Here is a 42,469-nt window from a genome sequence, read left to right on the forward strand (position 1 = left end):
GCTGTGGCGATGGCGATGGCGATGGTGATGGTACTACAGGCGATCGCTGGGGTGATGGCGAAGGAGAAGGCGATGGTACTACAGGCGATCGCTGGGGTGATGGCGATGGCGATGGAGAAGGAGAAGAAGATCGCTGGGGTGATGGCGATGGTGATGGCGAAGGCGAGGGAGATGCCCCTGGTCTAGGTGCAGGTGCTGCTGGTTGTTTGCCCAGTATTTCCCTAGCTTGTCGGTCAAGAAGCTGACGTTGTCGTAGGGTGATAATACCCGTTACTGGCAAGTTGTTTTGTCTCTGGAACTCCCTGATAACCGCTTCTGTTCGTTCGTCATAAAACTGAGTACGTTCCAAAGGTGGATTTGGCTTAACCACAAGATTCAAGTTGCCTTTGAGAATTCTTACCAAATCGGCAGCGAAATCTTGAGTGTTTGGGCCAGCGATGCCATCAACTTGCAACCTGTAGCCCCGCTGAAATTCCTGCACGGCGGCTCGCGTTGGCTGATCCCTCAGGCTGTCTCCTGGAGTGATGTTATAGCCAAAACCGCGCAAAAGGGTGCGAAATTCTCTGGGGCTATAATCTTGACTGCGAGCGGCTTGGACAGTTTCGTAACTTACTAAACTCGCAGTCAAACCAAAGCTGACTATAGCCAGTGCTGCTCCATAGCGATTCCACATATTATTACTAAGCTCCTCACATTGATCACTAGAGTTAAATAGCAAGTAATTGAAATAAATACAATATAGGCATAATCGGAGAGATAGGAAATTTAATTTTCCAATCCTTTGTTTATTTCTGATGTTTTTTTCCGATTAATGATCATAATCCCCTAAAAAATAAACGTTCTCCTACCCTTGACTTGTTTTATGATTCATTGCATCGGTCAAGGGTGTATTAATTGCTACTATACTTGCGCTATTTTCCGATCTCGCTTGGGCAATAGTTTCTGATTGTTCGTTACTGACAATTAACCATTGACAAGTAAATAATGACGGAATAATTATTAATTATTGATTTATGTCATCCCTCCGAAGACTGAGTTCAAAAACCTCCCATCGCCGTCGCAATCTCTGGTTTGAACGAGTGGTGGCAATTTTAGCCCTCACTAACTATGGAATTGTGTTATTTGACTTAAGTTACATTCCGTGGCGAGATTTTTATCTGCGAGCCTTTCCGGCATTTAGAGCAGACATCGGTGGATTAGATGTGCGGGTTCCTTCTTTAACAGACATTTATGATCCCATCAAGGGAATTGAACCAAATCGAGATACCCAGCGTTATATCGATGCTGTCAATGCGCTGAAAGCCCAAGTCGCACAAACAGGGTTGCAGTCACCAGAAGTTGAACCCTTGCTGGCGAGGTTACGCAATCTCAGCGCAGAAATGATTGACACCAATCCCTTTGAGGTAGCAAATAAGACAGGGGCATTGGAGAAAATTAAAAATAGAATGCGATCGCACGTTCCTAATCAAGGCGATTCTTCCAAGCAAGCATTTCGGGAGTTTTGGAGTCAGGAGTACCTGTCTGGGCAAGGGTTTGCCCAAGCGATCGCCTTTTACAACCAAGAAATTCAGCCCCCCATTGAAACCAACTACTTCCGCCCCTTTGGGGAAACAGGCGACCTTGTTGATTACTTCTGGAAAATCGACATCTGGTTTGCCAGCCTGTTCTTCATCGAATTTCTTCTCCGCACCTACTACATCCATCGGCGTCACGCAGGTTTGCGCTGGCTCGATGCTATGCTCTGGCGTTGGTACGACATCTTCTTGTTTTTACCCCTGTGGCGCTGGCTGCGGATTATCCCCATTGTCATTCGCCTCAACCAAGCCGACTTACTCGATCTCCTTCCTATCCAAAAGCAAATTAACCAGGGATTTGTTGCCAACTTCGCCGAAGACCTTACAGAAGTGATTGTTGTTCGCATCATCAGCCAAATTCAATACTCAATTCGTCAGGAAGATTTCAGCCGCTGGCTAGCGGGAGCCGAAGCCCAAACCTACATCGATCTCAACGACACCAATGAGGTGGAAGCCTTAGTTAAACTGGGGATGGAGATGGCAGTTTATCAGGTTTTCCCTAAAATTCGCCCGGACATTGAAGCTTTATTGCAACACAACATAGACAAAGTACTGAATCAAACGCCAGCGGTTCAGGGACTCCAGAAAGTCCCTGGCATGGAACAATGGCAACACCAGCTTACGGAAAAACTTGTTAAAGAAATCTGCCAAGCCGTATATGACACTGTTAACGGGGCTTTACAACCTGACCCCGTTGGAGGGCAACTCCTTGAGAGATTGATTCAAAATGCCAGCGTCGCCTTTGGTGCAGAACTGCAAGCCAAACACACCCTAGAGCGAGTCAAGTACCTACTGATCGCCTTTTTAGAAGAGGTGAAGATCAACTACGTCGAACGCTTGTCTGAAGAAGACTTAGAGGCTGTATTAGAGCAAACTAGGGCCATCCATCGAATTGCACAACGGTAGTCAAGAGTAGTCAAGAGTAAAGTCTACTTCTCTCCCCAGAGCATTCCGTTGTGCGCTACACTCGGAAATAGAGACGGCAGCTAGTTTGTTTGTCTCTAGGCTTCTTGGAAAAGTTTTGCCTTGAAGTGGGTTAGCCCCACTTTTTTTGTTGGAGTTTTTCAATGACTCATCCTGTAATCCCTCAATTGATTGATTTGGCAACACCAGTGGCAGAACAACTGGGATTGGAGATCGTTGGGGCAGTTTTTCACACCAATCAACGCCCTCCAGTGCTGCGTGTAGATATCCGTAACCGCACTGCAGATACAGGGCTAGAAGACTGCGAACGGATGAGTCGTGCTTTGGAAGAGGAATTGGACGCCAGTGACTTACTTCCAGACGCTTATGTTTTGGAAGTTTCCAGCCCTGGGACTTCACGCCAGCTAATGACTGACCGAGAGTTTATTGCCTTTAAAGGATTTCCTGTCCTGGTCAAGACTTTTGCGCCATTTGAAGGACACAAAGAATGGCAAGGTCAGTTGATTAGCCGGGATGAAACAAATATTTACCTGAACCGCAAGGGGCGATCGTTTGCCATTCCCCGCGAATTGGTTGCTCGGGTACAGCTAGACGAGCAACGGTAAATCACCAAACCGTCAGAGCGATTCGCTTTGCCGCTTTCCGTGTCGTAGTTTTGAATGTGTTGCCTCCGGTTGTTTTCCAGAGGCTAACTGCTAACTACTGCCCACTGAGTACATTACTGGAGTTTTGCTTATGTCAATTGTTAGTCTGCCTGGACTCAAAAAGATGATTGATGAGATCTCTCAAAGCCATAACCTGCCGAGGTCGGCTGTCCAGCAAGCGCTCCGAGAAGCGCTGATCAAAGGATACGAGCGCTACCGCCGTGCTCAACGCTTGGATCGCTTCCATTTTGATGAAGATTACTTTGATAACTTTGAAGTCGATCTCGACGTGGATGAAGAAGGCTTTCGCATCCTCGCCACAAAAACTATTGTTGAAGAAGTTAGCAGCAACGATCACCAAATCGATCTAACAGAAGTTCGGGAAGTCGCCCCTGAAGCCCAACCGGGAGCGGAAGTGGTGCTGGACGTCACTCCAGATCAACGGGAATTTGGTCGGATGGCAGCGATCCAAACCAAGCAAGTGCTGTCACAAAAACTCCGCGACCAGCAACGGAAATTAATTCAAGAAGAATTTGAAGAATTAGAAGGCACCGTTTTGCAAGCCAGAGCGCTACGCTTTGAGCGACAATCAGTGATTATGGCACTGAGCAGCGGCTTTGGTCGCCCCGAAGTTGAAGCCGAACTGCCAAAGCGCGAGCAACTGCCTAATGATAATTACCGCATCAATGCCACCTTTAAAGTCTTTCTGAAGAAAGTGCGCGAAGGCCCACACCGGGGGCCTCAACTGGTTGTTTCCCGTGCTGCTGCTGGCTTGGTAGTGTATCTATTTGCCAATGAAGTGCCAGAAATTGAAGACGAAGTGGTGCGGATTGTTGCCGTTGCCAGGGAAGCCAATCCCCCATCACGTCATGTGGGCCCAAGAACCAAGATTGCTGTAGATACCTTGGAGCGAGATGTTGACCCGGTGGGGGCTTGTATTGGTGCTCGGGGTTCCCGCATTCAGGTGGTCGTCAATGAATTGCGCGGGGAGAAAATTGATGTTATTCGCTGGTCTCCTGACCCTTCAACTTATATTGCCAATGCTCTGAGTCCCGCACGAGTAGAGCAAGTGCTGCTTGTGAATCCCGAAGGACGGCAAGCTCATGTACTGGTGGCAGAAGACCAATTGAGTTTGGCAATCGGAAAAGAAGGACAAAATGTCCGTCTAGCCGCACGCCTGACGGGTTGGAAAATTGATATCAAAGACGTGGCTAAGTACGATTACGAAGCAGAAGGCCGCAAGATGGAGGCGCTGCAAGCCGCTGCCTTAGAAGCCGCAGCTGATGCGGAAGATGAGCAGGAATTTGACGAAGAGTATGAAGATGACGTGATGGAATCTCCTATCATCACCAAGTCTAACGATTGGGATCAGGAGAATATAGACCCGGAAGCACAGCTTGATGAGGAAGAGGAAGAGGAAGAAGCCGTCGATTCTCCGACTTGAGTTACGCTGAGGTTGGCAAAGGAGCAGAAGTGTGAAGGGTGTATATGCGGGATGGGGGTGCGCTAATCAACGTAGACTCTCGTAGCCCCGGATAAATTCATCAAGGGGGCTGGCGCTATTCGCCACTAGCTAATCACAACTGAGGGCCTAATTACTCAGAACGTCAAAGTAACGGTTGCCCATCACTCCTTGAAGTACACTCATGATTTGGGATGCTCGCATCAACGCCTATGGAACCTAACAACCGACGTTGTGTAAGCTGTCGTCAAGTGGCACCTAAGGCAGCCTTTTGGCGTATTGTTAGAGTCTACCCCTCAGGTTTAGTACAATTAGATGAGGGCATGGGACGTTCTGCTTACTTATGCCAAAACTCTAGCTGTCTGGCAGCGGCTCAAAAGAAGAACCGATTAGGGCGATCGCTACGAGCATCAGTGCCTGAAGAGATATACAAAACCCTATGGCAGCGTTTAGCCGCCATGCCAGTAGCAGAAAATGCCCAAGTGGCAACTCACTCTCCCAAAAAATAATCCGTTTGCTGAATGAGTAGCAATCGTTAAAATAGATTAAGGAGAGACAAGTTGATCAAGAATGTTTGGAGGAAAAGGCGTTTTAGGCAAATTTATTAGCACATTGACCAAGCCAGCCGCCTAAGGTTGGAAAGCCAATCTGCTTTTGGAAAGATATTTGCCCGTTAAAAGAAAGAAAATTAGTCTACTCTTTAAGAAGTCGCTCGCTGGCTTCCTGTTAAGCGGGTTTGTTTAAGTGTCAGCGACAATGCAAAGCGTTAAATAGCAATTCTTTGTTCCACACACTCGGTATCAAGAAAATGAACAATTGGTTGTGCGAGCGGTGGTTTATGGTTTAACAACCCAATAGGTAGTAGGGGGGATAGTGGATGAACAACGGCAAAGTAAGAATTTACGAGTTATCACGGGAATTAAATTTGGATAATAAGGACATTTTGGGTATCTGCGACCAGCTCAACATCTCCGTCAAAAGTCACAGTAGCACGATTACAGAATCGGAAGCTGAACGCATACGCTCGGCGGCAGAAAAGTATTCTGACCGTCAAACAGCGGTAGCCAGCCGTGATTCTGCCTCCGCTGAAGGACCATCTTCTGCTAAGTCACTCAATCGTCCTGATGGTCAGCGGAAACAACAAATTTTGGAGATTCGGAAGCCAAAGGCTCGTCCTGTTGCAAATACCCAATCAGGTACTAATGTAGCTACGCCTCCCCAGTCCCCTCAACCACCTAGCCGAGTGGTTGCTGCGTCTCCTAGCAAGCCCACGATCAGCCGACCGATGCCGATTGCCAGCAAGCCGGAAGCGAAACTGGACAAAGAGCAAGAGCCGGAGCTGGAACCGCAGCAGCCGGAAGAGACTGAACCCTCAGTAGCATCTGAGGAAACGTCAGAAGAAAAGTTGCAACTGGTCGAACCTCCTTCACGACCTAAACGGGAGACGGCTCAACTAAGTCAGGTTGAGCGACCCCTTCTCAAGCGCGATCGCCCAGAAGCCCCGGTACCGGAAGCTAGGAGTGCACCTGCACCGCAGCGAGTCAGACCAGCGGTGGGCAAGCAACAGCCAGACTCTTCAGGCTCGTCTACAGAAGTCCGTCGTCCCGCACCACCGTCGATACCCGACTTGCAGCGTCCGCAACGGAGAGTCAAGCCTTCCCGCGATCAGGAACTTGAGGTTGGGGCAAGCACAGATGAAGATTCAGAAGAGGAACTAGAAACGGTAGATAGCGGGGAGTTGAATCTCCGACGCCCGACGCCTCCTCGGTTGGTGAAGCGCAAGTCCTGGGAAGAGGAAGAAGAAGAAGGACGCGAAACCGCAAAGCCGAACAAAAGCGGCAAACTGAAGCGGCGCACATCACTTTTGGACGAAGAAGACGAAGACTTCGATCCAGATGCAAGCGCAGAGACTGTTTCCTCCGTGGCGGTGAGCTTATCGGTGGCACGTCCGCCTAAGCCAAAAAGCGCATCGGGAGCTTCTCCAGTTAGTCCTGGTCCCAACATCAGTCGTGGGAAAAAGCCACCAGCGACTAGAGGAGATCGCAGTGCGAGCAAATCCGACAGCCGCGATCGGCGTCGTGAGAAAAAAGCTGTACCTGAACGTCCCGATAAACTGCTTCTGACGACCAGTCTAAGCATTCGCGAACTCGCTGAGGCATTAGAAGTCGCAGAAACAGAAATCATCAAGAAGCTATTCTTCAAAGGGATGGCTGTCAACATTACCCAAACTCTGGATATTCCCACCGCCAAGATGGTGGCAGAAGAATTGGGAGTGGAAGTAGAGATAGGAGAAGAAGCTGCTGCCGCTACCAAAGTTACCGAAATGGTGGATGCGTCAGACAGCGAAAGCCTCCAGCGGCGTCCGCCAGTGGTCACTATCATGGGTCACGTTGACCATGGTAAAACTACCTTGCTGGATGCTATTCGGGAAACCAAAGTGGCACAAGGGGAAGCCGGGGGCATTACCCAGCACATCGGAGCCTACCATGTGGATGTTGAGCATGAAGGCAGAATGCAGCAGGTTGTCTTCCTCGACACTCCAGGTCACGAAGCCTTCACCGCTATGCGGGCGCGAGGTACCCGGGTAACTGACATCGCCATCTTAGTAGTGGCAGCGGATGATGGGGTGCGACCACAAACCATCGAAGCCATCAGCCATGCCAAAGCCGCAGGCGTCCCAATGGTCGTTGCCATTAACAAAACCGATAAAGCTGAAGCTCAGCCAGACCGAGTTAAGCAAGAGCTGACAGAATACGGCTTAGTGCCGGAAGAGTGGGGCGGCGATACGATCATGGTTCCAGTCAGTGCTATCCAAAGAGAGAACTTAGACACTCTCCTGGAAATGATCCTACTGGTATCCGACATTGAAGACCTCTACGCTAACCCTGACCGTCTTGCTAAAGGCACGGTAATCGAAGCTCACTTGGATAAAGCGCGGGGACCTGTAGCATCGCTCTTGGTGCAAAATGGCACCTTGCGTGTGGGAGATACCCTCGTTGCTGGCTCTGTCTTAGGGAAAGTACGGGCAATGAGCGGCGACAGAGGAAACCGCGTCGAAGCAGCAACGCCGTCCTTTGCGGTGGAGTTATTGGGACTGAGTGATGTTCCCGCCGCTGGGGATGAATTTGAGGTCTTCGCTAACGAGAAAGAAGCCCGCTCGGTGGCAAGCGATCGCTCCGATGAGCAACGACAGTCTCGTTTGCAACAAGTCATGTCATCCCGTCGTGTCACCCTTAATAGCTTGAGCGCTCAGGCTCAAGAAGGGGACCTCAAGGAACTGAACTTGGTTTTAAAAGCAGATGTTCAAGGTTCCTTGGAAGCGATTCTAGGATCTCTCAAACAGTTGCCGCAAAATGAAGTGCAAATTCGAGTTCTGCTCTCTGCACCGGGGGAAATCAGCGAAACTGACGTTGACTTAGCGGCAGCTAGTGGTGCCGTGGTCATCGGCTTCAACACAACCCTGGCAACAGGTGCGCGCCAATCTGCCGATCGAGCAGGCGTTGATATTCGCGAATACAACATCATCTATAAACTCTTAGATGATATTCAAGGCGCGATGGAAGGTCTCTTAGATCCAGAGCAAGTTGAAGAACCGTTGGGTCAAGTGGAAGTTCGAGCCGTCTTCCCTGTTGGTCGTGGTGCGGTGGCTGGTTGTTACGTACTCTCAGGCAAAGCCGTGCGTAACTGCAACATCCGCGTCCTGCGTAATGGTAAGCAAATCTACCAAGGTATTCTCGATTCCCTCAAACGGATGAAAGAGGATGCTAAAGAAGTCAATGCTGGCTTCGAGTGCGGTGTCGGCGTCGATAAGTTTAACGACTGGCAAGAAGGTGACATCATTGAAACCTTCAAGATGGTCAGCAAGCGACGGACGCTCTCGGCTACCTAAGGCAAAACTTAAAAAGGTAAAAGTCAAAGGAATTCTTTTGGCTTTTACCTTTTGCCTTTTTACTTTTTACTGAAAAAAATGCGTTCTTTCTGGTCTGAGCCTTTTTTGTGGATTCATCTAACAGGGTTGGCAGCATTACCCCTGGCGTTGGAAGTCGTTTGGCTGGGACTGGCAGTAGGGAACCCCCTCCTACCCGTCTGGCTGGAAGTGCTACTCGTCGCTGCCCTTGGCATCGCTCCGGTGCTGTGGATGCAGTTGACCCGTCCGTTTGATATTTTCAGCCTCTTATTCGTCGCTCTCAAGCCGGAACAGTTAACACCGTCTCAGCGAAAACTGTTGCGGGTATTTAAAAACCGCACTAACCCAGTGCTGACCATTACCGCTGCGGTGGTGATGCTGTGGGTCCTCTGGCAAATTTATAAGGCAGCCCCGATAGTGGCAGCAGTAGCTCCTTTGGGTTCAAGTTGGCGAATTGTCGGGCTTTTACTTGCCGGGTTGGCGTTTTTGGGAAGTAACTTGTTTTTGCAGGTGCCTTTGAGCGTTGCCCAAGTTCTCATGACCAGCGAGTCAGAATTCCTAGCCATGGAACCTTATTCTGTAGAAGAAATCCGACAAGCCTTTACTTTACCGGGCTTACCTGTCAACCAAATTTTGCCCGTTGCGGTAACACAGGATTCAGACTTATCGAGTGAAGGTCACTAAACTAAATAGTGTAGGGTCAAAGGCAAAATTCTCTGTTTTTGAGGTTTGAGGACATATATGGCAAGTTCAGCGACCAATACTAGCAACTTCTCTGAAGACCGTCACATCTGGGATAGTCTCAAGCAGGCGATCGCGGCGAGTTCCGGATTTCAAAACTGGCAGCGAGAGCAGTCTCTAGGCAATCAACGTCAGGGGCACTCCCTAGATCAGCAAGTTCGTTGGTATCTCCGGGAAACACTAGAAACTCTGGCTTACTAGGGACTGCCCAATTTGCTTAATTTACAACCTGATGTTGATGTTGGGTAAACGTCCCAATACGTTACTAATTTGCCCGTAGACCTCAACGATGCGATCGCCATCAACATGCACCTCGGGAGTCGGGTAGTTCTGTAGCACTTCAATCAAGGTAATATTTCTATCCTCCAATGCCGAGCCGACTAACGCCGCACGTAAAGACTGGCGATTGGCACTATTGGTGGGAGTATGAATGACCTGACTGACTTGATCTAAAAGCAATTCTCCCGGAGTGCTATTGAGCGTCCGATAAAGAAATATCGGATCGGCTTTGACCTCATTAGTCAATGCTTTCCGAAACTCCTCTGGATTTTGTCCTGCTAGCCGCAGGTAAGAGCGTAGCGAGCTAGAAAGTTCGCCCGTTTCCGCAAAGGTTGTCAGTTCAGGAACTGATACGCTTTCGCGTAGAAAGCGGTATCTCAGCACCACAGAGTCAGCCGCTTCGGCACTCAGGTTACCCAGCCAAATTCCGGCCCCGGCGGCAAAGCCACAGAATAAACGTAGTGATGCCGTTAAACGACTTGAGATTGCTCTTTTACTTTTAGGGATTTGGTTAGCCAATTTCTAATAAAACTTCCATAATTCAGCAATGGGACAAAGAACGACGGTTAAATATAAAACCTCTTCCTTGACCCTTCTCTTCCCAGGATAGAAGGGTTCTTATTATTCTGAAGATAAAAAATATTCTTTGTTCCAGATGCCTAAGTGCTGAGGAGAAAGCACCCCACTCTGTTCGTAGGGAGGAAGCTAGATAGTTTTATGGCTTCTTTGCCTCAACTGACGCTGACAAAACGCGAGGCGGCTAATTGTCGCAGGCGTTGAACATCTTCACGACGCGAAACAGAGAGGGGAACGAAAGTTTCCCCGCATCTAGCTTCAGTAGCGGCAGTTTCCATTCGCGAGCGATCGCTTTAGCTGCCAACGACTTCCCACAGCCTTGAATCCCCACTAAAAGAACCCCTTTTGGAGGAGTGAGATTAAGCGATCGCGCTTCTTTGCTAAACCCAACGTGCGCCCGTTCCAACCAGGCTTTGAGCTGGCTAAACCCTCCCAGTTGGTAGGTATTATCCTCCTCCGGGTAATATTCCAGCAGCCCTCCTTCGCGAATCATCTGGGCTTTGCGTTCCAGTACCCGCTTAATATCCGCACTCCACAGCTTCCCATCCACTAAAGCGGCGTAAGCGATCGCTTGTCTTGCCTGATTGAGCGTCATCCCACTCATCGCTTTGAGCAGTCTCCACGGTTTCCATAACAATCACAGAGTGAAATGAAAGGATCAGGGTTTTCAGGTTGTGAATACTGGTGGGACAGCTCATTTTTAATCATTTGCGATCGCATCATTTAGTATCTACAGTATTTCGTTCAGAAAATTCGGCTAACTAGAACCTATAGATAAAAACAAGCGGTGCGGTGGGATCAGCGTGAGTGTGGTGCTACAAAACCAGCGATCGCTTCACACTTCATTAACTCTCCACCAATAGAAAGATGCTGCATTGTGGCAAAGAAGAGAGAATCAAAACCAACTTCATTCATCTTTATAAAAAATCAGATGTAGTACAGACAAAGTATTGAACCACCAGTACTTCTCCGGCACAAGCGCCTTCCTGATCTACGACACATGCCCCCTGTAATCGGCTTGTTTAGTGGCTTTGCCAACAGACAAGCCATTAACTATCTGTATTCTGGAAGCTGTAGCGAGTGTTTAGGCAATATCGCATCATCTGAAGGAAGCTACACATCACCAGCAAACAGCAGCCAAGGGCGGAAGGTTCTGTTGCAACTAGGCTGGTGTCATGTCGCCATGTCAAAACAATTAAATCAAATTAGTTGAGAAAGAGGAATTTACCAAATGCAAGTCGGAGCAAATTATCTAGGTGACGGTCGTTGTGAGTTTACCGTCTGGGCACCACTGCTGGATAGTGTTGCGGTGCAAGTCGTATCTCCCGAACAACGAGCGATCCCCATGGAGAAGCAGGAGTGGGGGTACTGGAAAGCGATCGCCCAAGACATCGAACCAGGAACAGCGTACTTCTACAAACTCAATGGAGAAACGGATCGACCCGATCCCGCCTCTCAATTTCAACCCAATGGTGTACATGAAGCCTCAGCCGTAGTTGACCATAGCACTATGCAATGGACAGACCAGCAGTGGTCGGGGGTTCCCTTAGAGGAGATGATTATCTATGAGCTGCATGTAGGGACGTTTACTCCCGAAGGCACCTTTGAGGCAATCATCCCCCGCTTAAAAGAGCTGTATGAGTTTGGGGTGAATGCGATTGAGATTATGCCCGTGGCACAATTTCCCGGCAGCCGCAACTGGGGCTACGATGGCGTCTATCCCTATGCCGTGCAAGATTCCTACGGCGGGCCAGAAGCCTTAAAAAAACTGGTTGACGCGGCGCACCAGCAGGGAATGGCAGTGATTCTGGATGTGGTGTACAACCACTTCGGGCCAGAAGGCAACTACATCAGCCAATTCGGGCCATACTTTACAGATACCTATCGCACACCTTGGGGTAGTGCAATCAATTTTGACGATGCCTACAGCTATGGGGTGCGGAATTACTTTATTGAAAATGCCCTTTATTGGTTCCGAGACTATCACTTTGATGCCTTACGCTTAGATGCTATCCATGCTATCTACGACCTAGGAGCAAAGCACCTCTTGCAGGAACTAGGAGAGGATGTTGCCGCCCTTTCCGAAGAAAAAGGTAGAAAGCTTCATTTAATTGCCGAAAGCGATCTCAACGACGTTCGCGTTATTCGTCCGCCTGAGTTAGGCGGTCATGGAATGGATGCTCAGTGGAGTGATGATTTTCACCATGAAATTCACACCCTACTGACCGAGGAACGAATTGGATACTATCAGGATTTTGGGCAATGTGAGCACCTTGCCCAAGCCTACAAAAATAGTTTTGTCCACTCTTGGGACTATTCAAACGCCCGCAAGCGATATCACGGTAGTGATGCTAGCGATCGCCCCGGTCAACAATTCGTCGTTTGCACCCAAAACCACGACCAAGTTGGTAATAGAATGCTGGGTGAAAGATTATCTCACCTAGTTCATTTTGAAGGCTTAAAACTTGCCGCCGGAGCCTTATTACTTTCTCCCAATATTCCCCTGATATTTATGGGAGAAGAATATGGAGAAGATGCCTACTTCCTTTACTTCGTCAGCCATAGCGATCCCGGCTTAGTTGAGGCAGTACGAGAAGGACGCAAACGAGAATTTGCCGACTTTCACTTAGAAGGAGAATACTCAGATCCCCAAAGCGCTGAAACCTTCAACAAATCCAAACTAAACTGGGAATCTCGTCAAGAAGGCAAACATAAAGCATTGTTTGATTTGTATCAACACTTAATTCAACTGCGTCGCACAAACCCCGTCTTAAAACAGTTGGACAAGCAGAACTTAGAAGCTTCCGCAATGGAGGACAAGAAATTAATGTTTCTGCATCGCTGGAATGAAGACAGCCAGATTTTCTGCATCATGAACTTCAAGCAAGAAAGTGTCACATTTGCACCTCAGCTTCCTCAAGGTAACTGGAGCAAAATCCTCGATTCCTCAGAAGAAAAATGGATGGGTGCAGGTTCACAAATGCCAGAACAACTAACCCCCGAACAACAACTAACAATTCAGCCTCAGAGTTTTGCCCTTTACCAAGGGTAAACCATTGATGTAGAGTGCCAATAAATCCTGCCTCTAACTCCCCTCATTCAGGGGGGTTAGAGGAAATCCGCTACTAGTTGCTTAAAACCTCAAGTTACAACATTGTACAGTAGGCATCACCTACCAATAACGACTCGTAACCCTCTCTCTTCTCTCTTTCTCTATCTTCGCTTCCTCTGCGCCTCTGTGGTTAGTTTTTCCATAAATCATATGTCAATACCATAGAGAACACAGAAATTAAATAAACTGCTATCCCTTACTCAGGAGCATTAACTAACCATGCGAATTCCAGCAGCAACATATCGAATTCAATTTCATGTTGGCTTTAACTTTGAAGCCGCAAAAAAAATTGTTCCCTACCTTTCAGAATTAGGAATTTCTGACCTTTATGCCTCACCTATCTTCAAGGCAACAGAAGGAAGCACCCACGGTTATGATGTAGTCGATCCTACGGTACTTAATCCAGAATTAGGAACACCCGAAGATTTTAAGGTATTAGTCCAGGAACTTCAACAGCGCCAAATGGGATGGTTGCAGGACATTGTCCCCAACCACATGGCATACGCTGGTCAAAACCAGATGCTAATGGACGTGCTAGAAAATGGGCCTGATTCTGAGTTTTTTGACTATTTTGATATTGCCTGGGATCAGTCTTATGAAGATAGACGCGGACGCGTCCTCGCCCCTCTACTAGGAAACTTTTATGGCGACAGTTTAGAAAACGGTGAAATTCAGCTTCAGTATGATCAAACAGGATTAAGTGTTAATTACTATAATCTGAGATTACCAATCAGAATTGAATCCTACGTCCAGTTCCTTACCCATGAACTAGGAAAGTTAGCGAGAACTCTAGGCAGACAGCATCCCGATTTTGTTAAATTACTGGGGATTCTCTATCTCCTCAAAAATCTTCCTAGTGAAACTAAAGGGAGAGAACGCTACGATCACATTGCTTTTGTTAAAGGGCTTTTGTGGGAACTTTACACCCAAAATCCTGCCGTTGAAGAATTTATTCAACATAATATCGAAACTTTTAATGGAGAATCTGGGAATTCTAAAAGCTTCGATCTTCTAGATAGTCTGCTTTCAGATCAGTTTTATCGTCTTGCTTTTTGGAAGGTTGGGGCTGAAGAAATTAATTACAGACGATTCTTCACTGTTAACGAGTTAATTTCGGTAAAGGTTGAAGAACTTAAGGTATTTAATAAAACTCACTCCTTGATCAGCCAACTTGTTGAAGAAGGAGCTATAACAGGTTTACGTATTGACCACATTGATGGATTGTACGACCCTACTCAATACCTAGAACGTCTCAGAGAAAAGATGGGAGATGTTTACATCACTGTCGAAAAAATTCTTGAACTGGATGAACAGTTACCAAACTTTTGGCCAATTCAAGGAACCAGCGGTTACAACTTCTTAAATTATGTCAATGGCATTTTTTGTAAAAGTGTGAATGAGGAAAGGATGAGGTCAATTTATGCCCAATTCACAAACTTAGATGCACCTTACGAAGAGCTGGTTAAACAAAAGAAAGCTTTGATTGTTGAGAAGAATTTAGCAGGCGATGCTGATAATTTAGCCCAATTATTAAAGCGGATTTCCGGTCAAACCCGAGGCGGTAGTGACTTTACACAATACGGATTGAAGCGAGCGCTGGTTGAGATTTTAACGCTCTTCCCAGTTTACCGGACTTATGTCAACGAAGATGGTTTAGACGAATCAGATCGTCAGTATGTACAAGCGGTGATTGCCAAAGCTAGGGAAGATTTACCGCTACTGTCAAAAGAGCTTGATTATATCGAAGAGATTCTTTTGCAGAAAAACGGAGAGCCTTTAACCTCAGAACAAAAAGCAGAACGGCTTCACTTTGTTATGCGAATGCAGCAGCTAACGGGCCCGTTGATGGCAAAGGGAGTAGAAGACACGCTTTTGTATGTCTACAATCTGCTGTTATCGCTAAATGAAGTGGGCGGAAATCCCGGTCATTTTGGTCTACAACCTGCTGATTTTCATGCCTTTAATCAGACCAGAAAAACTCATTGGTCTCAGGCGATGAGTGCAACGTCCACTCATGACACCAAACGCGGAGAAGATGCCAGAGCGAGAATCAATATCCTTTCGGAAATTCCTGATGAGTGGGAAACTCAGGTAAGAACTTGGAGCGAACTTAATCGCCAGTTTAAAAAACTAACTAAGAATCGGGCGATTCCTAGCAGTAACGATGAGTATTTCCTTTATCAAACATTAATCGGTGCTTTTCCGTTTGATGAGCGCGAATATCCCGAATTTATTACTCGTGTCAAAGATTACATGATCAAGGCAGTCAGAGAAGCCAAGGTTTATACCGCTTGGCTACGTCCAGATAATGAATATGAAGAAGGGTTCATCAGCTTTGTAGAATCCATTTTGCAGCCTTCGGAGCAAAATCAGTTTTTGGAAAAATTTAGACCGTTCCAGAAGGTAGTTGCTGATTATGGGATCTACAATTCTCTTTCCCAAATTTTGCTAAAAAACATGGCTGTGGGTGTTCCCGATCTCTATCAGGGAACGGAGTTGTGGGATTTGAGTATGGTTGACCCCGATAATCGGCGTCCGGTAGATTATGAACAGCGGGTTGCGTTTTTGCAAGACATCAAAGAAAAGGCGCAACAAGACATTTTGAAGCTGGTTAATGAGCTACTTTCTACGAAAGAAGATGGCAAGATTAAGTTGTTTTTGACTTACAAGGTGCTACAGGCAAGAAATGAAAATATGGAGCTTTTCCTCAAGGGTGACTATTTGCCCCTGAAGGTGGTTGGCAAGTTTCAAGATTGTATTGTGGCGTTTGCTAGACAAGTGGGGGATAAAGTAGCCATTACTGTTGCGCCTAGATTACTCACAAGTCTAGTAAATCCGGGAGAACGACCCCTCGGCGACGTGTGGGAAGATACCGCTATTCAACTCCCAGCGGGAATGCCGTCAGTTTGGAAAGATGCGATCGCGGCTCAAACTCTGCAAGGAAACGAGGCTATACCCGTCAGTGAGGTGTTGAAGAATTTTCCTGTGGCGCTACTATTTGGTCAAAGCAATTAGGTTAATTTAGCCCCGCTTATTGACAAATCTGGCATTGCCCAACCTATCTGTAGGTTGGGTTTTTTTTGCACTTACTTCAGGTTAAGTAGCGATCGCTCCTATAAGTAGCACGGCGTAAATAGTTAAAGGTTTGTAGTCAAGGCTTCAGCCCTCAAAACACGAACCAATTTAAGAAATCTTACATTGCAACACCTGGTTTGATTGATTCTCGCCTACTTGATTGGCTGCACTTTTCAGCTAGCTGATGATAGCGGCGCACCTATCTGAGAGGGTGTAAAAGCGAAAGATTTCCCTGGGTGTGAAGTGTCCACCCGGAACAACTTAGGTGATATATTGAGAACTTAAGTCATTAAAGCAAACACTTAAGTAAGATCTTGCTGCGACTGAGAAGTTGACATCTCAGCCGAAAAGGCTTGTATAAGCTAAATACGCCAGTCTCTAGAGGACAATTAAGTTTTTTTTGGCGTGATGGTTTCTCAATTATTGAGACATTTTCTAAACAAAAGTTGATAGGAAGGAGAAGGGGAGTATGAAGCGTAGGAAATTCTTGACGTTTGTAGGACTAGCAGCGATCGCAGGTAGTTTAGTCGTTGCCTGTAATGGGGAACCCACTGCAACCAACCCTTCTCCTGGAAATCCCGCTAGTCCTGCGGCGACAGGAGAGGAATTGACGATCTACTCCGGTCGTAATGAAGAACTGATTGGCCCCCTATTAAAGAAGTTTGAAGCGGAAACCGGAACTAAGCTCAACGTGCGTTATGGCGATACAGCAGAGCTAGCGGCAGCAATTTTGGAGGAAGGTCAAAATAGTCCTGCGGATATCTTCTTTGGTCAAGATGCCGGGGCATTAGGGGCGCTGCAAACAGAAAATCGCACCCAAGCTTTACCCGACACAGTTCTCAACAAAGTCGATCAGCGCTTCCGTTCCCCTGAAGGGGAGTGGGTAGGAATTTCAGGTCGCGCTCGCGTGCTAGCCTACAATACCCAAGAGATTAACGAGAACGAACTGCCCAATTCTATCTGGGACTTGACGGAGGAGAAGTGGCGCGGTCGAGTGGGTTGGGCACCGACGAATGGGTCATTTCAGGCGTTTGTCACAGCGCTGCGGGAGATAGAAGGGGAAGAGCGTGCCCTAGAGTGGCTCAGAGCAATGAAGGCGAATGGGACTCAATCTTATAAAAACAATACAACCATCATCGAAGCGGTTGGTCGTGGAGAAGTCGAAATTGGTTTAGTGAACAACTACTATCTGCCTCGCTTCAAGGCAGAAAACCCAAACCTTCCGGTTGCCCATCATTACACCCAAGAGGATGCTGGGTCGATGATCAACGTGGCAGGGGTCGCTCTCCTCGATGCTAGTGACAATGAGGAGCAAGCGATCGCCTTGGTTGAGTATCTGCTCATGCCGGAGTCTCAACAGTACTTTGCCAACGAAACTAACGAATATCCCCTAATTCAAGGCGTTGCCCCTTCGGAGGGTCAGGTGCCCCTCGCTGAAATCAATTCCCCAGGAATCGACCTAAGTAACCTCGAAGACCTCGAAGGCACCCTATCACTACTCCAGAAAGCTGAAGTGTTGTAACCTAGAAAGCCGCAACAAACAATTAACAGCACATTCTGTGTTGAGCGTTTGTTGCTCCTTTTTCTGACTCCATGTTGTAGTGTCAAATCAAGCATCACGTCCCGATAAAGCGACCCAAGTCGTGCGGGGAAAGTCTCGGGTAGCTAGACCTCCCCTGTTCCTTGTGGTGATGGGCACAATTACCGCCACTGCCATTGCCCTACCCTTGGCCTACCTCGTTATCCGGGCGCTGGGAATCGGTGGGGCGGAATTTTGGGCATTTGTGGCGCGAGAGCGCACGCTCGAAATTGTTTTCAATAGCATCGTTATGGCAGTGGCGGTGACCTGTTTATCGGCTCTGATTGCCATACCCCTCGCCTTCTTAACCGTTCGCACCGACCTACCCTGGCGGCGGTTTTGGTCGATTGTCACCACCTTGCCCCTAGCGATCCCCACCTACGTGGGCAGCTTTGCCCTGATTGCCGCCTTCGGGCCTAGGGGCAGCTTGTTGCAGTCCTGGCTTGCCCCTCTAGGCGTGGAGCAACTGCCTTCGATTTATGGATGGCCGGGGGTGATTGCCGCCATTACCCTCTTTTCCTACCCCTACCTGCTCTTGAGCGTCCGGGCTGGTCTTCAGGGAATTGACCCGGCACTAGAAGAATCGGCTCAGAGCTTGGGTTATGGTTCTTGGTCTGTGTTTTTTAGCGTCACCCTGCCCCAATTACGACCCTCAATTGTGGCGGGTTCACTGCTGGTTTCCCTGTACGCGCTTCAAGACTTCGGGACTCCGTCGTTGATGCGGTTTGACTCCTTTACGCAGGCAATTTTTATCCAGTACCGTGCCAGTTTTAACCGCAGTCTTGCCGCCGCCTTAGCGTTGATGTTGGTGGTTTTGGTGCTGATTATTCTCTGGTGGGAGCATCAGGCGCGATCGCGGGCAACTTACTACAGCCGAGGATCAAACTCGAGGCGATCGCGCCAACTAGTACCCTTGGGTCGCTGGAAACTTCCCGCCCTGGCATTTTGCTGTCTGGTGATGGGAATATGTCTGATTTTACCCTTGGGAATAATCCTGTACTGGCTACTGCGATCGGCAACCCCTCTACAGGCTTTACACAATGTCATTCCCCTGACGTTGAATTCTGCCTGGGCCGCAGGACTCGCTGCCCTATTTTCTACCCTGTTTGCCTTGCCTGTGGCAATTTTGTCCGTACGGTTTCCAGGACGCCTGACCACGATGATAGAACGCGGTACCTACATCGGTTTTGGTCTACCGGGGGTCGTTGTCGCTCTATCCTTAGTGTTTTTTGGTGCTAACTATCTACCTTGGCTCTACCAGACAATGCCGATGCTGGTCTTTGCTTATCTGGTGCTATTTTTGCCCCAATCGGTTGGTACTGTCCGGAGTTCCCTGCTGCAAGTCAACCCATCAATAGAAGAATCTGCCCGTTCTTTAGGGCGAACTTCCTGGCAGACTCTCAAGGAAGTAACAATCCCCTTAGTACGCTCCGGAATCGCCAGTGGAGCCGTGTTGATTTTTCTGACTGCGATTAAGGAACTGCCTGCAACGCTGCTGTTGTCGCCGATTGGTTTTAGAACCTTAGCCTCACAGATTTGGGTAGCAACAAGCGACGCCGTGTTTGCCGATGCAGCAGCGGCGTCTCTAGCAATGCTGTTGCTGTGTGCCGGACTCACCTTAGTAGTGATCTCTCTAGAACGACACCGCCGCAAATGATTAAGAGGTGGGGAGTCCTCGCATCTGGCGCAGCACCAGAATTGATCGCGCTACCACGGGTATCAATTGATTGCCTGTATAAACCTTCTCCTCAGTGAGGAAGCGAGGCTCTTTGGTGTCAATCACAACCGCCCATTCTCTCTCATCTAGCCCAGCGGGGAGGCCAAACTCAATCATTTCATAGTGAGCGTTAAAGAACAGGAAGAAACTATCATCGCTAATGCGCTCGCCTTTTGGCCCCACAGTAGGAATCTCGTCTCCATTCAAGAAAACGCCAATCGCCTTAGCATAACCGATGTCCCATTGCTCCTGAGTCATCGCGGTGCCGTCGGGATTGAACCAACCGATATCGCTAACACCCGAACCGTGGATGGCGCGACCTTGAAACCACTTGCGCCGTCGAAATACCGGATGCTGACGGCGGAAGTAGATTAGTTCGCGGGTAAAGTTCAGTAGATCCGCATTTCCCTCTGGCAAATTCCAATCAAACCAAGAGAGTTCATTGTCCTGGCAATAGGTATTATTGTTGCCTTCTTGTGTACGCCCCATCTCATCACCCCCCAGCAGCATCGGGATGCCCTGAGAGAGCATCAGAGTCGCCAGGAAGTTTCGCCGCTGCTTCTCCCGCAACAGCAACACTTTTACGTTATCCGTTTCCCCTTCAACTCCACAATTCCAACTTCGGTTGTGGTTTTCCCCATCCTGGCTATTTTCCCCATTCGCCTCGTTATGCTTCTCGTTGTAGCTAACCAAATCGTTGAGGGTGAAGCCATCGTGGGCGGTGATGAAGTTGATACTGGCATTCGGTCTACGCCCATTCACCTCATAGAGGTCAGGGCTACCTGTGAAGCAGTAGGCAAATTGCCCCAATCCACTCTCCTCGCCGCGCCAGAAGTCCCGCACGGTATCGCGATACCTGCCATTCCACTCTGACCAGAGGAGCGGGAAGTTTCCGACTTGATAGCCACCTTCTCCCACGTCCCAGGGTTCAGCAATGAGCTTCACATCTGCCAGCACTGGGTCTTGGTGAATGATGTCAAAGAACGCCGCTAGGCTATCCACTTCAAAGAGTTCTCGTGCTAGGGCTGAGGCAAGATCGAAGCGGAAGCCATCGACATGCATCTCTGTGACCCAGTAGCGCAGGCTATCCATGATTAACTTCAGGACTTGGGCTTGGCGCACATACAACGAGTTTCCGCAGCCTGTAAAGTCCATGTAGTAACGCGGATCGTCTTCCATCAGGCGGTAGTAAACAGCGTTGTCGATGCCGCGCAGTGTCAGGGTTGGGCCTAAGTGACTACCTTCTCCGGTGTGGTTGTAGACGACATCGAGGATCACTTCGATTCCGGCGAAGTGCAACGCTTTGACCATCTCCTTGAACTCGATGACCTGCTGACCTGACCCTCCACTGGCGCTGTAGCCGGAGTAGGGGGCTAAGTAGTTAATGGAATCATAGCCCCAGTAATTGCTGAGTTCTTTGTCAACGAGGTGTCCAGGACGGGAGAGGAAGTGATGCACCGGGAGCAACTCAACGGCGGTAATCCCAAGGGATTGCAGATAAGAAATTGCCGCCGAATGCCCCAGTCCGGCATAGGTACCGCGCAGTTCTTCTGGGATCTCCGGGTGCAGCTTGGTAAAACCCTTGACATGGGTTTCGTAGATTACTGTTTCATGCCACGCCGTTTTCAGTAATTTGTCATCCCCCCAATCAAAGGACTGATCGACGACAACCGACTTGGGGATCAGATGAGCGTCATCGAGATCGGACATGGATAGGTCTTCTTCGGAAGCGTCCCAAGAGTAGCCAAAGAGTTCTTCACCGTAGCCAATTTCCCCATCAATTGCTTTTGCATAGGGGTCAATCAGCAATTTGTTGGGGTTGAAGCGATGACCTGACTCCGGCGCATAGGGGCCATGCACTCGGTATCCGTAACGTTGACCCGGTGCCACCCCCGGCACATAACCGTGCCAGACGAAGTTGTTGACTTCAGTTAGGGACAAGCGTGTCTCCTCATCGTCTTCGTCAAACAAACAAAGTTCTACGCCTGTTGCATTTTCACTGAACAAAGCGAAGTTTGTCCCTTTGCCATCCCAATTTGCTCCCAAAGGATAGACATCGCCAGGCCAGAGTGCATAGTACATAGGGTAATAATCCAGTAAAAAGTGATAATGAGCCAGAATTAAGGTTTAAGAGGAGCGTTCCAGTCAGGGTACAGGCATTTACAGCCGTTTTCAGTTAACTAAGCCACATAGACGTGCAGAGGCACAAAGGTTTATGCCCTTAACTGCGATCGCTTCTTGGTGCAAGTTGCTGTAATCCATCAGCCCTAAAAAGCCTCAAGGACTGAGAGTGTGTTCAAAAAGTACTGTAGTCCTTCTGAGTTCAACAAAGTGAAGCTTACTAACTGCTTCGCGATCGCTCCCTAGGCGCTACGCGCAAGCTACGCCAACATCATGACATCTTCTCGCCCTTTCAAACACGTTCTGACGAAGGAACGCGATTGTGTTGTTCGACGCTATTAAGCTATTGGTTTGACTGAGGTTCAGGACTTAGGGGCTTTTGCCCTACAGCCCAACCTCTTCGTTATTTTAAAGAAATCTCTGTCAAGAAACAACTTTATCCTTGATACCGATATAGCTCTGCAAGGATTCCTCTGTGATCCCTGTAACCTTAGCAATCTCAGCTAAGGAAAGTTTTCCTAACAGCAGCTTTTCAATCAAGTCCTTGGTTTTCCGAGGGATGACTTCGCTTGGGAAGTTTTGCATATAGCGGCTTGCTGTAAATTAGTGAGATCGCCGTAACAATTTTTCGCATGGCTTATACTATCTAAACTATCATCTAAGTAATTATTTGGCTGTCCGCTAGCGTACGGTGTTGTTTCTATAAGCCTCATGCGCCAACCCATAGCATCCAACAACCTGCAATAGCTTCCCCCTAAACTGAAGTTGCTTACTTCATCAGAAGGCAAGAGGGTTACTATATAACTACCTGAGTACGTATCTTTATAACAAATTCATTTTTTGATTAAGTGAGAATTACCAGCTTTATTTATTTGCTTAGAGCAAGAACAATATTAATAAGGCTTTAATTTTTGTGTCTGAAAGCTTTCACAATTCCAGTGGTAATAAACTTTTGGCAGCTCTACCTAGGGAGGACTATGAACGTCTCCTTCCTTATTTAGAGTCTGTCTTCCTTGATTTTAAGCAGTATCTCTATCTGCCCAACCAACCCATCGAGTACGTTTATTTTCCCCTTGATGGCATCATTTCTCTACTGACGGTTTTGGGAGATGGTGGAACAATCGAAGTAGCGACGGTGGGCAATGAAGGAATGATCGGTATTCCTGTCTTGCTGGGAGTAGATCAGCTCCCTGCTGAGACTATGGTGCAGGTTCCTGGCAAGGCTCTGCGAATGCAGGTGGATGTATTCAAAAGGGAAGTACCTGTAGGTAGCTCCTTTCATAAGCTACTGCTACTCTATGTACAAGCGCGGGTCAATCATCTCATGCAATCGGCGGGCTGCAACCGACTGCACTCGATTGAACAGCGATGCTGTCGCTGGTTGCTGCTGACTCAGGATCGAGTAGCTACAGATGAGTTTCCCTTGACTCAAGAGTTCCTCTCCCAAATGCTAGGGGTGCGCCGAGCTAGCGTCAGCGAGGTTGCTGCAACTCTCCAGAAGGAAGGATTAATTCGCTACAATCGCGGAAAAATGAAGGTTATCGATCGTGAGCGCTTAAAAGCTACTTCCTGTGAATGTTATCAAGTCTTCACTGAAGAATACGAGCGCATATTAGGATTTCCACCAATCAAAAATGAAGTATGAAGGGTGAAGTATGAAGGGTGAAGTATGAAGTATGAAGGGTGAAGTATGAAGTATGAAGGGTGAAGTATGAAGTATGAAGGGTGAGTGTAGTTATCCCCCTGCTCCCCCACTCAGGAGGACTCAGGACTTTGAGAGCTTGCTAATTCCTTTTTTTACCAAAAAATTTTAGTATTCAGCCTTCTAAAGAAGGCTGAATACTTTCTCTGATCTAATACTACTTTTTGGGTCATTACTAACTCGCTTAGGGTGGAGGCGATCGCCTGAAGAGGGAGAATGAAATCAACTTTTCCAGTATCAATGGCAGACTTGGGCATACCGAAGTGCTCAGAAGTTGCCTCATCTTGGGCGATCACTATGCCGCCATGATTTTTGATTGCCACCACCCCTAGAAGACCATCGCTTTTCTTACCCGTGAGGACAACTGCGATCGCTTTTGATTTGAAGCTACTCGCTAGCGACACAAACAAATTATCGGCAGCGGGACGGACAAAGTTCACTTTGGGTGTATCTGACAGGGAAAGGGTGCCGTTTGGGTTGACCAACAGGTGCCTACCAGAAAGAGCAATGTAGACGTTCCCCGGACGCAACCGATCCCCTTCTTCTGCCTGTTTGACAGGTAGAGCTGTGCGCTGGCTGAGGATTTCTGCCATATAGCTGCGATACTCGCAACTCAGGTGCTGTACTACGGTAATGGCTGCCGGAAAGTCTGACGGTAAGGCAGAAAGAACTTCACTAATAGCTTTCAGACCCCCGGTAGAAGCCGCTATTGCTACGACTTTCAAAGCGGCGTTAGGAATGTTAGATAAAACTCCCTGCTCCTGTTTTGTAGTCATATTAGTTTTTTCTTTGCTCAAGTGAACTGTATGCGAATGTCACTGACTTGAGTGGACAATGGTTGTTTTTGGGAAAAACCCAGCTTGGGGGGCTTCCCCCCAATCCCCCCACTCTTGGGATGAGTGCCTCCCCCAGACCCCCTGCACAAGGTTTAATCTGTTGTGATTTCTTACATTCAGTGACTTTGAACTATTTACCTTGCCTGGTTGGGCGATATATATGTACTCTAGCGTACATAACAAAAAAAATTAGGGGCGAACCTTGGTTCGCCCCTAATCCGATAAAACGACTATTTAATTGGATATTAGCTGCGCTTAAAGAAGCAGACTGACATGGGTGGCAAGCTGATATCTAATGAGTAATGTTGGTTATGCCAGCCAATAGATTCGGCATCCTTACCGCCCAAATTACCAACACCGCTACCACCGTATTCTGGTGCATCGCTGTTGAGCATTTCTTTCCAGAAACCGCCCTCAGGGACACCAATCCGGTAATTGTGGCGAGGCTCTGGGGTAAAGTTGCAGACGACTAACACTTTCTCCTCAGGGGATTTGCCTTTTCTGAGTAAGCTTACGATGCTGTGTTGGTAATCGTCGCAGTCTACCCACTCAAACCCAGCCGGTTCGCAGTCGAGTTCGTGCATAGCAGTTTCACTGCGGTAAAACTGGTTCAAATCCGCTACCCACTTTTGCAAACCTGCATGAGCAGGGGACTCTAACAGATGCCAGTCTAGGCTGCGGTCGTGATTCCATTCGCTCCACTGACCAAACTCGCACCCCATAAAGATCAGCTTTTTGCCGGATTGGCTGTACATGTAGCCAAAGAGCGATCGCAAATTTGCAAATTTTTGCCAGTAATCCCCCGGCATTTTGCCAATCAACGACCCCTTCCCGTGAACTACTTCATCATGGGAAAGCGGCATCACAAAGTTTTCGTTGAACGCATAAAGCATTCTAAATGTCAACTGATTGTGATGATATTTCCGGTAAACCGAGTCATAAGACATGTAGTCGAGGGTGTCGTTCATCCAGCCCATATCCCACTTCATGCCAAAGCCTAAGCCACCGACATAGAGGGGGCGAGAAACCTGTGCCCAGGAAGTAGACTCTTCAGCGATCGTTTGCACATCCGGGAAGCGCTGGTAAACGGCTTCATTAAAGCGTTGCAGGAAGGAAACCGCCTCCAGATTTTCTCTACCGCCGTTGATATTGGGAATCCATTCCCCTTCTTTGCGGGAGTAATCCAGGTAAAGCATCGATGCCACAGCATCCACCCGCAGCCCATCAATATGGCACTTGTCTAGCCAGAAGAAGGCACTACTAATCAGAAAAGAGCGGACTTCATGGCGACCGTAGTTGAAAATGAAGCTGCCCCAGTCGGGATGGAATCCTTGACGCGGATCGGAATGTTCGTACAAATTCGTCCCATCAAAGAATGCCAGCCCATGCTCATCGGTGGGGAAGTGGGAAGGCACCCAATCTAAAATTACGCCAATGTCATGTTGATGCAGGTAGTCCACCAAGTACATAAAGTCTTGGAGAGTACCGTAGCGGCTAGAAGCGGCAAAGAAGCCTGTGGTTTGATAGCCCCAAGAGCCAAAGAAGGGGTGTTCAGTCACCGGGAGAAACTCAACGTGAGTAAACCCCATTTGCTGCACGTAGTCAGCCAACTTATGGGCAAGTTCCCGGTAGGAGAGGGAGCGATTGCCATCCTCTGGAACTCGCATCCAAGAGCCGAGATGCACCTCATAAACAGACATTGGTGCATTCAAGGCATTGTGACGCCGACGTTTTGCCATCCAATCCTGGTCATTCCAGGTATATTCGGTGTCCCAAATCACTGAGGCAGTCTTGGGAGGCACTTCATAGGAAATTGCCATCGGGTCAGCTTTTTCAACTTCGTAGCCGTTGTGCTGGGAGACGATGTGGTACTTATATATCTCGCCCTTTTTCAAACCCGGAATAAAGCCTTGCCAAATTCCTGAATCTCCTCGCTTCTGGAGGGGGTGAGTGTCTCGCCACCAGTTGTTGAAATTGCCTTTGACCGAGACACTAGACGCATTCGGTGCCCAGACGGCAAAGTAAGTTCCTTCCACACCGTTGTGGGTCATGGAGTGAGAGCCTAGCTTTTCGTATAAGCCGAAGTGAGACCCTTCATTGAATAAGAACAGGTCATCATCCGTGATTAAGCTCACGTCAGTGTAAACGTTTGGGTATGTGGTTGTCATAACTAAATTTAAGATCCTTGTGGTTTCCAATTGCTTAACGCGGAAGACTCTAATAACTGGAGAATCCGCTTCAGGGGAATATCTACCCAATCTGGGCGATTATTCAGTTCGTAGCCCAACTCATAAATTGACTTCTCAAACAGATAAGCATCGAGAAGTACTTGCAACTCTTGGTTAGTCTTGGGGATGAATGAGGCATCGCTGGCTGTTGCTAGATAAGTATTCATGTAGGTGTTACTTACCCACTCAAACCAGAACTGCGACCATTGCTCCATCACTTGTTGGTTGTCGGGGCGAATCAGTCCGTTTTCGACTTCATTGCGGAACGCCAGGGTGATGGCGTAGTTGAAGGATTGCAACATTCCGGCAACATCCCGCAGGGGCGATCGCTTCATCCGTCGTTCACCTAAAGGACGGGCGGGTTCTCCCTCGAAGTCAATAATGATAAAGTCTTTACCCGTAAACAGCACTTGTCCGAGGTGGTAGTCTCCATGACAGCGGATTCGCATTGCCGTGATCTTTTGATTCACCAAGGCTTTGAAGCGATCCATAATCTGCTCGTGGCGATTGAGAATCGTCTGCGCCAACTGTTGCGTCTCCGGTGGGAGTACGTCCAGCCGCTTTTTCAACAACAGCAATACCTGCCCGGTGAGGTTACGCATGTACTGATAAATCGAGCGCTGGTAGAACGAGGAAAACGCCTCTGGGGCAAAGTTAGGATTTTCCGTATCTGACGCTAAGGCAAGATGCAGTTCGGCTGTGCGCTGTGCCAAGAGTTCGGTACTACTTAAGTAGTTAGCGATCGCGTCGTAACCAATCGGGGGATTTTCTGCATTCGGCTGCCCGCTTAGAGCTTCTGAGGGAAGTTGTATCTGCTGCAACTGCTCTTCGGGCAGTAGCATCACATGCTCGAAGTAATCCCGTAGACCATCAAGGGTGTAAGACCAAGCATCTCTGGTATCTGGGATAAATTCTTGTAATATCCCCAGAGTTATCATGCCCCCGTCTGAGGTGCGGTACTCTAAGGCACCTGCAACTGCCGCAAAGTGTTCTAAGACTTTTTTCTCGGTCAGGAAGCGTCCGATTTCTAGATCGGGGTTAATACCTTCTTCAACTTTGCGGAACAGTTTGAGGATCAGGCGATCGCCATAATTGATCGAAGAATTGCTCTGTTCGCCCCGTAGCAGCGATGGCTCTAAGTGCGTCCCATTGAGACCCATGTTTTTGAGTACATCAGTAGACAGGGTTACTAAGTCCCCATGCTTCCCGGAGAACTTATGATGGTGGGCGATCGCCTCTAAGGGAATATTCAAAAAGTCCTTATCAAAGAGAGCCTCGTACAGCACGCCACCCGTGTCTTGTCCTCGAATTTGGATGTTAGCCACCCCGTGCTCGTATTGAGCGCCGACCTGTTCGCTTCCCACCGCTTCTTCCCCATAAGCTAGTGGCAACATATAAGTTTCGGGATCGCCTTCGGTGTACTCCACCTGTAGCAGCACCAAGTAGCCTTTATCTTCCTTGAAAGGCACAGGGATGGTTTCTCTGATATGGGTAGAGCGAATCTTCCGCGCCTTACCCCCAAACCAGCGACAGCTATAGAGATAATCTGCCAAGATCGACTCCATCGTCGTTTTCGCTTCTGAGGCAGAAAATACCGTTTCCCAGCGGTCATTAACCACCACCGGGGAATGGGGTTTGTAAGTTTGAGGCATTTGCAGTTCTGCAGCTTGCGCCTGGAGGGTGAACCAATAAAAGGCGTGGGGGCCAAGGCTGAGGAAGTAAGGCTCCTCGCTGATTTCTGGAAACTCGGTACGACCAAAAATCTCAACTGGTTTCATGCCCGAAAAGGCGGATAAATCGACCTCTACTGCTTGGATAAAGCGGGACAAGTTCGCCACCACCAAGATATGTTCTCCGGCGTAGGTGCGCGTGAAGGCAAGCACTTTGCGATTTTCTGGGTGCAAAAATTCAAAGCTGCCGCGACCGAAGGCTTGGAAGCGCTGGCGGATGCCCAACATGCGTTTTGTCCACCACCAGAGGGAGTTGGAGTTGGCTTGTTGCGTCTCGACGTTAACGGCTTCGTAGTGATGTTCCGGATCGATAATTACCGGGAGATAAAGCTTTTGGGGATTGGCGCGACTAAAGCCGGCGTTGCGGTCTGCACTCCACTGCATCGGCGTGCGGACACCATTGCGATCGCCTAGATAAATGTTATCTCCCATGCCGATTTCATCCCCGTAGTAAATCACGGGGGTGCCGGGGAGAGCCAGCAATAGACAATTCATCAACTCAATTTGGTTGCGGTTACTCGCCATCAAGGGAGTGAGTCGGCGGCGAATCCCCAAATTGATTCTTGCCTGGGTATCTTTGGCATAGACCCGATACATATAGTCTCGGTCTTCATCGGTGACCATTTCCAGGGTCAGTTCATCATGGTTCCGCAAAAACAGCGCCCACTGACAGTTATCCGGAACCTGGGGAGTCTGCTGGATAATATCAATGAGGGGAAAACTATCCTCCATTTTCAGCGCCATGAATAGCCGAGGCATCAAGGGGAAATGGAAGTTCATGTGACACTCATTCCCTTGACCGTAATACTCAGCGGCATCTTCGGGCCACTGATTTGCCTCCGCTAGGAGCATCCGGTTGGAGAATTTTTCGTCTACATGCGATCGCATTTGCTTCAGAAACTCATGGGTTTCTGGCAGGTTCTCGCAATTCGTCCCCTCTCGTTCGTACAGATAGGGCACCGCATCCATACGTAGCCCATCAACTCCCATTCCTAACCAGAAATCGAGGACATCGAATACCGCTTCGCGCACCGCTGGATTATCGTAGTTAAGATCCGGCTGGTGAGAATAAAAGCGATGCCAGTAGTAAGCCTTGGCAACCGGGTCCCAAGCCCAGTTAGACGTCTCGAAATCTTGGAAGATAATTCGAGCTTCTTTGTACTTATCGGGAGTGTCACTCCAGACATAAAAATCCCGCTCCGGACTGCCCTCAGGGGCGAGGCGTGCTCGCTGAAACCAAGGATGCTGGTCGGAGGTATGGTTGATGATTAATTCAATAATTACGCGGATGCCCCGTTGGTGGGCAGCCTCTAAAAATTCTTTAAAATCATCTAATGTCCCGTAAATCGGGTTGACGTTGTGATAGTCAGAAATATCGTAGCCATCATCCCGCAGGGGCGACGGAAAAAAGGGTAACAACCACACAGCGGTGATGCCCAAATCTTGCAGGTAATCTAGCTTTCCAGTCAGTCCCCGAAAGTCACCAATACCATCACCATTGCTATCGGCAAAAGCGCGAACTGGCGCTTCGTAGATAATGGCATCTTTAAACCACAGGGGATCGTCGTTCAGCATCAAGTTTGTCATTTGTCAGTCTTGTCTTAACGTTTCTAGGTAGATAGCGAGTGGCGCGTGCGCTCTCGAAAAAACCATTAGCAATGCTTCGAGAGCACAATTTCTATTACAGTTACTGTTTGAGCCAGAAAACATGAGCCGGAATTGCCCGAGGATCTAGCTCCACATAGTTGCGATCGCCTGACCAGGTATAGTGGGCATCATTGAGCATGTCGTGAAGCTGGTAAGGCTGGTAAGGGTAGATCCCCAAGGATTCTAGGGGCAAACTCACCCAACCCGATTGAGTATTGTAGGGGTCAAGGTTCACAATCATCAGCATCACATCAGAGGAATCCTCCGTTTGCTTGCTGTAACAGATAATCTGCTCGTTATCAGTGGTGTGAAATTTCAAGCTACCGTCACTTTGCAATGCCGGATGTTTGTGACGAGCTTGATTCACCCGTGCAACCAAATACTTGATGCTGTAAGGGCTATTTAAATCCCAATCCCGGATTTGATACTTCTCCGAGTTCAGATACTCTTCGCTTCCTGGCTTCAGCGCCCGGTTTTCACAAACCTCAAAAGCTGGGCCATAAATCCCGTAGCTCGCTCCCAAGGTGCCAGCGAGAACCAATCTGATTTTAAACGCCGCTTGCCCCCCATGTTGGAGAAACTTATGCAAAATGTCGGGAGTGTTGGGCCAAAGGTTGGGGCGAAAGAACTGATGAACTTTGGTCTGCGTCAGTTCTGTGAAATACTCGGTCAGCTCCCACTTTGCCGTGCGCCAAGTGAAATAAGTATAAGACTGGGTGAATCCCATCTTTCCTAAGCGATACATCACCTTGGGACGGGTGAAAGATTCTGACAGGAAAAGCACCTCCGGATGGGTTTGCTTGACTTCCTCAATCATCCACTCCCAAAACGGAAAGGCTTTGGTATGAGGATTGTCCACTCGAAAGATTTTTACTCCCCGGTCAACCCAAAACAGCACGACGCTTTTTAGTTCTTCCCAAAGGTTCTGCCAGTCTTCGGTTTCAAAATCAATCGGGTAAATGTCTTGATACTTCTTAGGCGGGTTTTCAGCGTACTGAATCGTACCATCAGGTCGATGCTTAAACCACTGGGGATGCTCCTTTACATAAGGATGATCCGGCGTGCATTGATAAGCTAAGTCTAAGGCAATCTCCATCCCGTACTCTTGGGCTTTGCGAACTAACTGCTGGAAATCTTCTAAAGTACCGAGTTTGGGGTGAACCGATTTGTGTCCTCCCTCAGAGGAGCCAATGCCCCAAGGCACTCCCACATCATCGGGTTCGGCAGTCGTGGTATTGTTTTTACCTTTGCGAAAGGTATAGCCAACGGGATGAATGGGCGGTAGGTAGAGGACATCAAAGCCCATTTCAGCAACATAGGGCAAGTGCTCGATACAGTCTATGAGCGTGCCGTGCTGTCCTGGTGCGCCGCAGGAGCGAGGAAACAGTTCGTACCAGCTACTAAAGCGGGCTTTCTCCCGATCTACGGTAATTTTGAGTTCTTTTTCGTAACTTGTTGCCAATTCCCGGTCGGGGTACTGAGTCATGAGAGCAATTCGCTCCTCTGACAGGGTTTGCATGTAGGGAATGTCTGCACCCTCTTTTTGCTGAGAACGGATAGTCATCGCCCAGTTTTTCAACTGTTCAGCATCTTGACCCGACGCCCGCTGACTTCCTTGCTCGATCAGTTCTGCACCTACGAGCCAATCTAGGGACACATCTTGCCCCGCCTCAATTTTCTTAATGATGTCTCGTCGCCAAGACTTAAAGTGGTCAACCCAACCCATAACGGTGTAGACATAGCGACCCATCTCGGAAACGGTGAATTCCCCTTGCCAGCGGTCGTTGACGAGGGGAGACAGCGGCGCTTCTAGCCACTGTTGGGATGTTTCCGGACGATACAAAATGACGCCAGAAATCGCATCATGGCTATCGCAGAACATATCGACTTCCACCCGGACTTCCTCTCCGACTGTCCGTTTGATGGCAAAACGACCGCCGTTGATTTCTGGTGAGACTTCTTCAATCTGGACTCTTTTTCTCCCTTCAGTAGGCAGCATGTATAGCACCGTCTCCTTTTACTTTGTTTCAAACAGCAACGGATAATCTCCGCTGACCCGATAGAATGGGTCTGCCTGAAAAGATTCTTAATGATATTGGACTAAAAAACATGAGTCTTTAGGTTTAAATAATTGATTTCCAGCGGCAAATAAAATTAAATCTTTTTAAAGGTTTGGTAAAGATTGCTATTATCAACCTCTGACACAGATTACTTCCTGGTAAAGGCAGAGGTTTTAGAGCAGGCGGGTTTGCTATTGTCTCAGTCGGGTCATTCCTTCTAGACCCAAGGAGAAGCAAAAGTCTGTGATTGTGAACCAACATCAGAAAGGGTGGGAGATAATTTACCATCGCGCCCATGCCTTGCTAGCGGCGCAACTGGCAGGACAATGGCGGAGAAAGGATTCTCCCCCGCGCTTGTATGAGACAGTAGCCGCTATTTCCCACCACGATGACTTGGAACGGGAATGGGAAAGCGACCAACTCACCCCGGCGGGCGCACCGCTGGATTTTACCCTCAATACAGAAACATCGATTAAGCAGCTTCGCGAACATGTGAAGAATGCTCTCTACCGAGGACGGTGGGTAGCGATGTTAATTTCTATGCATATTAGCTTTCTGACTGAAGGCAAGCGGGGAGAGTCGGAGGAAATGGATAGCTTCCTAGATGAACAACTGGAACATCAAAAACGCTGGCGACAAGAGTTGGGACTAACAAAGAAAGACGCTGATGCAGCTTATGCATTTATGGGGTGGTGCGATCGCTTATCGCTAATTCTCTGCCAACGTCACCTGCCCGCAGGAGAACGTGCCTTAGAAATCACCACCGGGCCTAGCGGCAAGCGCTACGACGTGACAGAGCGCAGCGACGGGCGCGTTATCGTCACTCCTTGGCCCTTTGAAGACGATGAGTTTACCGTGAATGTCGAAGTTTCCTACCTAGATCAGGTCAAATTCGACAGCAACACCGCCCTCACCGAAGCTTTGCAAGCTGCCCCCCGCGACCTACTGGAGTGGACGTTTGTGAAGTCCTAAGCTGTCTTTCCCCATCGGGATGACAGCGATCGGTTGATTAGACCTCTTGCAAAAATGTACCAGACCCCTCCCCAACCCTCCCCTTAGTAAGGGGAGGGGGCAAGATTTCAAGTCTCCCCCCTTATTAAGGGGGGATTAAGGGGGGTCTATTGACCCACAACCCATAGGTGTGTAGGGACGCAAAGCTTGGTGTCCCTACCGAACACCCTTCCTCACGCTTCTCGTCCAGACGCCCATGTATCCCGCCACTTAACAGTTCCCTCACTGGCAATCACCCAGCGACGCGCGACGAGATTTTCTCGTAGGGGGGCTTTTCCTTCCCGCCACATGGCGTACTTATAAGCAATTGGCTTGCCGACACTTTCATCGAAGGGAATTTCTCCAAAACAGGTGTTGGTGTTGATGTATTCCAAGGGGTAAGCCTTAGCAATATCCCAGTTACCCAACTCCGGACAATCTCCCGTTACTACAACGATTTCTCCTGGCTGCGTTTGGATGCCATTAAGTTGCACTCGTACAATGGTTTGTCCCTTTACCCGCTCCCCTACATGACTAAGGACAATGATTTGGTGGGAATCGAGTTCTAGGTTTGGGAGTTGCCCATCTATGACTTCATACTTGTTCCGCGTCATCACACAGGTATGTTCGCCGTCGGGTAACTCGGTATCGACGGCTTCTATTGTGACGGGTTCTCCCCGATTCATCGCCACAAAACAGCAAGAATCCCGATAACGCCGCACGTAACAGTAGACATCCGGCGTCAGATACTTTTGCCACTGGCTCCCCATAGAAACCGCTGGATTGAGTCGCCGCAAGCCTGAGAGTAAGCGAATATCCCGGTAAAGGGGTGATTCCGTGTCCCAAGATTCCATCATTGGGCGGTTGTAGGGGTCGTTGTTTCCGTAAGGGTTGTCGTCCCCATTGGTGTCATTGTGGAGATACTGTTCAGTACCGTAGTAGATGCAGGGGATACCGCGAGAAGTCATCAACAACGCGATCGCTAAATGCAACGCTTTCGGATCGGGATTTAGCGTCCCGAAGCGATGCACATCGTGATTATCGATAAACGTAATCAGTTCTGTTGCCCCGCTGTAGCGATAATCTTGATCGAGAATATTTTGCACTAAGTGGAATCCGTCAGGGTCATAACTTCCTAATGCCAAGCGGATCGCCATACAAAGACCAAAATCTAAAAGGGTCATCCCAGAATCATTAGCAAATTCCACGGAGTCATTACTGGGATGACTATTAATCCACTCACCAAAGATGAATACATCCGGTTTATGGCTTTGAATATCGGCATTAAATTCTTGCCAGAACCAGATCGGCATGTGCTTCACTGTATCGACGCGCAAGGCATCCACACCCCGGTCTAGCCATTGCTTAATCGCTGACTTAATGTAGTTGCGATACTCACTATTGTTTTCGTTGAATGTTGCCAGACCAGACAATTCGCAATTTTGCACCTGCCAGTCATCTTCCCAGTTTGTCACTTCACCATAATGGTGATACCAGTTATTTTTATCGTTGTTAAAGTCAGCAATTAACTCACCATCGTCATAGAGGAGACCTTTTTTACCGCTAATATCGGGGCTACTGTGGTTACAAACGACATCCAGTATCAGCTTCATTTTTCGCTGATGCAACTCTTCAATCAAACGGTCAAAAATGGTGTTTTTTGTTTCCTGGCTTTTATTAAGAGACGGTTCATCATCTTTATGAATGAAGCGAGGATTAATTCTTTTAAAGTCTTGCGTCCAATAGCCGTGAATTGCCGCACTTTCAATAAACAGGTCTTCAATTTGTTCAAATAAGGGAGTTAGCCAAATAGCCGTGACTCCTAAATTTTTTAAGTAGTCAAGTTTATCAATAATACCTTGCAGATCGCCGCCCCAATATTTTCCCCATTCTTGTTTTTCGGGGTCATAAAGTTCTGGATTAGGCCCTTCATTGTTTTCGGGATCGCCATCATAGAAGCGATCGACAACAACAAAGTAGATAGTTTCCTGCCGAAAGGCAATGTCTCTTGTGTAGAGAAACTCTAAATCGATATCGCTTTCTGGTTTAGTTTCCTCGATTAGTGTATTAAGTTCAGCTTCAACTTTTTCCTCTGTGACTTCGTATTGAGAAGAAGAGGATTGAGGGGAAGGTGTTGATACCATAAAGTTGCTTTAATGATGATAAAGGTTTGTCAACTGAATCGAGGTTGGCGTCATTTGTCTGCCAAAGCTGTCTTTTAATAGCAGCTTGATAAAATCAATTTTACAAAATGAATTCTTTTTTGTATAGATGGATTGCCAGAGATTGAAAGCTGAGTAGATGATAAGAGGAATGGGGTTATAAAAACTGTTTACTAGCTAACCAAAAAACTTGTAAGTAAGTAGGGTTTGTTTTCCGGCTATCCAGTTGTTATAAGAAGGCAGAGAACCCAAAGGCGATCGCATCGGTTTTGTGCCGATCAATTCCCTCGTTGTCGTCAAGCACTTCCGGCTACCCTTGCCTAAAAAATTGACAAATTGGTAAACAAGTGATATAGTCTTCGAGTTTGAGTAAGTCAGCTTAATTCAGAACTTCACGTAAGCCGCCATCAATAGGTTTAAGTGAAACTGGAGCGGGGGAACCAACTTTGGGGCGTATTTCCGACATGGAGAAGGGCATCTCTCAGCCCTAGCCCGTCAGCTAACTCCGTCAGCATTGGGAGGAGACACTGAGAAAGCGTGCCTTTTTAGGAAGTGCATTGCTCTTATTACAGTCTCTGGCTGGTACTGCTCATTTTTTGTACCTGCTCTTCAAGCCTGAGGCATCAAATATGACTTTTCCACTCAAATTGACAGCAATTCCTCTCTTAGCCGCATTTTTTGTCAATTTAGCTTCCGCTACATCGTCAGCAGACATTGCATTCACCGGGCTTCAGTTGAGTCGAAGTTGAAAGGCAAACAGCCCTGACAAGAAACACAAAAAATTCGGTTGAGTAGAAGCCATATTTTCCTAATGGTGTTCCTCTTTATTTAAGAGGAATCTATCGTCTCAGCCTCAAATATTTCCTTTTTTTGTAGTCGTTCAGCCCTCTTTACTGAACGAAGAATATCCCTAATCAGCTAAAGTCAACGTTGATTGGGAATGAACTTAATAGCACGTCTAACCAATCATCTAACAGCTAAATACTGCCGATTTCGGATCAGAACTATTTTGAGGAAATTCAATGGAAACGTGGCACGCCCTCATCGCAACTTCGACCTTCGTTGCTGTCATTTCCTTAATCATGACAGAGAAGATGCACCTAATGATTGCAGCATTTTTAGGTGCGATGATACTGGTTTTCACCAATATCATGACATTGACAGATGCCATTGGATACATTGCTCACAGCTATGCTACGTTGGCATTATTTTTTGGGGTTATGGTGTTGGTACGGGCATTTGAACCCACCAAAATATTTGAATACTTAGCTATCCAGATGGTGTTAATGGCGAAAGGGCAAGGTAAGCGCTTGCTCTTGGGCATTGTAGCCATTACTACGCCCATTTGTGCGATTTTACCCAACGCCACCACCGTGATGTTATTGGCACCGCTGATTCCTCCCATTGCTCAATCAGTTGGGGTAGATTTTGTACCCTTGTTGATTTTGATGGTGTTAATTGCTAATAGTGCTGGACTTCTAACTTTAGTGGGAGATCCGGCGACTTTTATTGTCGGAGATGCGATTAATATCAGCTTTAGTGAGTATCTGTTGCGCTTGAGTTTTGGGGGAGTACTCGCCATTGTTACTGTTTTGGTGATGCTGCCGTTTTTGTTTCCTAAAACCTGGCGAAAGCGTTTAGAAAATGTAGATAACCTCCCCCATCCCAAAATTAATCATCCGCGAGTTTTGGCAATGGGCGGTGTAATTGTTGCTTTTGTATTGCTGTTTTTTGTGGTGGGAGAGTCCCTACCCGTTCCAGTTTCTCCCGCCGCTGCTGCTTTGCTCGGTGCAGCCCTGGCGATGCTCCTGGCTCACCATAGCAAGATTGACTCGGTTAGCAATATCCTGCGGGATATTGATTGGAGCACTTTGATATTTTTTATGTCTACGTTTGTGCTGATTGGAGGATTGCAAAAAACGGGTGTTATTAGTGGTATTTCAGGAATTCTTGCTGTGATTTTAGGAAAAAATATTGCCTTTGGGGCGATCGCGTTGCTGGTTTTTGTCGGTTTACTATCGAGTGTCGTCCCCAATATTCCCCTAGTTGTGGCGATGGTACCGCTGTTGAAAGAGTATGTAGTCAATGTCGGGTTGGCAACTCCAGAAATATTAGACCCTAACTTCCAAGGACAGGTACCCCCCGAAGTGCTGCCGCTGTTTTATGCCATGATGTTTGGTGCGACGTTGGGCGGTAATGGAACATTAGTCGGTGCATCTTCTAATATCGTTGCTGCTGGGATTTCAGAATTGCACGGACGCCGGATTTCGTTTAAGAAATTTTTGCGGTATGGGTTACCCGTGATGGTGATGCAACTACTGGTAGCGGCGGTTTATGTGACTGTTTGTTTTTTGATGTGAATTGGGTAATTAAGAACCTACCGCAGGTTAAGGGGGTGGGGTAGTTCGCTCAAAGCTTTCTTTCTACAATGAGGTCAAAAAGCGCCGTAGTGCATTGCGATCGCGTTTTGACATTGTTCTGAATGCCTCTTGAGAGTTTTTTGCTTCACCACCATGCCAGAGAATTGCTTCCTCTAAAGTCCGCGCTCGACCGTCATGTAGATATCCCGAATAAGGTAGCACCGTCTGTGTTAGACCTAAACCCCATAAGGGCGGCGTTCGCCATTCTGATCCAGTGGCGGCAAAGTCCGGTCTGCCATCAGCTAGGCTTTGCCCCATGTCATGCAACAATAAATCGCTGTAGGGATAAATAGTCTGATTAGCGAGTGCCTGAATGGGATGCTCACCTGTACGGAGTTTTGCCACATGACAAGCGGCACAATTGGCTTGGCTAAATAACTCTTCGCCTCGCTTCACCTCTGGGTCATCCACTAAGGTACGGGCAGGAACTGCCAGGGTTTGGCTATAGAAGGTTGCTGCTTTTAGTGTCTTGTCATCAATATCGCTAGAACCATCTTTTTCTGGAAACAGGGGATTTGATACACCCATATCGTTGATATAGGCGGCGGCGGTTTGCTGTAGTAGGTTCGGCATATTTGCTTTATGACCAAAACGCCCTAGTGCCACAGCTTGTTTAGTTGCATCCCAAACTGGGTTAGGACGACCGGAGATGCCGTCACCATCTTGATCTTCTGGGTCAGCTAACGCCAAGATTGTTTTTTCGGGAATCGCTTCCATTAACCCCCGACCAAATACTGGGGTAGGGACACGCAAGGACGTTAAGATATCGCGGGGTAGTGGCTTGCCGTTTTGCAGGGTAATTTTTGTTACAGGCGATCGCAATTTGTAAGCCGTGCCATCTCCATACTGACCGGACTCTTCTCGCCACGACAATTCTACATTCGCCTCCGGTTTGTGACCGTAGATTGCCTGCCCTTGAATTTGGGTGCCGAGTCCGGGGACTGGAGGCGCATTTCCTAAGGTCACGGCTGCCTCTAAATGAGATTCACCAATCACTTGTTTCCCGGTATCAGCACCACCAGCGGAAATGGGTTTGTCTGCTTGCTGAAAGAGGGCTGGGTGAAGTGGTGGTAGGCTGACTCGCACCAGCAGTTGACCTTCAACGGGCATCCCGCGACCATCCCGACTGTGACAACCCACGCAGGAGGCATTGTTAAATAAGGGGCCTAACCCGGCATTGACTGGTGCTGGAGGAGTGACAAAAACCGCTTCAAAAGCGCGATCGCCCTCGATATGCTCGTCTAGCTCTGCTCTGCTCAAGTTGGGTGCGGGTTGTTCAAAGCTACGAGACGTGCGATTAAATACCGTTGTCTCTCCCCCTGCTAGCTGCATTTTTGGCTGGAACGCTGTGGGGTTAAGTAGGATTGATAGCGCTATCCCAGCGGCGATCGCTATGACAAAAAGACTCGCAAATTTGAGTTGTTTATTTCCAGGGAACTTCAGTAGCAAGGAGTCCATAATGTTTCTCTGGCTAGCTTTTGACTACGGGCAGAACTTCCTGCTCCATGGTTTCTTTTAAGGTGATGATTGCGGTCTTTGCCGATTGAATAGCATCAGCGGTTTTTGGATCATTAAAAGATTCTTCCAAGGGGTCAGGAATCTTATCTAGCGCGTCCAGAGAGGCAAGAAATTCTTGCTTGACCCGTGCATCTAAATCTGGGTTGACATTCGCAATATAGGCACTTAAGCCCGTCTCACTAGTATTGGTGTCCGGGAAACGACCGAGATAGACATTTTGAGCGCCCTTAACGTTGCTTTTTAAGTCGTTGAGGGTGTTGTGGCTAAATCGGCTTTCAAATAACTTCTCGTCTTTTGATTCAACGGGTTTAGCAATTTTTTCATTAGCCACCTCGTCCAGGCTGTCAATTATGCCCTGTACCATCTCCTGACCACCCGCCTCCAGCGTCAGATAGGTGCTGTTGCTACTTTCTCCAGCTGTCGCAATCACCTCCCGATAGGCTGGCTGACCTGCGATTCCCTTTGTCCAGCTCGTTACTAGCTGATCGGCAACATTGCTAAAGTCTGTACTGAGAGCCTGTAGGTATTCCAACTCTCGTTGGCTGAAATCCGCCACGTTCTTATTGTTGTCTTCTCCAAATAGCAGATATTCGATGACGTGAAAGCCTTTTTCGGTATCTTGCCGTTTTTGAACGTAGTCTGAGGTCAGTTGGTCTTTGCTATTGATGATTGCCTTGAGGTCGGTTTCATTGACGGGCCAACTATCCAATGCTCCGTCATAACCTAAAGAGTCCGCTGGCCCAAAGGTGAAGCTTTCACTCTGCTCCCAAGGGGAACGGGCGGCAACCCACGCCTCCTGAGCCGCTTTCAGGGTTTGGTCGTTGGGACTCTTAACGAAGGTATTAACAGCGTCTGATAATTCCTGTGCTTTGGTGGCAAATTCCTGATTTGTCGGAATGACAACGCGATCGGCAAAGTCTATGAGAATTTGCTGATCGTTAAACTGAGCGCCTGCTGTAGAGGAGACGCGATTGTCGCAACCACTCGCGATCGCCAACCCCCCCATTAATAGAGCGATCATAAATTTTGGCTGACCTGTTTGCCGGAATACCACTTTCAACGCTCCTATGACAGAAATTAAGGGCAAGATTTTGCCAACTTGTCTCAAGCAATTGAGTTAGTATCTCAATAAGATGCCTCGATCTCAAGAGTTTGTTGAATAGTCTTAGCAATTAAGACTACCTCTATGCTGATCGTGTCTGCCAAAAATGGGGTCTTGCTCCCTACTGCTGTCCGGGTTTGATCACCACCACACCGTAAGCATCTGGTGCCAGATACGCTTGCGCGGCTGTTTGTAGATCAGCCGTACTTAAAGATTGAATGCGATCGGGATAGGTGAGTGCAGGTGCCAAGTCTCCGATCTGAGCGTAGTAGTAGCCATACAAAGTCGTGCGATCGCTTGGCTTCTCATTCCCAAAGATAAAGCGATTAGCAATTTGAGTGCGGATACGTGCCATCTCTGACTCAGCGACTAACTCATTTTGAATTGTACGAATATGTTCTGCGATCGCGGCTTCCACGACTTCTAAATTTTCCTCCGGTAACTGGGCGGAAATATAGAACACCCCTTGTAGGCGCTGCGTCATATTGCTGACACCAATGTGACTGACAAGCTGCCGTTCCTCGCGCAAATCCTGCACCAGACGCGAAGTCCGCCCTTGCCCTAAAATCGCTGCCAACACATCCAAAGCATAGGTTTGCTCCAACTGCATCAGCCCTGGAACTCGCCACGTCATGATTAACCGTGCTTGCTGCAAGGTTTCATCGACAGACTCGCAGCGAACAATTTCCTTGAACGCAGGTTCCGGCTGAAAGTTGGTATTTGATAATTGGGAAGTCCCTTTCCCCGTTTTCCCTTGTCTTGTAAAGCTATCGGCGACAATTTCAATCAGTTCTTCCACGGGCAAATTACCGACAGCCACAGCCGTGATCGATTGCGGCTGATACCAATTGGCGTGAAAATCTCGCATTTGCTGAGCTTGGAGTTGCTCAATTACCTCAGAGGGGCCAAGTACCTGTCTTCTGTAGGGCAACTGCTCAAAGGCTGTCTCCATTGCCTTTCTGTAAGTGCGGCGACGGGGATTGTCATCTGAGCGACGAATTTCTTCCAACACCACCAAACGTTCCCGCTCAAATGCCTCATCGGGAATGCTGGGGTTTAATACCACATCAACCTGAAAAGGGGCGAGTTTAGCAAAATCCTGAGGAGCCGTAGTGATGTAATAGTGGGTGTAATCCTGGCTGGTAGCGGCATTAGTCACAGCACCGCGTTCTTCAATTAGACGCTCAAATTCCCCACTTTGCAAGCGTGGCGTACCCTTGAAAACCATGTGCTCTAAAAAGTGAGCCATGCCGTTAATATCATCGGATTCGACAGCAGAGCCAATATTAATCCACACGTTTAAGTTGACGGCTTCAACTGGCATCTGCTCTGCCACAATCGTCAGACCATTGGGAAGTTGACGGATAGTTGGGGCGTTGAGCGGCGGAGTTTTGAGCAACGTTGAGGTCATCGGTTGTTAATTATGAAGAACGCACACAAATACTCTTTTATCTTAGCTAGAGGAATTTAGCTACGACACGACACCCCCTGAATCAGCCTTGCCCCTTTCCTGCCGTTGTCTCCAATGGGCTTGACTACTCCCTTGATTAAAATCTCATACTTAATGAAAAATATTTGCAATTGCTGGCAACAATCCGCTAATCTATACCGAGATGTTTGTTGATGGCTATTCTCAACCTCTAGGAGTTAAAACTTGCTTCTACTTAGTTGACAACTTATCTCAATAAACTTATAGTGTTTTTCAGTATCCTCCTCGCGTTCTACACCAACGAGTCTGAAAGAGCAAATCGATCCCAGCTAGGACTTACGCACTGACCCCGAAATTGCGTCATTCTGAGCGATAGTGAAGAATCTCAAACCCTTGTTCTAGCGTTACGGTGCGTAAGTCCTACCAGCTTCAAATTCAAGCTATTAATTGGCTTTAAAGGGACAGAGTGAGCGATCGCTTCCTCTTTCTTCCTCGTTTTACATATTGAGAAAATATGGCATTTACAGAAAAGGTTTCCAACTTTGCCAACCTAATTTATTAAGAATAATTCTCAAATAATTTAGAGAAATCTTGCCACAGCCACGGTTAGCTCCTCAGTCATCTGAGTTGGTTCCAATTAAGTCTTCTTAGTTTCAATCCTTTTTCTAGGTAAATACAGGAGTAAATATGTCAAAGATTGGTCTTTTCCTAGAACACAAGCATTCGTCATTAGACATCTTGCACAAAGCCTCTAAACCCCTCTCCTTAGCAAGCTACCGTGTATACACAACCTTAAAATCAAGCTTTACCCCCCTAACCCCCCTTATCAAGGGGGGAACTAGGTTCAAAGTCCCCCGTGATATCAAAGGCGAAGCAACAATCTAGCTTCCCCCTTTTTAAGGGGGACGGGAGGGGGATCTCCGAGGCTCACAGG

The 42,469-nt window shown here is 48.0% G+C and carries 26 protein-coding genes, 3 pseudogenes and 1 riboswitch (1 of these 30 running past the window's edge); of the genes and pseudogenes, 16 read left to right on the plus strand and 13 right to left on the minus strand.

The window, feature by feature from the left end; translation table 11 throughout:
• On the plus strand, positions 1 to 186 hold the end of the coding sequence (locus AC5JR3_RS03105) for a hypothetical protein (RefSeq protein ID WP_495842990.1). Its footprint begins 192 nt before the window's first position; only the last 186 of its 378 coding nucleotides appear in the window; the start codon falls outside the window, past its left edge; the stop codon is at positions 184 to 186.
• Between the two features lie 64 nt (positions 187 to 250).
• On the opposite strand, the pseudogene AC5JR3_RS03110 reads toward AC5JR3_RS03105, so the two are convergent.
• A pseudogene (locus AC5JR3_RS03110) lies at positions 251 to 673 on the minus strand (peptidoglycan-binding domain-containing protein); the annotation flags it as partial.
• A 340-nt stretch (positions 674 to 1,013) separates the two neighbouring features.
• Between AC5JR3_RS03110 and AC5JR3_RS03115 the strand changes: the two are divergent.
• From AC5JR3_RS03115 to AC5JR3_RS03145, 7 genes are all read left to right on the plus strand, one after another.
• On the plus strand, positions 1,014 to 2,480 hold the full coding sequence (locus AC5JR3_RS03115; RefSeq protein WP_495842939.1) for a hypothetical protein: 1,467 nt from the start codon (positions 1,014 to 1,016) through the stop codon (positions 2,478 to 2,480).
• Between the two features lie 161 nt (positions 2,481 to 2,641).
• A complete protein-coding gene (gene rimP, locus AC5JR3_RS03120) occupies positions 2,642 to 3,103 on the plus strand; it encodes a ribosome maturation factor RimP (protein WP_495842941.1) in 462 nt (153 codons plus the stop codon).
• Positions 3,104 to 3,233: 130 nt separating this feature from the next.
• Positions 3,234 to 4,586: a transcription termination factor NusA gene (gene nusA / locus AC5JR3_RS03125; protein ID WP_495842943.1), complete on the plus strand. Its 1,353-nt coding sequence runs from the start codon at positions 3,234 to 3,236 to the stop codon at positions 4,584 to 4,586.
• A gap of 230 nt (positions 4,587 to 4,816) precedes the next feature.
• A complete protein-coding gene (locus AC5JR3_RS03130; RefSeq protein ID WP_495842945.1) occupies positions 4,817 to 5,113 on the plus strand; it encodes a YlxR family protein in 297 nt (98 codons plus the stop codon).
• 368 nt (positions 5,114 to 5,481) lie between these two features.
• Complete coding sequence (gene infB, locus AC5JR3_RS03135; protein WP_495842947.1) at positions 5,482 to 8,493, plus strand: translation initiation factor IF-2; 3,012 nt, start codon at positions 5,482 to 5,484, stop codon at positions 8,491 to 8,493.
• A 78-nt stretch (positions 8,494 to 8,571) separates the two neighbouring features.
• A complete protein-coding gene (locus AC5JR3_RS03140) occupies positions 8,572 to 9,195 on the plus strand; it encodes a low-complexity tail membrane protein (RefSeq protein ID WP_495842949.1) in 624 nt (207 codons plus the stop codon).
• A 57-nt stretch (positions 9,196 to 9,252) separates the two neighbouring features.
• Positions 9,253 to 9,453 (plus strand): hypothetical protein, encoded by a 201-nt coding sequence (locus AC5JR3_RS03145; RefSeq protein WP_495842951.1) that lies wholly within the window; start codon positions 9,253 to 9,255, stop codon positions 9,451 to 9,453.
• A gap of 21 nt (positions 9,454 to 9,474) precedes the next feature.
• On the opposite strand, the gene AC5JR3_RS03150 is transcribed toward AC5JR3_RS03145, so the two are convergent.
• On the minus strand, positions 9,475 to 10,050 hold the full coding sequence (locus AC5JR3_RS03150; RefSeq protein WP_495842953.1) for an alpha/beta hydrolase: 576 nt from the start codon (positions 10,048 to 10,050) through the stop codon (positions 9,475 to 9,477).
• A 295-nt stretch (positions 10,051 to 10,345) separates the two neighbouring features.
• Positions 10,346 to 10,723, minus strand: a pseudogene (locus AC5JR3_RS03155) (AAA family ATPase); the annotation flags it as partial.
• A 384-nt stretch (positions 10,724 to 11,107) separates the two neighbouring features.
• Between AC5JR3_RS03155 and AC5JR3_RS03160 the strand changes: the two are divergent.
• From AC5JR3_RS03160 to AC5JR3_RS03180, 5 genes are all read left to right on the plus strand, one after another.
• Positions 11,108 to 11,320 carry a hypothetical protein gene (locus AC5JR3_RS03160; RefSeq protein WP_495842954.1) on the plus strand — a complete coding sequence of 71 codons (213 nt, stop codon included), beginning with the start codon at positions 11,108 to 11,110 and terminating at the stop codon, positions 11,318 to 11,320.
• 18 nt (positions 11,321 to 11,338) lie between these two features.
• The gene (treZ, locus tag AC5JR3_RS03165; RefSeq protein WP_495842956.1) at positions 11,339 to 13,159 is read left to right on the plus strand and encodes a malto-oligosyltrehalose trehalohydrolase; all 1,821 of its coding nucleotides are present in this window, start codon (positions 11,339 to 11,341) and stop codon (positions 13,157 to 13,159) included.
• Between the two features lie 279 nt (positions 13,160 to 13,438).
• The gene (gene treY / locus AC5JR3_RS03170) at positions 13,439 to 16,234 is read left to right on the plus strand and encodes a malto-oligosyltrehalose synthase (protein WP_495842959.1); all 2,796 of its coding nucleotides are present in this window, start codon (positions 13,439 to 13,441) and stop codon (positions 16,232 to 16,234) included.
• Between the two features lie 529 nt (positions 16,235 to 16,763).
• Positions 16,764 to 17,816 (plus strand): iron ABC transporter substrate-binding protein, encoded by a 1,053-nt coding sequence (locus AC5JR3_RS03175; protein WP_495842961.1) that lies wholly within the window; start codon positions 16,764 to 16,766, stop codon positions 17,814 to 17,816.
• 169 nt (positions 17,817 to 17,985) lie between these two features.
• Positions 17,986 to 19,530, plus strand: a complete 1,545-nt coding sequence (locus tag AC5JR3_RS03180; RefSeq protein WP_495842989.1) for an ABC transporter permease — start codon at positions 17,986 to 17,988, stop codon at positions 19,528 to 19,530.
• Here the strand turns inward: AC5JR3_RS03180 and glgX are convergent, their stop codons facing one another.
• Both glgX and AC5JR3_RS03190 read right to left on the minus strand, forming a co-directional pair.
• Positions 19,531 to 21,672 carry a glycogen debranching protein GlgX gene (gene glgX / locus AC5JR3_RS03185; protein ID WP_495842964.1) on the minus strand — a complete coding sequence of 714 codons (2,142 nt, stop codon included), beginning with the start codon at positions 21,670 to 21,672 and terminating at the stop codon, positions 19,531 to 19,533.
• A gap of 465 nt (positions 21,673 to 22,137) precedes the next feature.
• Positions 22,138 to 22,272 (minus strand): annotated as a pseudogene (locus AC5JR3_RS03190) (IS1 family transposase); the annotation flags it as partial.
• 352 nt (positions 22,273 to 22,624) lie between these two features.
• Between AC5JR3_RS03190 and AC5JR3_RS03195 the strand changes: the two are divergent.
• A complete protein-coding gene (locus AC5JR3_RS03195) occupies positions 22,625 to 23,356 on the plus strand; it encodes a Crp/Fnr family transcriptional regulator (protein ID WP_495842966.1) in 732 nt (243 codons plus the stop codon).
• Between the two features lie 152 nt (positions 23,357 to 23,508).
• Here AC5JR3_RS03195 and AC5JR3_RS03200 read toward each other — a convergent pair whose 3' ends face one another.
• From AC5JR3_RS03200 to AC5JR3_RS03215, 4 genes are all read right to left on the minus strand, one after another.
• The gene (locus AC5JR3_RS03200) at positions 23,509 to 24,189 is read right to left on the minus strand and encodes a chemotaxis protein CheB (RefSeq protein WP_495842967.1); all 681 of its coding nucleotides are present in this window, start codon (positions 24,187 to 24,189) and stop codon (positions 23,509 to 23,511) included.
• 305 nt (positions 24,190 to 24,494) lie between these two features.
• A complete protein-coding gene (gene glgB, locus AC5JR3_RS03205; protein ID WP_495842970.1) occupies positions 24,495 to 26,417 on the minus strand; it encodes a 1,4-alpha-glucan branching protein GlgB in 1,923 nt (640 codons plus the stop codon).
• A gap of 8 nt (positions 26,418 to 26,425) precedes the next feature.
• Positions 26,426 to 29,794: a maltose alpha-D-glucosyltransferase gene (treS, locus tag AC5JR3_RS03210; protein WP_495842972.1), complete on the minus strand. Its 3,369-nt coding sequence runs from the start codon at positions 29,792 to 29,794 to the stop codon at positions 26,426 to 26,428.
• A 100-nt stretch (positions 29,795 to 29,894) separates the two neighbouring features.
• A complete protein-coding gene (locus tag AC5JR3_RS03215; protein ID WP_495842974.1) occupies positions 29,895 to 31,853 on the minus strand; it encodes an alpha-1,4-glucan--maltose-1-phosphate maltosyltransferase in 1,959 nt (652 codons plus the stop codon).
• A 304-nt stretch (positions 31,854 to 32,157) separates the two neighbouring features.
• On the opposite strand from AC5JR3_RS03215, the gene AC5JR3_RS03220 reads away from it, so the two are divergent.
• Positions 32,158 to 32,886, plus strand: coding sequence for a DUF3891 family protein (locus AC5JR3_RS03220; protein WP_495842976.1), 729 nt, complete (start codon positions 32,158 to 32,160; stop codon positions 32,884 to 32,886).
• A gap of 212 nt (positions 32,887 to 33,098) precedes the next feature.
• On the opposite strand, the gene AC5JR3_RS03225 is transcribed toward AC5JR3_RS03220, so the two are convergent.
• A complete protein-coding gene (locus AC5JR3_RS03225) occupies positions 33,099 to 35,048 on the minus strand; it encodes an alpha-amylase family glycosyl hydrolase (RefSeq protein ID WP_495842978.1) in 1,950 nt (649 codons plus the stop codon).
• A 421-nt stretch (positions 35,049 to 35,469) separates the two neighbouring features.
• A riboswitch (cyclic di-AMP (ydaO/yuaA leader) is annotated at positions 35,470 to 35,595 on the plus strand.
• Between the two features lie 493 nt (positions 35,596 to 36,088).
• Between AC5JR3_RS03225 and AC5JR3_RS03230 the strand changes: the two genes are divergently transcribed.
• Entirely contained in the window at positions 36,089 to 37,426 is a 1,338-nt protein-coding gene (locus tag AC5JR3_RS03230; RefSeq protein WP_495842980.1) for an ArsB/NhaD family transporter, read from the plus strand.
• A gap of 63 nt (positions 37,427 to 37,489) precedes the next feature.
• Here the strand turns inward: AC5JR3_RS03230 and AC5JR3_RS03235 are convergent, their stop codons facing one another.
• The 3 genes from AC5JR3_RS03235 to AC5JR3_RS03245 form a co-directional block, all read right to left on the minus strand.
• Positions 37,490 to 38,944, minus strand: coding sequence for a di-heme oxidoreductase family protein (locus AC5JR3_RS03235; protein WP_495842981.1), 1,455 nt, complete (start codon positions 38,942 to 38,944; stop codon positions 37,490 to 37,492).
• Between the two features lie 13 nt (positions 38,945 to 38,957).
• Positions 38,958 to 40,058 (minus strand): imelysin family protein, encoded by a 1,101-nt coding sequence (locus tag AC5JR3_RS03240; RefSeq protein WP_495842982.1) that lies wholly within the window; start codon positions 40,056 to 40,058, stop codon positions 38,958 to 38,960.
• A gap of 169 nt (positions 40,059 to 40,227) precedes the next feature.
• Entirely contained in the window at positions 40,228 to 41,517 is a 1,290-nt protein-coding gene (locus AC5JR3_RS03245; RefSeq protein ID WP_495842984.1) for a M16 family metallopeptidase, read from the minus strand.
• Positions 41,518 to 42,469: the final 952 nt, after the last annotated feature.

This window comes from Kastovskya adunca, from assembly GCF_059505785.1.

What these genes read in the sequence shown, in the direction of transcription:
- AC5JR3_RS03145 (WP_495842951.1), top strand. Translation starts at nt 9,253, where the DNA reads ATGGCAAGTTCAGCGACCAATACTAGCAACTTCTCTGAAGACCGTCAC.
- glgB (WP_495842970.1), bottom strand. Translation starts at nt 26,417, where the DNA reads ATGACAACCACATACCCAAACGTTTACACTGACGTGAGCTTAATCACG.
- AC5JR3_RS03230 (WP_495842980.1), top strand. Translation starts at nt 36,089, where the DNA reads ATGGAAACGTGGCACGCCCTCATCGCAACTTCGACCTTCGTTGCTGTC.
- rimP (WP_495842941.1), top strand. Translation starts at nt 2,642, where the DNA reads ATGACTCATCCTGTAATCCCTCAATTGATTGATTTGGCAACACCAGTG.
- glgX (WP_495842964.1), bottom strand. Translation starts at nt 21,672, where the DNA reads ATGTACTATGCACTCTGGCCTGGCGATGTCTATCCTTTGGGAGCAAAT.
- AC5JR3_RS03245 (WP_495842984.1), bottom strand. Translation starts at nt 41,517, where the DNA reads ATGACCTCAACGTTGCTCAAAACTCCGCCGCTCAACGCCCCAACTATC.
- treS (WP_495842972.1), bottom strand. Translation starts at nt 29,794, where the DNA reads ATGACAAACTTGATGCTGAACGACGATCCCCTGTGGTTTAAAGATGCC.
- AC5JR3_RS03140 (WP_495842949.1), top strand. Translation starts at nt 8,572, where the DNA reads ATGCGTTCTTTCTGGTCTGAGCCTTTTTTGTGGATTCATCTAACAGGG.
- AC5JR3_RS03225 (WP_495842978.1), bottom strand. Translation starts at nt 35,048, where the DNA reads ATGGTATCAACACCTTCCCCTCAATCCTCTTCTTCTCAATACGAAGTC.
- nusA (WP_495842943.1), top strand. Translation starts at nt 3,234, where the DNA reads ATGTCAATTGTTAGTCTGCCTGGACTCAAAAAGATGATTGATGAGATC.
- AC5JR3_RS03215 (WP_495842974.1), bottom strand. Translation starts at nt 31,853, where the DNA reads ATGCTGCCTACTGAAGGGAGAAAAAGAGTCCAGATTGAAGAAGTCTCA.
- AC5JR3_RS03235 (WP_495842981.1), bottom strand. Translation starts at nt 38,944, where the DNA reads ATGGACTCCTTGCTACTGAAGTTCCCTGGAAATAAACAACTCAAATTT.
- treZ (WP_495842956.1), top strand. Translation starts at nt 11,339, where the DNA reads ATGCAAGTCGGAGCAAATTATCTAGGTGACGGTCGTTGTGAGTTTACC.
- AC5JR3_RS03175 (WP_495842961.1), top strand. Translation starts at nt 16,764, where the DNA reads ATGAAGCGTAGGAAATTCTTGACGTTTGTAGGACTAGCAGCGATCGCA.
- treY (WP_495842959.1), top strand. Translation starts at nt 13,439, where the DNA reads ATGCGAATTCCAGCAGCAACATATCGAATTCAATTTCATGTTGGCTTT.
- infB (WP_495842947.1), top strand. Translation starts at nt 5,482, where the DNA reads ATGAACAACGGCAAAGTAAGAATTTACGAGTTATCACGGGAATTAAAT.
- AC5JR3_RS03115 (WP_495842939.1), top strand. Translation starts at nt 1,014, where the DNA reads ATGTCATCCCTCCGAAGACTGAGTTCAAAAACCTCCCATCGCCGTCGC.
- AC5JR3_RS03180 (WP_495842989.1), top strand. Translation starts at nt 17,986, where the DNA reads ATGGGCACAATTACCGCCACTGCCATTGCCCTACCCTTGGCCTACCTC.
- AC5JR3_RS03160 (WP_495842954.1), top strand. Translation starts at nt 11,108, where the DNA reads ATGCCCCCTGTAATCGGCTTGTTTAGTGGCTTTGCCAACAGACAAGCC.
- AC5JR3_RS03130 (WP_495842945.1), top strand. Translation starts at nt 4,817, where the DNA reads ATGGAACCTAACAACCGACGTTGTGTAAGCTGTCGTCAAGTGGCACCT.
- AC5JR3_RS03200 (WP_495842967.1), bottom strand. Translation starts at nt 24,189, where the DNA reads ATGACTACAAAACAGGAGCAGGGAGTTTTATCTAACATTCCTAACGCC.